This window comes from Pelagicoccus mobilis (assembly GCF_016595505.1).
Lineage (GTDB): Bacteria > Verrucomicrobiota > Verrucomicrobiia > Opitutales > Opitutaceae > Pelagicoccus > Pelagicoccus mobilis.
In genome coordinates this window covers 1-57,671 of sequence record NZ_JAENIL010000045.1, presented here as the reverse complement: position 1 = coordinate 57,671, position 57,671 = coordinate 1, and the positions used below count along the sequence as shown (strand labels likewise).

38 protein-coding genes are annotated in these 57,671 nt (G+C 54.0%); 25 read left to right on the top strand and 13 right to left on the bottom strand.

Annotation, left to right across the window (positions count from 1 at the left end; all coding sequences use genetic code 11):
- Nucleotides 1–59 precede the first annotated feature (59 nt).
- The 4 genes from JIN87_RS20820 to JIN87_RS20805 all read right to left on the bottom strand — a co-directional run bounded on the left by JIN87_RS20820 (nt 60) and on the right by JIN87_RS20805 (nt 6,151).
- Nucleotides 60–1,409 carry a sulfatase family protein gene (locus tag JIN87_RS20820; protein WP_200357555.1) on the bottom strand — a complete coding sequence of 450 codons (1,350 nt, stop codon included), beginning with the start codon at nt 1,407–1,409 and terminating at the stop codon, nt 60–62.
- A gap of 50 nt (nt 1,410–1,459) precedes the next feature.
- Nucleotides 1,460–2,794: a glycoside hydrolase family 27 protein gene (locus tag JIN87_RS20815; RefSeq protein ID WP_200357554.1), complete on the bottom strand. Its 1,335-nt coding sequence runs from the start codon at nt 2,792–2,794 to the stop codon at nt 1,460–1,462.
- Between the two features lie 827 nt (nt 2,795–3,621).
- Nucleotides 3,622–4,455 carry an IclR family transcriptional regulator gene (locus JIN87_RS20810; protein ID WP_200357553.1) on the bottom strand — a complete coding sequence of 278 codons (834 nt, stop codon included), beginning with the start codon at nt 4,453–4,455 and terminating at the stop codon, nt 3,622–3,624.
- 109 nt (nt 4,456–4,564) lie between these two features.
- Nucleotides 4,565–6,151, bottom strand: a complete 1,587-nt coding sequence (locus JIN87_RS20805; protein ID WP_200357552.1) for a sodium:solute symporter family transporter — start codon at nt 6,149–6,151, stop codon at nt 4,565–4,567.
- 204 nt (nt 6,152–6,355) lie between these two features.
- On the opposite strand from JIN87_RS20805, the gene JIN87_RS20800 reads away from it, so the two are divergent.
- From JIN87_RS20800 to JIN87_RS20780, 5 genes are all read left to right on the top strand, one after another.
- Nucleotides 6,356–7,624 carry an MFS transporter gene (locus JIN87_RS20800; protein WP_200357551.1) on the top strand — a complete coding sequence of 423 codons (1,269 nt, stop codon included), beginning with the start codon at nt 6,356–6,358 and terminating at the stop codon, nt 7,622–7,624.
- 141 nt (nt 7,625–7,765) lie between these two features.
- The gene (locus JIN87_RS20795) at nt 7,766–9,346 is read left to right on the top strand and encodes a sulfatase-like hydrolase/transferase (protein ID WP_200357550.1); all 1,581 of its coding nucleotides are present in this window, start codon (nt 7,766–7,768) and stop codon (nt 9,344–9,346) included.
- Between the two features lie 100 nt (nt 9,347–9,446).
- Entirely contained in the window at nt 9,447–10,943 is a 1,497-nt protein-coding gene (locus JIN87_RS20790; protein ID WP_200357549.1) for a sulfatase family protein, read from the top strand.
- 104 nt (nt 10,944–11,047) lie between these two features.
- On the top strand, nt 11,048–12,046 hold the full coding sequence (locus JIN87_RS20785) for a glycoside hydrolase family 43 protein (protein WP_200357548.1): 999 nt from the start codon (nt 11,048–11,050) through the stop codon (nt 12,044–12,046).
- Nucleotides 12,047–12,177: 131 nt separating this feature from the next.
- Nucleotides 12,178–12,912, top strand: coding sequence for a 3-keto-disaccharide hydrolase (locus tag JIN87_RS20780; protein ID WP_200357547.1), 735 nt, complete (start codon nt 12,178–12,180; stop codon nt 12,910–12,912).
- A 265-nt stretch (nt 12,913–13,177) separates the two neighbouring features.
- Here JIN87_RS20780 and melA read toward each other — a convergent pair whose 3' ends face one another.
- Nucleotides 13,178–14,665: an alpha-glucosidase/alpha-galactosidase gene (melA, locus tag JIN87_RS20775; RefSeq protein WP_200357546.1), complete on the bottom strand. Its 1,488-nt coding sequence runs from the start codon at nt 14,663–14,665 to the stop codon at nt 13,178–13,180.
- A gap of 271 nt (nt 14,666–14,936) precedes the next feature.
- Here melA and JIN87_RS20770 point away from each other — a divergent pair, with 271 nt between their 5' ends.
- The 10 genes from JIN87_RS20770 (at nt 14,937) to JIN87_RS20725 (ending at nt 29,546) form a co-directional block, all read left to right on the top strand.
- Nucleotides 14,937–16,448 (top strand): sulfatase, encoded by a 1,512-nt coding sequence (locus JIN87_RS20770; RefSeq protein ID WP_200357545.1) that lies wholly within the window; start codon nt 14,937–14,939, stop codon nt 16,446–16,448.
- 125 nt (nt 16,449–16,573) lie between these two features.
- On the top strand, nt 16,574–18,577 hold the full coding sequence (locus JIN87_RS20765) for an AGE family epimerase/isomerase (protein WP_200357544.1): 2,004 nt from the start codon (nt 16,574–16,576) through the stop codon (nt 18,575–18,577).
- Nucleotides 18,578–18,637: 60 nt separating this feature from the next.
- A complete protein-coding gene (locus JIN87_RS20760) occupies nt 18,638–20,272 on the top strand; it encodes an arylsulfatase (protein ID WP_200357543.1) in 1,635 nt (544 codons plus the stop codon).
- Nucleotides 20,273–20,341: 69 nt separating this feature from the next.
- Nucleotides 20,342–21,457 (top strand): lactonase family protein, encoded by a 1,116-nt coding sequence (locus JIN87_RS20755; RefSeq protein WP_200357542.1) that lies wholly within the window; start codon nt 20,342–20,344, stop codon nt 21,455–21,457.
- Nucleotide 21,458: 1 nt separating this feature from the next.
- A complete protein-coding gene (locus tag JIN87_RS20750; RefSeq protein ID WP_200357541.1) occupies nt 21,459–22,325 on the top strand; it encodes a 3-keto-disaccharide hydrolase in 867 nt (288 codons plus the stop codon).
- Nucleotides 22,326–22,385: 60 nt separating this feature from the next.
- A complete protein-coding gene (locus JIN87_RS20745) occupies nt 22,386–24,692 on the top strand; it encodes a glycoside hydrolase family 2 protein (protein WP_200357540.1) in 2,307 nt (768 codons plus the stop codon).
- A gap of 147 nt (nt 24,693–24,839) precedes the next feature.
- Nucleotides 24,840–26,123 carry a nucleoside hydrolase-like domain-containing protein gene (locus JIN87_RS20740; RefSeq protein ID WP_200357539.1) on the top strand — a complete coding sequence of 428 codons (1,284 nt, stop codon included), beginning with the start codon at nt 24,840–24,842 and terminating at the stop codon, nt 26,121–26,123.
- Nucleotides 26,124–26,172: 49 nt separating this feature from the next.
- Complete coding sequence (locus JIN87_RS20735) at nt 26,173–27,714, top strand: nucleoside hydrolase-like domain-containing protein (protein ID WP_200357538.1); 1,542 nt, start codon at nt 26,173–26,175, stop codon at nt 27,712–27,714.
- A gap of 117 nt (nt 27,715–27,831) precedes the next feature.
- Nucleotides 27,832–28,683: a sugar phosphate isomerase/epimerase family protein gene (locus tag JIN87_RS20730; RefSeq protein ID WP_200357537.1), complete on the top strand. Its 852-nt coding sequence runs from the start codon at nt 27,832–27,834 to the stop codon at nt 28,681–28,683.
- Between the two features lie 287 nt (nt 28,684–28,970).
- Nucleotides 28,971–29,546, top strand: coding sequence for a VPDSG-CTERM sorting domain-containing protein (locus JIN87_RS20725; protein ID WP_200357536.1), 576 nt, complete (start codon nt 28,971–28,973; stop codon nt 29,544–29,546).
- Nucleotides 29,547–29,793: 247 nt separating this feature from the next.
- Here JIN87_RS20725 and JIN87_RS20720 read toward each other — a convergent pair whose 3' ends face one another.
- The 6 genes from JIN87_RS20720 to JIN87_RS20695 all read right to left on the bottom strand — a co-directional run bounded on the left by JIN87_RS20720 (nt 29,794) and on the right by JIN87_RS20695 (nt 39,797).
- Nucleotides 29,794–30,657, bottom strand: a complete 864-nt coding sequence (locus JIN87_RS20720) for an SGNH/GDSL hydrolase family protein (RefSeq protein ID WP_200357535.1) — start codon at nt 30,655–30,657, stop codon at nt 29,794–29,796.
- Nucleotides 30,658–30,849: 192 nt separating this feature from the next.
- Complete coding sequence (locus JIN87_RS20715) at nt 30,850–31,890, bottom strand: glycoside hydrolase 5 family protein (RefSeq protein WP_200357534.1); 1,041 nt, start codon at nt 31,888–31,890, stop codon at nt 30,850–30,852.
- A 1-nt stretch (nt 31,891) separates the two neighbouring features.
- Nucleotides 31,892–33,304: a sulfatase family protein gene (locus tag JIN87_RS20710; protein ID WP_234033536.1), complete on the bottom strand. Its 1,413-nt coding sequence runs from the start codon at nt 33,302–33,304 to the stop codon at nt 31,892–31,894.
- Between the two features lie 41 nt (nt 33,305–33,345).
- Nucleotides 33,346–34,851, bottom strand: a complete 1,506-nt coding sequence (locus JIN87_RS20705) for a sulfatase family protein (RefSeq protein WP_200357532.1) — start codon at nt 34,849–34,851, stop codon at nt 33,346–33,348.
- Nucleotide 34,852: 1 nt separating this feature from the next.
- Complete coding sequence (locus JIN87_RS20700; RefSeq protein WP_200357531.1) at nt 34,853–36,295, bottom strand: MFS transporter; 1,443 nt, start codon at nt 36,293–36,295, stop codon at nt 34,853–34,855.
- Between the two features lie 94 nt (nt 36,296–36,389).
- Nucleotides 36,390–39,797, bottom strand: coding sequence for a TonB-dependent receptor (locus JIN87_RS20695; RefSeq protein WP_200357530.1), 3,408 nt, complete (start codon nt 39,795–39,797; stop codon nt 36,390–36,392).
- A 388-nt stretch (nt 39,798–40,185) separates the two neighbouring features.
- Here JIN87_RS20695 and JIN87_RS20690 point away from each other — a divergent pair, with 388 nt between their 5' ends.
- Nucleotides 40,186–41,052 (top strand): AraC family transcriptional regulator, encoded by an 867-nt coding sequence (locus JIN87_RS20690; protein WP_200357529.1) that lies wholly within the window; start codon nt 40,186–40,188, stop codon nt 41,050–41,052.
- Nucleotides 41,053–41,084: 32 nt separating this feature from the next.
- Here the strand turns inward: JIN87_RS20690 and JIN87_RS20685 are convergent, their stop codons facing one another.
- The gene (locus JIN87_RS20685; protein ID WP_200357528.1) at nt 41,085–42,440 is read right to left on the bottom strand and encodes a sulfatase-like hydrolase/transferase; all 1,356 of its coding nucleotides are present in this window, start codon (nt 42,438–42,440) and stop codon (nt 41,085–41,087) included.
- Nucleotides 42,441–42,502: 62 nt separating this feature from the next.
- A complete protein-coding gene (locus JIN87_RS20680; RefSeq protein WP_200357527.1) occupies nt 42,503–43,660 on the bottom strand; it encodes a cellulase family glycosylhydrolase in 1,158 nt (385 codons plus the stop codon).
- A 197-nt stretch (nt 43,661–43,857) separates the two neighbouring features.
- Here JIN87_RS20680 and JIN87_RS20675 point away from each other — a divergent pair, with 197 nt between their 5' ends.
- The 9 genes from JIN87_RS20675 to JIN87_RS20635 all read left to right on the top strand — a co-directional run bounded on the left by JIN87_RS20675 (nt 43,858) and on the right by JIN87_RS20635 (nt 57,658).
- Complete coding sequence (locus JIN87_RS20675; protein WP_200357526.1) at nt 43,858–45,627, top strand: glycoside hydrolase family protein; 1,770 nt, start codon at nt 43,858–43,860, stop codon at nt 45,625–45,627.
- 73 nt (nt 45,628–45,700) lie between these two features.
- On the top strand, nt 45,701–46,822 hold the full coding sequence (locus tag JIN87_RS20670) for a family 43 glycosylhydrolase (RefSeq protein WP_200357525.1): 1,122 nt from the start codon (nt 45,701–45,703) through the stop codon (nt 46,820–46,822).
- Nucleotides 46,823–46,869: 47 nt separating this feature from the next.
- Nucleotides 46,870–47,937, top strand: coding sequence for a family 43 glycosylhydrolase (locus tag JIN87_RS20665; protein WP_200357524.1), 1,068 nt, complete (start codon nt 46,870–46,872; stop codon nt 47,935–47,937).
- A 97-nt stretch (nt 47,938–48,034) separates the two neighbouring features.
- Complete coding sequence (locus tag JIN87_RS20660) at nt 48,035–49,423, top strand: sulfatase family protein (protein WP_200357523.1); 1,389 nt, start codon at nt 48,035–48,037, stop codon at nt 49,421–49,423.
- 44 nt (nt 49,424–49,467) lie between these two features.
- Nucleotides 49,468–50,958: a family 43 glycosylhydrolase gene (locus JIN87_RS20655; RefSeq protein WP_200357522.1), complete on the top strand. Its 1,491-nt coding sequence runs from the start codon at nt 49,468–49,470 to the stop codon at nt 50,956–50,958.
- Between the two features lie 77 nt (nt 50,959–51,035).
- A complete protein-coding gene (locus tag JIN87_RS20650; RefSeq protein WP_200357521.1) occupies nt 51,036–52,589 on the top strand; it encodes a hypothetical protein in 1,554 nt (517 codons plus the stop codon).
- Nucleotides 52,590–52,651: 62 nt separating this feature from the next.
- Nucleotides 52,652–54,241 carry an SLC5 family protein gene (locus JIN87_RS20645; RefSeq protein ID WP_200357520.1) on the top strand — a complete coding sequence of 530 codons (1,590 nt, stop codon included), beginning with the start codon at nt 52,652–52,654 and terminating at the stop codon, nt 54,239–54,241.
- Between the two features lie 75 nt (nt 54,242–54,316).
- A complete protein-coding gene (locus JIN87_RS20640; protein WP_200357519.1) occupies nt 54,317–56,476 on the top strand; it encodes a hypothetical protein in 2,160 nt (719 codons plus the stop codon).
- Nucleotides 56,477–56,599: 123 nt separating this feature from the next.
- Nucleotides 56,600–57,658: a LacI family DNA-binding transcriptional regulator gene (locus tag JIN87_RS20635; protein WP_200357518.1), complete on the top strand. Its 1,059-nt coding sequence runs from the start codon at nt 56,600–56,602 to the stop codon at nt 57,656–57,658.
- Nucleotides 57,659–57,671: the final 13 nt, after the last annotated feature.

Below are 57,671 nucleotides of genomic sequence, written 5' to 3'. Positions count from 1 at the left end.
CCGGGCCCTCCGCAACTGGCGGATCCACCCCAACAGCTCGCTCGGCGACCGAGCCCTACCTAATATACCTCGCTTACCGAGACCTTTCGTTGCGTTACTCGATCACGCGTCTGCAATTGAATATTCGGACGCTCTTCCCCTGCCCGTTCCATTGCTCCTAGCAACTTCCCGCGAAGGATTTCAGCAACCGGTTCATGGGACTCGCAATCGATCAAATTCTGAAGTTCGTACGGATCTGACTCCAAATCGTAGAGGAATGTTTCCTTGTAAGTCTCAGCCGACGGAACTGCACCGCCATCGACATCCGGAGCGACAACTCCGTACTTCCATCGCTTGGTGCGGATGGCTCGGCCACACTGCGACTCGGAAACTTGAATCAGAGCTTCATTGGCCCAGTCCTTGGATTCGCCTCTCAACACTGGCATGAGCGAACGACCAGACATCGCTTCAGGAACTCCAAGCCCCGCGGCATCAGTCAAAGTCGGAACCAAGTCCACTAAGCTCATCACTTCCTGACGGCGTCCGCCACCTTGGAAGCCTGGCCCTGCAAAAGCGGTCGGCACCCGCACGCTAGCCTCGTGGCAAGAGCGCTTGTACTCGGCATTGCGAGTCTTGAAATGGCAACCGTGGTCAGAGGTGAACATGATGATTGTATCATCACTGAGATCCAAACTGCGTAGCGCATCTTGGATACGGCCCAAAGCCTCGTCACAACGTTTAACCATTCCGAAGTAGCCACCGAGGTGCTGCCCTGAGCTGCCGCCAAGAGCTTGGAGGTCAGGTGGCGTCCAACGACCTGTGTATTGGTCGCGGTATCCTGTTGGAGGCGGGTAGTCGTCCAAGTGATTCTGATGATGCGGTTCGAGGTAGGAAAGGAAGAGGAAGAATGGTTTCTCTTCGTCCTTCTTCTCGTCGATGTAGCGGATGGCCGCATCGGTCATCGCATCGACGCGATAGCCAGGAAGCTTCACTTCCTTGTCGTCCTTGTCGAAAAGCACGCAGTCATAGGCGTCGGATACAAACTCTAAGAGATTCGCGCCCAGCCAATGATCGTAACCACCACGCTCCTCTTCAGGAACCGCGCCGATCGTGGAACCGAGATGCCACTTGCCAATGTAGCCAGTGTCATAACCGCCCGCTTTGAAATACTGAGCGAGCGTTGTGTGATCCTTATCCAATGGAATACCATTACGCCAACTACCGGTCTGGGTCGCGTACATCCCTGTCTGCAAACAAGAACGAGCGGGGCCGCACACGGGCTGGCAGGTGATGGAGGCATCGATGTGCGTGCCTTCCATCGCCATGCGGTCGAAATTTGGCGTGATATTCAGTGGGCAGCCGTGCAAGCCCGAGGTATCCCAGCGTTGCTGGTCGGTGAAAAAAACGATTACGTTTGGAGACTTACTCATGTAGTTTGTTCGAAAATACTATGGGGTTCGTTCGTCTGGCAAAACGGGGTTCAGTCGACGCTCCCCTCAAACTCGATGAAGTAGCAACCATCGGGCTCAATCTCGAGCTGCGGCGCGTCACGAAGAGTCCCTAAAGAAACGTCATTCCAGACATCGTGCAAGCGAGTACGAGGAGACAATCCGAGTCCAGTGTGAGTTAACGTAATCCGTTCCGTTCTCCCCTTTTCAGGATTGCGATTGAAAACGCCCAGCCACCCTGCTCCACGCACGATACGGCTTTCGGACTTCCACACCTGGGCATCGCCAGCCATGTAAATGTTTTTGCCGCAGATCGCGTTTCGGTTACAGGCGAGCATACTGGGATGCGTAAGCAGCTCCAGGTCCTCGTCCGTAAGGGTCGTCATATCGCCCCCGAAGAAGAGCGGTGAACAGGCCAAGGCACGCTGTGTCATGAACGTACGGCGGTGAGCGAGACTCAAACCGCAAACACGCTGCCATCCCTTACCACACAACTCTGGGTTGTAACCTTCCGGCAAATCTCCGTTTTGCGGCTCCGGACTCATCGTCTGCAGGTCCCCAAACGGAATCATATCGAGATCGATCCAGAAACCGGGCTCGGCGAATTGACTCCAGTACGCCCAAGCATTGAAGGAACGACGAATCGATTCCTTGTCGTCCCAGATATCCTTGGTAATACGAACGAGGTCCGCCCGACGATAGGATGCCGTAAATTCAGATACCGCCTCTCCTCCATGAGAGAGACTCAATGTAATGGGTCGTCCACTACGCTCGATAGCAACGGAAACCGCATCAATCTCATCTGCATAACCGGTGATGTCGTCGTACTTGATGAAATCGACACCCCAGTCAGCGAGCATGGCGACAACAGAGTCATAGTACTCCTGCGCACCGGCCTTAGACATATCGATGCCGTAATTGTAGTGGCACCACGGGCAGGTAGAGTCCGTGTTCGCGATGTCAGCCGCGGTTGCGTTCGATCCCTTGATCGGAAGCTTCAACTCGACCGCCTTGCGCGGCACCCCACGCATCATGTGAATACCAAACTTCAAGCCCTTCTCATGCGTGGCATCAATCAAGCCCTGCAGCCCATTCGGGAAGTAGCACTTGGACGGAAGCGGCAAACCGTATTCGTCGAGGTGCACATCACCCGCATGCTTTTGCTTCGGCGACGGAAGGATGGTACCCTCCTTAAACTCATACTCGGCATACCAGCCGATATCGACAACGAATGTGTCATATCCATGTGGAACGAGCTTCTTCTCGAAGGCTTCCAATTGAGCGAAAGCCGCCTCCTCATGAAGGTAGCCGCCGAAGCTGTCGAAGCTGTTCCAGCCCGAAGGTGGGATGGGGTGAAATTGACTCATAACGAAATGGGAGTGCGAAACTCAACCGGCCGGGGGCTAACCAGCTGGAATGGGTAAACTTGCAGACGGATCACAAGCTAGGCAGCCAACCATCCTAACAAGCGCCCGGTCTAGAGGTTTTCGGAGAAAATGTAATCACTGTTGGCTAATACTTTCGATGTCGAAAGTTACCCACTCCCGCAAGCACGAAATGAAACTAAATTATCATTTTTAAAACTAAACCGATATAGAGGTTTCATTTTTGATAGTTCTAAACATCATTGCACAGCACGCCTCTCAAGGCACCCCCGAACGATTCGACCGTCCCTACGCAAAATAGGTGGGTCGGCTTGTCCCAAGACGACGGTTCGAGCTGGGGCGACGATTTGGTCGTCTTGAGGACAAGCCGCCCCACCGAAAAAGTCTCCCCTGCAGACCAAAGCACGCTCAGGTGGGTCAGCCGCTCCGCGGGTGAACAGCGACATCAACGCCCGCGGTACCGAACGTACCGAACCTGAAAGGTGACACCTCAACGAGCGAAGCGAGAATAACAGTGACAAAGCGAAGCGCCCACGGCCGTTCCACCATCCGACCGTTGTTTGCTTCCACTAGCTTTGACGATGCATCCCACCGACAAAAAGGGCTCCTCCGCAAATCCCATGGATTGCTGTTCGAGGCAAAGCTGTTGGAGTTCCCGCTTCAGCGGGCTTATTTGTTTCCACTCCCCAGAGTTACCGCCTAAAGGCGGGACTTGTAGGTTGAGTTCACTTCAACAGGCCTTGGTGATAAACCCACACAAAAAAAGGCGCCCTTCCGAGCGCCTTCAAAAATCAATCTACTCCCCTCAACTACTCGTGCGGATCCACGTAGCGAACGCCACGACTGAGACGAGCCGCATCCATCTCGAGCTGCTTCGGCGATACGTTGTCCTTCAAAATTTCGACCAAGGAATCTGCCCCATTCTGCAGCAGCCCTTTCAACTCCTCGATCCTCTCATCGGATGGGTTGTTGTGGATCAGAATCCCCAGGGCGAAACGTGGCATCTTTTCTTCGTGAACGAAAACGGGTAATACCAGCGACCCGAAGGTCCGCTTGATCTCGTCCGACAAGGCGAAGCCTTGCTCTTTGATCTTGTTCAGGCGCTCGACGAAATCCTGGAATCCATTAATCCGGTAGCCGTCGTTGAGATAGAGGTTCCAGCGGAAAAACGCGTCCTCCTGGTAAAACTCAGGTGTGTACGCGAGGAAGAGCTTCGAATAATCATGGAACGGCACCAGCGGCCACTCCTGCCCTGCCGGACGGTAGCGCACTTCGTTCCCGATCGGCACATAGCTGTTGAGAATGACCATCGTGCCCGGAGTTACCCAGCCAAACACCGCCGCCGAATACGACGTCTCGCGAGCGAGCCCACGGACGATCTCGCTGATCTTCTCGTCTTCCTCAGGCTTGATGGCAAAAGGGTCGTTCGAAGAAGCCACCCCGAAAAAGCTGCTGCTGGACAAGCGGTATTGATTCTCGTGCTTCTCGATTTCCCCGAGGTTGATCAGGGTCTGCAACAGACGCATCTGGGATGCGGGGGAAATGGGATCAAGCAGCTCGGCAAGGTCCTTGAAGCGAGCAGTGCCATGTTGAACGAGGTGATGAAGGACTTTGAGCCCGCGGCCTAATGCAATGTGTGACATAGAGTTGTTAGCTGAGCATCCCCAAAACGGAGACGGAATTATTGGACTGAGGATATATGGGGAGGAGAGTTACTTGCAAAATAGGTACTTTCAAAAACGACAAGCCAGCCTAAAAAACGATATAAAGCGAAACAAAGGCCACGAGATATACCATCCACCAGAAATGAAACCTGCGGTACCATGGAGTTGGAGCTCCTGTATCGATCTCCGCTCGAGGCTTCTCGAGACAGACCAGTTTCTCCGGTTCCGGAGGTGGCGTAAGCAAGCTCACCCCTACCAAAATGACCGTCAGGAAGATCACCATGAACGGATAGAGCTCGTAGAAATGCAGGTTCGCCATCCAATCCGGCAGCAGGAATCGCAGCTCTGGAATCGTGCTCGCCATAACGTAGTAGACGTTAAGCACGAGGCCAATTCCCAGCGTCACCACTGCACCAGCACCATTCACCCGGCGAACATACCGACCTACCAGATAACAGACACCGGTCGGCAAAATCATATAACCGGCTATCTTCAAAATCATACTGTAGATCCCCTCTGGGAAATCCTTGAAGAACGGGGCCGCCAAAATCCCCCAAACCAGAACGCTGCCCGCGAACAGTTTACCGACCATGACCGCTTCCTTCTCGGTCGCGTTCTTGCGGAAGACCGGCCAGACATCCAGGGCGACCACTGCCGACATCGCGTTGATACCAGAGTCCTGGCTCGACATCAAAGCGGCCAGCATCCCCGCCAAGACCAGTCCCGACAGACCGACCGGTAAAAACTCGCGGATCATCGTTGCGTACAGGCTATCGGATGCCACTTCAGGATAAAGCTGCGCTCCAATGATTCCAGGCAGCGTAAACAAGAAGATGCCCAGCATCTTGAGAAAACCTCCCAGCAACAATCCGTTCTGGGCAGAGTTGATATTCTTCGCCCCCAGAGCGCGCTGCAAAATCTGGATACTGCAAAAAGCGAAAAACGCGGAGTGGAGCATTTGCCCCGGAATCACTGCCGTCCACGGGAAATACTCGTCATCGCTCGGACGCAGCAGCTCGAATTGCTTCGCTCCCGCCGCCTCGTAGAGCCCACTGAATCCGCCGATCTTGTACAGTCCAACGCCGAACACGGCGAACCCGCCAACAAGCATGATCACTACCTGAACAAAGTCAGTTACCACCACCGCCTTGAGGCCACCGATCACCGAGTACGATCCCACCGTCAGCACGATTAATAGCGACACCCAACGAATGTTCTCTTCCGTGACCGGAAACTCGAACAACTCGAGAATCGCAATCGAACCCGTGTACATCGCCAGCGGCATTGAAAATACGAACTGGCAGGCGAAAAGCCCACCAAACAGAAGCTTAGAAGTCTTATTGAAACGGAGCTCCAAGAACTGCGGAATCGTGTAAATCGAGCTCTTGATGAACAACGGGATGAAAATCAATGCCGACACCGACAGCATGAGACCGCCGAGCAACTCGGGATTGATCTGCGCCAAGCCCGCTTTACCCGCTAGACCGGAGCCACCCACGAAAGGGCCAATCGAGATATTGGTCGCAAAAAGAGAAAAGCCGATCAGCACCCAACCGAAACTCTTGCCACCCAGAAAATAGGACTCCTTGTCCTTGCCAGAATTACGTCCTACCCAGAGACCGAAAATGGTAACGGCAACCAGATAGACAACGACTACAACGAGATCGATATACATGCAGGGCGGGGAGAAATAGGGAGTTCGATGGGGGAACGGAATCGAATCAATCGATTCCAGTGATTTTCGATCTAAAGCTTGACCAGCCAGCGTCAAGCTTCAACTTATGGAAGTTCTAATCAATTTGACCTGCGTTTTTGAAAGTCTTAATCAAATTCTCATCAGGATCAAAAGTAATACCCCTTCAATTTAGCCCCTTAGAACGTGTCCACAACCGCAGCTGCACCAACCTATAAAAAGTCCGGACCACTACTCTTCCTTGCGTTCTCGTCGATGTGGACTGGTCTCGTAATCACTGAGTTCGTATCGAACAACGTGCTTTCTTGGGAAATAAAGAAATTCACCGAAAACGCTTTCATAATAAGCTTCCTACTATCCCTTAACCCCGCCTTTGGTTTCATCGCTAATCCGATCATCGGAATTATCAGCGACCGAATTTGGACTCCTGTTGGACGCCGCGCCTTTTTCCTCATCGTCGGTGCACCTATAGTCGCAATCTGCCTCATCCTAATTCCACATGCTCAAAGCCTGTTTCTACTAATCTCCCTGATCTTCATTTATCAAATCGTTCAGGATATACTCTGGGGAAGCGATCACCCTCTGTTGGCCGACTTAGTAAAACCTGAAATGCGTACCAAGATGGTGGGTACAATGAATACCTGCTCACAAATCGCAGGGTTCTTCTTCCTACGTTACGCGATGGACGGCGGAGACAACTTCTTTGGAACGAATCTTCCCTTCTACATCGCCGCCGCCGCACAGGCATTCATGGTCGGAGCGGTTGCTGTTTACATCGGTCGCCTTGAAAAACCGCCGGTCAAAACCGACCGCCCCAAGCTAACTATAAAACGATACTTTAAGGACGCTTTTGCTGACCCGATTCGCGGCCGTTACCTCACGATGGTCTTTTCCGCATCCTTTTCGTTAAGCGTAATCCAAGGCCTCGCCTCACTTTACGCCGTTGAAACCTTACTCCTTTCACGAGCCGAATTCGGGCAGGCATGGAGCTACTTCTCTCTGATTCCAATCTTCTTCGCGTTTGCCGCTGGCTGGGCAGTCGAACGATTCCTACCCAAACCACTCGCCTTAGCGATCGGTTTCTCAGTAATGGCGGGAGGATCCATAGTCGGGTATTTTTCAACAGGCCAGAATTCCCTGTCTTTAGCAGCTGTAGTAATCAGCGCCGGAACCGTGGTTTTCCAAGTCACCTACAAGGCGTTTTACACAGAATTCCTACCAAGAGACATCATTGGCCAACTCAGTGGTGTTCTAAACATCTGCTACGCACTTGGGAGACTCCTAGCATACTGGATCGCCGGTGGGATCATCTATCTCCTTGGAAATGACTACAGCTATATATGGCCAATCTCCGCCGTCGCGTCGATTATTAGCATCATCATCGTCCTCGGCATTCCCGACCCACGTTACAATCAACGTAAGAAACAAGCTGCCGAAGCCGCAGCGGCCAACTAAAGCCCAAGGTAGCGGCCGCTCTCCGCCCTCCGAAGCTTCACGCGAAGGCGGGTCCCCAGCGGACACCCACAGCCCAACATCCCCTTATCAAAAAAAACTTCGTGCCCCCTTAGTGACCTTCGTGGGCAATAATTTCCAACCATGTCTCGTATCCATAAATCACTACCCCTTTTCCTACTTCTTACCTCATACTTCATACTTCCGTCGTTCGGCTCCGCCGAGCGCCCCAACTTCCTCATGATCGCAGTAGACGATCTCAACCACTACAACGCCATGCTCGTGGATCAACCGGGTAACTTCCTCCGCAAAGTCTATCCAAACGCCGCTACTCGTACAAAAATCATTGCCCGCGTCGCGCCCAATATCGAACGCCTCGCTAACCAGAGCACCACTTTCACCTACACCTTCTCTCCTCAACCGCTCTGCGGTCCCTGCCGTACAGCCGCCCTAACCGGCATCCCGCCTCACGTTTCTGGATACAGCGAACACTCCCGTCACTTTCGCCACTCCGAGGCCTTCGAAGGCGTAGTTACCCTCCCCCAATATCTTGGTCAAAACGGATACCAGACAGTCGGCCTCGGTAAGATTTTTCACAAACCAAGCGTCGAAACCAAAAACGGCGAAACCCACGACTGGCCTGACATCGCCCACTCCTGGGACACCTGGATCGAACGTCGCATGGGCATGGGTGGCCCAGACCGCATCAAGCGAAGCATCTCCCCCTACAGTCCAGAAAACGGATACTACACCTTCGGCTCAAGCAATACCCCGACCGAACGCAGCTGGGACTATCTCAACGCAGAATTCGCCGCGAACCTCTACACCCACGGAAAAGCCGAGATCCAAGACCTCCACAGCAAGACGCATAAGGTGAAGCTTTCGGGCGATACTCCATTCCTTCTCGCCGTCGGACTATTCGCTCCCCACATGCCCTGGGACGCCCCAGATGAATTCTACGATCTCTTCCCGACCTCGGAAATGACCGGCATCAACCAATCACTAGTCGATTGGGTAGACGAAGACGTCACCGACATTCCTCCCACAGTCCGCGAACTTTTCATAAACGAAGACTTCGATCTCACACTCGCCGCCGGAGAACGCAACGGTGACGCCATCGAAGGTTGGAGACGTTCCGTACAAGCCTACTTGGCGGCAACCGCTTATGCTGACCATTGCCTCGGTCAACTCGTCGATGCCATCGAAACCAGTCCCCACAAAGACAATACAGTGGTCATGCTCTTCGGCGATCATGGTTGGCAACTCGGCGACAAACGCCGTTACCGCAAGCACGCCCTCTGGGAAGGAGCCAATCACACCACCTTCATGATGCGCGATCCACGTCGCCTCGCCTCCACTCAAGGAGCTCAGTGCGATCGCATGGTTAGCCTGCAATACCTCTACCCAACTCTCACCAGTCTCGCCGGACTAAAAGTCCCCGACCACGTGCACGGCTACGACATGACCCCCCTCCTCGATAACCCTCAGGCCGATTTCTCCGAAGACGTGCTCATGTCGAACACAGAAGGCAACTTCACGCTGCGAACCCAACGCTGGCGCTACACCCGCTACCTCGACGGCTCCCGCGAGCTCTACGACATGCTAGCCGACCCCTACGAATTCACCAACCTCGTATCCAACCCCGAATACAAAAAACAACTTAAAGCCCTCGACAATCAACTCACCCAAGTAGTCAACCGAGACTCCACCTACTACAGGAACTAATCCCCCCTCAAGCGTCATCAGACGCTTCCTATCATGTTCGCCCATTTAGCGAACATTCCGATCCAAACATTCGTGGGCAAACACCCCCGCAACCAATCCTGTGCCACCTAACAAACGCCCCAACATCCTATTCGCCCTCGCCGACGACGCCTCCTACCCCTTCGCGTCCGCCTACGGCTGCGACTGGGTGAACACACCCGCCTTCGATTCCGTCGCCCAGAACGGTCTCCTCTTCCACCGAGCCTACACGCCCAACGCCAAGTGCGCCCCCTCCCGTGCCGCGATCCTAACCGGCCGCAACTCCTGGCAACTCGAAGAAGCTGCCAACCATTGGTGCAACTTTCCCCACAAATACAAGTCCGTCACCGACACTCTCACTGAAAACGGATACCACGTCGGCTACACCGGCAAAGGCTGGGGCCCAGGCGAAGCCCGTCACGCAGACGGTTCGCCACGCGATGTCATCGGCCCGGCCTACCAAGCCCGCACCCTCACGCCTCCCACCAGCTGCATCTCCCCTTGCGACTACGCTGCCAACTTCGAGGACTTCCTAACCGACCGCAATGACGAGCAGCCCTTCTTCTTCTGGTACGGCGGTAACGAACCCCACCGCCCCTACGAGTATCAGTCCGGTTCCAAAGTTGGCAAAAAACGTGTCGAAGATCTAAAGACGGTGCCTCCCTTCTGGCCTGATGACGAACGTGTTCGCCATGACATGATCGACCACGCCTTCGCACTCGAATACTTCGATAGCCACCTTTCCAAGATGCTGGCTAAGCTTGAAGCGATCGGTGAACTTGAGAACACCATCGTAGTCGTCACCGCCGACAACGGGATGCCCTTCCCCCGCATCAAAGGCCAAGCCTACGACTTCGCCAACCGCCTCCCCATGGCGATCTCCTTCCCGGGTGGAATCAAATCCCCGCAACGCGAAGTCCACGATTACCTCAGTTTCATCGACCTCGCACCCACCTTCCTCGACTACGCCGGCATCGATCCATCGACAACCGGCATGGAGTCCCTCACCGGTCACTCTCTTCGTCCCCTCTTCGAAAACAACGCATCAGACTGGCCACGCGATTTTGTCCTCATCGGCAAAGAACGCCACGACATTGGACGTCCCAAGGACGTCGGCTATCCCATCCGCGGCATCGTGGAAGACGATCTCCTCTACATCATCAATTTCGAACCCGATCGCTGGCCCGCCGGAAATCCGGAAACGGGATACCCAAACTGCGACACAAGTCCCACCAAAACAACCATCCTCGAAGGCCGCAACACCCCTGAACGCCACCACTTCTGGGAATGGGCCTTCGGCAAACGCGTCGGCGAAGAGCTCTACCACCTCTCCAGCGATCGCAACTGCCTCCACAATCTCGCCTCTGACGCAGACCACGAAAAGGTCAAAAAGAGTCTCCGTACCAAACTCCTGGATACTCTAAAAACCGAAGGCGACCCCCGCATGTTCGGCAACGGAGATACGTTCGACAACTACCCCTACGCCGACGAACGCTACCAAGGCTTCTACGAACGCTACACCACCGGCCAAGCTCAAACCCCACCCTGGATCTCCAAGTCCGACATCCAGACACCATAGTAATATTCGCATATAAAAACCTGCCCAGCCAAAGGCTGGATCCTGCCGGAGCTCCGCTCCGATCCAGTGGCAAAGCCACGATGTTAAACAAAACACATCCAACAATGAGACTCCCAATTATCCCAGCTCTCCTCCTCGTGATTTCCACACTCGCCTCAGCCGATTCCCTTAAACTCACCGACCTCCGCGTCCGAGATCCCTTCATCGTCGCCGACGACGACACGGGTCTCTACTACCTCTACGCCCAGAAAGCCAACCGCCTCGACCGCGAAGATCCCAACGACCAAGGCGTCGAAGCCTACGTCAGCAAAGACCTCGTCAACTGGTCCCGACCTCATAGCGTCCTCACGCTACCCGATGACTTTTGGGGACGCCAAATGGTCTGGGCTCCCGAAGTTCATAAGTATCAAGGAAAGTACTACCTCTTCGTCACCTTCACTAGTCACGAGACTCTACGCGAACCACCTGCAAGCGGTGCCCCTCAATGGAAACGAGGTACCCAAATCCTTCGCTCCAACAATGGCCCTCTCGGTCCCTTCGAGCCCATCTCCGAAGATTCCCAAACTCCCCCAAACCAGATGTGCCTGGACGGATCCCTTTGGGTTGAGGACGGTATACCCTATTTCATCTACTGCCACGAGTGGGCCGAAACTGAAGACGGTACCATCGACTACGCTCCCCTAACCGACGACCTCAGTGCTCTCGCCGGCGAGCCCAAGACCATGTTCACCGCCAAATCCTTGTCCTGGGTGAAAAGCATGAAAGAACTCGGCCTCAAGTACCACGGCTATGTCACAGACGGAAACTTCATCTATCACACCAAGACGGACGAGCTCATCATGATCTGGTCCACCTTCGGCCCTGAAGGTTACGCCCTCATCCAAGCTCGTTCCGAATCCGGCAAAATAGCCGGACCTTGGATACAGATCGAACCCGCTCTCTTCACCAAAGACGGCGGCCACGGCATGATCTTCAAAACGTTCGAGGGCCAGTTAGTCATCACTCTCCACCAACCCAACGGCGGCGAACAAGAACGCCCCCGCCTCTTCAAGCTCCAAGACAACGGAAACCACCTCACCCTCGCCGGCCCCTTCACCCCCTAAAGGTAGCGGCCATTGCGCGCCCTCCGAAGCTTCATGCGAAGGCGGGTCCCCAGCGGCCATTCCACAACCTAACCAATCAGCGCCAATCGGCCCCTCGGCGGTTCAACCGACACCCAACCTCATCCAACACGATGTCCCTTTTCAAATTCATCACTCTACACTCTACACTCCTCTCCCTTCTATTCTCCTTCGCTACCGCAAACGAACTCCCAGAGGGTTGGTACGTCGCCATCGCCGATCAAGGGCGAGTTGAAAAACAAGACATCTTCTCCTACGAAAACGGTGTAGTCCACGTCTACCCCACTCAAGAGCACAACTCCAAGCAACTTTACGCCGGACTTGTCACAGAAAACGGATACAGCCGCTATCGCCTCACTCTCGAGTACAAATGGGGCGAAAAGAAATTCATCCCCCGCGATGACTTCGTCCGCGATGCCGGCATCTGCTTTCACCTTCATGGCGAAGTCAAGATGTGGCCCGACTCCGTCGAGTGCCAGATTCAAGAAGGTGACACAGGAGATCTATGGATCATCGGTTCCCAAGCCACCTCCACTGTACAAAACGTGATCCGCAACTACTCGCCCAAAGGCACCGAAGTTACTCGCGGCGGTCTCAAACCACGCTTCGCCCGCTTCCATCGCGCCTACTGCTGGGAAGTACCCGGCTGGAACAAAGTCGTCCTAGAGATCGACGGTGACCATGCCAAATTCTTCGTCAACGACCGCCTCGTCAACGAAGCCAAAGACATGAAGCACTTCGACGAAGAGTCAAAAGAATGGGTACCCCTCACAAAAGGCCCCATCCTCCTCCAAGCCGAAGGAGCCGAACTCTTCTACCGCAACATCAAGATCGAAGAATTAAGGTAGGGCGGTCTGGCCCAGACCGCCGCAACGCCGCCAATCAATTACAGGGATCGCCTCCGGCGAACAGGATGGCTTCGCGAACAGGTGTAAAAACAAAACAACATCCCCAAAATTCCTGCTCAGCCACAGGCTGATCCTGCCCCGGCAAAGCCGGGATCCTGTTAGTAGTTCCAAACAAAGAAAAGCGGGACGTCCCCTACAGACGCCCCGCTCAAACCTTAACTAGAACTACAAACAAACAATGGATACAATCGTATCCAAAATACTTTTACCCTTTATCGTGCTTGGTAGCGAGAGCTCGGATCGACTCCTTATCCTCAGCTAACTCCTCCACACTACGGGTCTTCAAACGGGCTGCCCCTTTGTATCCATCCTTCGTAGGAAGCAAATTCTCAGCATCCGCCAGACGCTCCTTCGCTCCAACAATAGCTTCCTTGTACTGAGGCATCCAGTCTGCAAGAGCGACCAGCATCTCATCGGTCATCTGCCACGCTTCGGGCGGCGTACAAACAGCCCCCACCAGCGGATCCAAAATCATCGCTTGGCGGAGCAACTCATCGTCACCATTGACCGCAGCCAAAACGCCGAGGCGCTGTACGTCGACACTCTGCTGGCAGATCGCCGCACAACCGAGTGGCAAGTCACCCACTGTTGGCATCGAGATACCATTGCGATCCACGTATCCAGGAGCTTCGATAATCGCGTCATCCGGCAGATTCGAAATGATTCCATTATTCGGCACATTAAAGTGCCCACGGTAAACGCGGCCCGTTTCCAAACCTTCGATAATGTATGAGCCATGCTCAATACCACGATTGTTCGGACTATAAGGAGCTGGCGGCTCCGACATCCAATACGGAAAGTCAGTCTTGAACCAGTTGCGACCTTCGGTGCACACACGCAGATAACCACCGGATTCGCCGTGTATCCATTTATCTAGAGAAATCCAATCGTTCAATTCACTGGCCCGCTTACGGTACCAAGGCAAGTACTCGCTCAAGTGGCCATTCGACTCGGTTGAGAAGTAGCCAAAACGCTTCAACACATCGATGCGGACTTTCTCCTCTTCGCTGATGCGAGGATGAGCTTCTAAGGCCTTCAGCAAATCGCCACGAATATCTTCACCCTTGTGCTTGATATCCAAATACCAAGTCTGGTGATTAATTCCAGCACAGATGATATCGATTTCCTCCTGCGGCAGTCCGTAGGCCTCCGCCATCAGCTTGTGTCCATTCTGCACACCATGGCAAAGTCCTATTGTCTGAACACCACCATAGGTGTTGGCCGCCCAAGTCATCATCGCCATCGGGTTGGCGTAATTGAAAATCATCGCACCTGGCTCGCCGACCTCCAATAAGTCCTGGCAAATATCGAGCATCACAGGGATTCCACGCTGAGCGTACATCAAACCGCCTGCACAAAGCGTATCGCCTACGCACTGATCGACCCCGTACTTCATCGGGATATCCACATCGTGCTGGAAGGCATCGAGCCCACCTACGCGAACTACAGTCAACACATAGCGAGCATTTCGTAGAGCCTCACGGCGATCGAGAGTGCTTTGGATTTTGATCGGCAAACCATTGTGATCGATGTCGCGCTGACACAGCTGCGTCACCATATCGAGGTTCTCGGGATTGATATCCGTAAACGCGATCTCGATGTCCCGGAATTCGGGGACACCTAGGAGATCCTGAACGATCTTACGTGTGAAGCCGATGCTTCCGGCTCCAATGAAAACGACTTTGAATGACATAAAGCATTGCCCAGCAACGGGCTAGATTAGGGTTCTGGAGAAAGGGGGTAGTCTATTCGCACAGGATACGATGATCCTGACGCTCACGAATCGATACTCAGACTCTCTTTTGCTTCTGTTTTTGCAAGTCTTATTCGTTTTTATTTCATTTTTTCTCGTTTTTGAAAGTAAAAGAGTTCTTCTTTGAAACCGACTTTCGTTTTCGAGAGTTCCAATTGATGGCAAGCCCAACCAACCGCTTCGCCAGCTCAAAGATACACTTACCCCATCTATGAAACCTACTTTGCTACTAGGCTTGGCAACCCTCTGCCTCGGACTGAACACGGCAACTGCCGCCGAAAAACGACCGAATGTCCTCCTACTTCTGGTAGACGATTTGAAACCGGCCATCGGAGCATATGGCGACAAAGTCGCGGTAACGCCTCACATCGACAAGCTGGCTTCCCGCGGCACCCTCTTCGAGCTCGCCTATTGTAATCAAGCGGTCTGTGCCCCCTCCCGCAACAACCTCATGCTGGGAGCTCGCTCCACTTCCACCGGTCTCTACACGCTCGGCCTCAATTTCCGCAAAGCGTACCCTGATGCGGTAACCATGCCCCAGTTCTTCGCAAAACACGGCTACAGCACCGCAGCCGTAGGAAAAGTCTACCACGTCGGGCACGGAAACACCGACGACACTGCGTCATGGACCGAAGACTACCACTTCGAACCGGTCGTAGAATATCTACTAGAAGAAAGCACCAAAGGTCAGCTCACTCGCGAGGAAGCCTACTTCACCAATGCGAAAACCGGAAAACCCAACCGAGAACTCCCACGCGGAGCCGCATGGGAAAAGGCCGACGTCGCCGACAACGCCTACTCAGACGGTCGCATCGCCGACGTTGGGATAGAACGCCTCAAGGATTACGCCCAAGATGATCAGCCCTTCTTCCTCGCACTCGGCTTCACCAAGCCACACATGCCCTTCACCGCTCCCGCAAAGTACTGGGAGCTCTATGATAAAGAAAAGCTCGAGCTCGCCGCCTATCGCGAACGCCCGAAAGGCGCTCCGACCTACGCCCACAAAGGCTATGGCGAACTGGCCCAGTACACCCCAGTCCCAGAGTTCGACAAAGCACCGCTTGCGCCGAGCCTGCAGAAGTCACTGATTCATGGATACTATGCGTCCACGAGCTACATGGACGCCCAGATCGGCCGCGTACTCACCGCCCTCGACGAACTGGAACTTACCGACAATACCATCGTCGTCCTCTGGTCCGACCATGGCTTCCACCTCGGTGACCATGGTTCGTGGACCAAGCACAGCAATTACGAACAAGCCAACCGCATCCCTCTCATTTTCTCCGCCCCCGGCGTCACTCCCCCTGGGAGCCAAACCAAAGCCCTCGCCGAAACCGTTGACGTCTACCCCACTCTCGCTGCTCTCGCGAATCTTCCTCCCCCCGCGGCAACCGTTCCCCAACCATTCGATGGTCACAGCTTAGCGGATACACTTAAAGACCCAAGCAAGCCTTCCAAACCATACGCCTACCACGCCTATCCGCGCGGCCCCCAAGACAAGCGAATGATTGGACGCGCTCTCCGTACAGAACGCTATCGCCTCGTGGAATGGAAAGAGCCTGGTGCCCCCGAAAGTACAGCGGATTACGAACTTTACGATTACCGTGACGACCCTCTTGAAACCAAGAACATAGCCACCGAACGTCCCGACATCATAGCAGAAATTAAAGTCCACCTCCGCTCCCTCCCCGAAGCCAAAGCCCAACGCCCCAAACAAAGGTAGTGCGAGCCCGCAACAGAACACCTCAACACAACCCAACAATCAAAACCTGCTCTCGCGCAGCGAGATCCTGTTCGCCGCAGGCGATCTAGCGACGAAGGAGCGATGTCAAAAATAATACATACGAGATGAACCAAAGAATCAAACGCTTCATCCTCCCCCTCCTCCTACTTCCCGGAATATCCATTCTCCATTCCGCCTCCCTCGACTTCCCACAAGAAGGACGCTGGTCCGTTGCCACCGCATGGGAAGAAGAAGCCCCCTCCAACTGGCACCACACTTCGCCCTCCAAATCCGAAACAGTTGGAGAATGGACCATCCACTACGGCACCATCTCCCTCCCCTCCGGCGAACTCAAACTGCGAGACGCCCAACGCGAACGCGTCGACGGACTCACTGAAATCCGCCGCCGCTGGGAATGGACCGGCGACTCTCCTCTCGAGGAAGTCACACTCTCCATTCGCACCCAAACTAAACTAACCTCTGCCCGCCCAATTCTTCCAGGCATCAGTTACTACGGAAATCCAGCCGGTCAGAAAGTCGACCCCACACGCATTCCCGTCATCGCCGACACCCCGGGTGGCAAAGGCTACTACGAGGAACACCGCTATCCCATGCCTTTCGCCGGAGCAGAAGGAGTATTCGGCTCCCAAACACAAGTCGCCGCACTCCACAGTCTCCCCAGTCCACTTCAATACGGAAACCTCGAAGATCAATGGTGGTCGCTCGGGTTCGAACGCATCGACGCCGATACCATTGAGCTCGCCCTCCTCTCTGGAGCCGTCGCCTCCAACGAGCAAACAGGCACCATCAAGGCCGAACAAAAACGTTTCATCCCGTACACCGGAGCCTACTGCACCCTTCAGCCCGGAGCGATCGTCGACAAAACGGTCTATCTTCAATCCCCCCAAAAAACAAAACGCGGCCACGGATTAAGCGACCTTGTCGAAAGTTCCCTCACGCTTTTCAATCAGTACTCGACCGACGGATACACGCCCTACCGCGAAATCCTGCAACTCAAGATGAACGACTCCGTCAATCGCTGGCGGGAGGGAGAGCAATACGCGGGTATCGATGCTTTTCCCGGCGAGGAACGCCCTTGGGTCGACCTAGGCTGGGCTGGCCAATCAGAGGCGGTAGCTTACCCATTCATACTGATGGGTGGCGCTTTCGGCATCAAACAAGCCGACGAGATCGCCCAGAAAGCCATGGACTTCATTTCCACCTCTCCGTTCACACCAAAAGGCTTTTCCATCCGCTACAACTATCACGATCAAGAATGGTACGACCGACGCAACCCACTTTCCCAAGGGCAAACCATGAACAACATGTTCAACGCCCTGCGCGTCGCCCGGGCAAACGGGCACTTCGACACTAGCAAATGGGAGTCATTCCTGCTCAAGTCGTGTGAACTCCACGCCGACCGCATCCTTTCCGATGACTGGTATCCCGTATCCACAAACGAAGGATTCCTCATCGCACCTCTCGCCCAAGGAGCCGATCTGCTCGGCAAAAAGCGATTCCTCAAAGCAGCCCGCAAAGCGGCTGATCATTACCTAAACCGTCACCTTTCGATGGATGAACCCTACTGGGGCGGCACGCTTGACGCCCGGTGCGAGGACAAAGAAGGGGCATGGGCTGCCCTTCAAGGATTCCTCACCCTGTATGAGATTTCCAACGACAAGAAATACCTTTCCGCTGCCCGTCATGCCGCCGATGTCGTTCTCAGTTACATGTATGTTTGGGATGTTCCCATGCCTGCCGGTCGTCTCGCCGACAACGCATTCCGCTCTCGAGGCTGGACGTCAGTCTCCGTGCAAAACATGCATCTCGACGTCTACGGCGTACTTTGCGCTCCTGCGATTTGGAAGCTCGGTGAATTCACCGGCCAAGACCTCTACAAGAAAGCAGCCCGCCTTCTCACCGTCCCCTGCGGTCAATTGACAGACCCCTGGGGCTCAGCCGGCGAACAGCTTCACCAAACAACCTACGCCCAGCACTACAATGCAGTGCACATCGACGGCGTCCGCGGCGACTACATAGAAAACTGGAACGTCTACTGGATCACCGCTCACTTCCTAACCGCCGCTGCCCAATTCCAAGAAATGGGTATCGACGTCACCACCTGGTAACTACAGGAGGGAAGCGGCCTTGTGCCGCGATTCCCTTCATCAACAACTTTCCCCGATACAATGATACGCAAACGACTAGCCCTCCTTTTCACACTCCACATTTCACACTTCACACTCAGTTTGGTTGCTGCTTCCGCCAGCAAACCAAACATCGTCCTCATCATGTCGGACGACATGGGCTGGTCTGACATCCAACCCTATGGAGGCGAAATCGAAACGCCCGCTCTCCAGAACCTCGCTGACAACGGCCTTCGTTTCACCCAATTCTACAACAGCGCCCGTTGCTCTCCTACACGCGCTGCATTACTCACCGGACTCTACCAACACCAAGCTGGCATGGGCATCTTAGCCGAAGACCCCGGGGTCGCCGCTCCAGCCGATGCCGATTCTGGATACAAGCGCTACCTCAACAAATCCTGCGTCACTATCGCCGAAGCCCTCAAGCCCGCAGGTTACCACACTTACATGGCCGGCAAATGGCACCTCGGGTACCACGGCCAGGAAAAATGGCCCCGCCAACGTGGCTTCGACCGCTTTTACGGCATTGTATCAGGTGCGTCCTCCTTCCACGCCCCTCGTCATCCTCGCGGTCTCACCCTCGACAACGACCACCTTCCGGAACCCACCGGCGAGTACTACACAACCGACGCCTTTACCGACTACGCCCTCGAATTCATCGACACCACCCCCGAAGGCGAGCCCTTCTTCCTCTACCTTTCCTACACCGCACCCCACTGGCCTCTGCACGCCCGCGACGAGGACATCGCCAAGTTTACCGGCCGCTACCGTTCCGGTTGGGACGTCTTGCGCGCCTCCCGTTGGCAACGCCAAATCGCCGCTGGCCTCGTCGATCCCTCATGGGGGCTTTCCCAACGCGACGATGGAGCACGCGCCTGGACCGAACTCACCGAACAGCAAGTATCCGAACTAGACTACCGCATGGCCGTCTACGCCGCCATGGTCCACCGTATGGACCACAACATAGGCCGCGTCGTTAAACACCTCAAAGATTCCGACCAGCTCGACAACACCCTCCTGATTTTCCTCAACGACAACGGAGCCTGTGCCGAACCGTATACCGATCTCGGTGGCGGTCTCTTTTCAGCCGTCAATCAACCACGAGCCGGAGGAGCTGGTGGTCCGAAAAACCTCAAAGGCGGTTCTTCCTACGGCACCGGCTGGGCCAACGCCTCAAATGTCCCTTTCCGTCGCTACAAAGCAAAACTCTACGAAGGCGGCATTGCGACCCCACTCATCGTTCACTGGCCCGCCGGACTCACAACAGCGCCCGGCACCCTCACCCACGAAAAAGGCTATCTCACCGACATGATGCCAACCTTCCTCGAAGTGGCCGGAGCGTCCTATCCAAGCGAATACGAGGGCAACAAGATCAAGCCACTCTACAGCAGCAGCCTCATACCCATATTCAAGGGCGATTCCCGCGACACCCACGACTGGATGTTCTGGGAACACTACATAGATCGAGCCGCCCGCAAAGGTGACTGGAAAATCCTCGGTCGCATCGGCGACGAGAACTGGGAACTCTACAACCTCGCCACTGATCGAACCGAATCAATCGACCTCGCCGACCAACACCCCGAACTCGTCACCGAAATGGCCGCCGCCTGGCAAGAGTGGGCCGAATCCCACGACGTCCTCCCCAACTACCACGGCACCAAAGATCCAAAACACTAATGCCAACTCAGGTGGGTCAGCCGCTCCGCGGGTGACCTCCCCACAACCCACGTTCCTTTGCTCCGAGGTATGATCCCCCTCCCCCAACTCTTCTTCTCCTTCTTCATCTACATTTCCTTCTCCAGCGCTCCAACCATGCCTGCTACCCCACTCTACATCGCCTCCGCCGACAACGAAGGCCAAGCCGGCATCTACCTCGCCCACTTCGATCCCAATGACGGCAGCCTCTCCACTCCGAGCAAACTCATAGGGGAACGCCCCTTCTTCTTCAAACTCTCCGCAAACGGCGAGCACCTCTATCTCACCACCCATCAAGGCCAGTCTGACAACGCCGCCGCTCTCCATTCCTACCGTATCGAACCGGACAATACACTGGCACCACTAAACAGCGTACCCTTTCCCGGCCGCATTCCCCTCCACATAGATCTGCACCCCGAAGGCACTCACGCCCTCGTAGCCAATTACCTCACACCGACCGTCGTATCCATCGCCATACGCGAAGACGGATCCCTAAGCCAAGTCACCGACGAGGTCACACTCACCGGATCCAGCATTCACCCGAAACGCCAAGACCACTCCTACCCACATTCATCGTTCTTCTCGCCAGATGGCAAGTACGCCTACGTCTGCGACCGCGGAACGGATCGTCTCGGCTCCTACGCCTTCGATCCATCCAACGATACTCTCACCCCACTCACTCGCCCCATTGTAGCTCGCCCCGGTGCCGGTCCCCGTCATCTCGCCTGGCACCCAGATGGTACCGGCCTTTTCGTAATCAACGAAATCAACGGATCCCTGACTCACTACGCCTATGATACAGCCACCGGCTACCTTTCAGAGGGCAACACCTACCCAACCACCGCTCCGGATCAGACCGCAGAAAACTTCAGCGCTGAAGTCCGCATCCATCCCAACGGAAAATTCATCTACGCCAGTAACCGTGGTCCCGATACCCTCGCCGTATTCAAAATAGCAGACGACCACAGCCTAACACTCGTTCAGCGCATCAGCTCCGGCGGTCAACATCCACGCTACTTCGAGATCCATCCGTCCGGAGAATGGCTCATCGTCTCCAACAAGAACTCGGACAACCTCACCCTTTTCTCACTCGATCCAGCAACCGGCCAACTCACAGCAAAGTCCAACACCCCTTTCCCAGCCCCTACTGGTTTAGCCTTCAGATAAAATGAAAACACTCGCTTCTCTTTCATTGGCAGTCGCAAGCCTACTCACCTCTTCAGCTCTTTCCGCCGAAAAGGATTGGGATCCGCTTCTCGATCAAAATCTTTCGAAATGGGAGCTCTGGATGGGCGTTCCCCATCCAAGCGTGAAAGGTCTTCCAGCCGGAACCCCAACCGCAGAGAAACCCCAAGATGGAATACCACTAGGTCTCGATAACGACCCTAAGAATGTCTTCTCCATCATCACACAGGGCGACGAGCCCGTACTAAAAATCACTGGCGAGATCTATGGCGGCCTTACAACACTCTCGGAATACGAGAACTACCACTTCTCCGCCAAAGTTAAATGGGGCGAACAAAAGTGGGAGCCGCGACTCGATCGCAAACGCGACAGCGGATTCCTCTATCACTGCGTCGGCCCGCACGGAGCCTTCTGGAATGTCTGGATGCGCTGCGTCGAGTTCCAGATTCAGGAAGGCGACTTCGGCGATCTCTTCATGCTTGCCGGCACCGGCGGAACCGTACGTGTAACCGAGAATGCGAACCCCATAAAAGGCCAGGCACAATACCGCTGGGATCCTACATCCGACTACATCAAAAAAGGCCGCGTTCAAATCGCCTCCGACGAGGAAAGTCCCCACGGCAAATGGACACACATAGAAGTCTACGCCGTAGGGGATAAGTCAGTACACATGGTAAACGGCCAAGTCGTCCTAGCCATCAAGGACATCCGCCAACGTGACGCCGATGCCCCCCTCACCAAAGGCAAACTACAAATCCAATCCGAAGGGGCAGAAGTCTACTATCAAGACATGAAAATCCGCCCCATCTCCAAGTTTCCTAAGGCAATTAGCAAAGCCGCCAACTTCTAACCAACCCTTCGTACGTCTTCGTGCTTCTTAGTGCCCTTCGTGGGCAAAAACAAACTCCCAATGAAACCGTTACACCTACTAGCCACCGCTATTACCCCAATCCTAGCCATCACTTCGCTCGCAACTGCAAGCGACGACTCCACCTACGGCTCCTTAAAAACACCCTGGGCCGCCGAAGTCTCCGAAGAACTCCCTTGGCCAGAGTACCCACGCCCCCAACTTGTCCGCGACTCCGACTCCTGGTCAAACCTCAACGGCAAGTGGAACTACGCCATCACCGAAAAAGGTTCTCCATCACCAAAATCCTGGGACGGTGAAATCCTTGTCCCATTCGCTGCGGAGTCACAACTCTCCGGTGTCCAGCGAAACGTAGGAGCTGACCGAGAACTCTGGTACCAACGCGACGTCGATATCGCTCAAGCTAGCAACGGCGACCGTGTTCTCCTTCACTTCGGGGCCGTCGACTGGGAGTGCGAGGTGTGGATCAACGGCGAAGCCATGCCAGTCCATCGCGGTGGTTACGATCCTTTCAGCTACGACATCACCGATCACATCAAACGCCGCAACCCGCAGGAGATCAAAGTCCGCGTCTGGGACCCTACCAGCGAAGGCGAGCAAGCCCGCGGTAAGCAAGTAGACAAGCCGGGCGGTATTATGTACACCGCAGTCACCGGCATCTGGCAAACCGTCTGGACCGAAACCGTACCCGCCTCCTCGATACGTGCTGCCTACACAGTGGCAGACATTGAAACCTCGACCTTCACAATCCACACCGAAACAGCTGGTCGCTACTCTCCACAGCTCACCCTCAAAGCCACCGCTACTCTCGACGGGAAGCCCGTTGGAACTGCCTCCGGTCCCGCAAACCACCCACTCGATCTAAAAGTATCGAAATCCAAACTCTGGACTCCAGAGTCTCCCACTCTCTACGACATCCAGCTCGAGCTCATTTCAAGCGGCAAAACAGTCGACACCGTATCCACCTATTCAGCACTCCGCGAAGTCGGACTTGCAAAAGACAGCGTCGGCCAGACACGTATCACTCTCAACGACGACTTCCAATTCCTCCTTGGTCCCCTCGACCAAGGCTGGTGGCCAGACGGTCTCTACACCGCTCCCACCGATGAAGCTCTCCGTTTCGATATCGAAGCCACCAAAAAGATGGGCTTCAACACCGCTCGCAAACACGTGAAGATCGAACCAGCCCGCTGGTACTACTGGGCGGACAAGCTAGGTCTCCTCGTCTGGCAAGACATGCCCTCCGCAAATGGAGCGACCTTCAACAGCATCATCCAAGCGGAACACCAAATATCAACCGAAGCCGCCGCCCAGTTCCGCCATGAGACTAACGCCATGGTCGAATACCTACGCCCCTTCCCTTCGGTCATCATTTGGACAATTTTCAACGAAGGTTGGGGTCAGCATAACTCCACCAACCTCCAGAAGTGGCTTATGGCTTACGACCCGACTCGCATCGTCGGCGGACCTAGCGGTTGGCAAGACCACGGACACGGTCACCTCGCCGACATTCACCGCTACCCTGGTCCAGCAATGCCGGACACGATCAAGGATCGCGCCCTCGTGCTTTCTGAATACGGTGGCATCAAAGGCCAGCTTCCCGGTGACCACACCTGGGATCCTAAAGGCGGCTGGGGTTATGGAGCCGATACCGCTGCTCAAACGCCCGAAGAAGCAGCCGAAGCACGCAACGAACGCTACCGCGGGATCAACGAGGAGCTAAAGCCACTCATCCGTGCAGGACTCTCTGCAGCCATTTACACTCAGACGACCGACGTCGAAGTAGAAATAAACGGCCTCCTCACGTACGATCGTGTTGGATACAAGTTCGCCCCTGAGTGGCTCGCCAAAGAGCACGCCCCGCTCTACAACATCGACAAGAAGCAAAGCAAACCACGCACCCTCCTTCCGACAAGTCGCGAGGCCTCAAGCCGCTGGAGCTACACCACAAACGAACCCTCCGAAGGTTGGGAACAGCCAGACTTCGACGACTCCAACTGGAACTCCGGACTCGCTCCCTTCGGTGATCCAGACGGTGAACTCTTCCCAGTCAATACTCACTGGGTCAGCGAACACATCTGGCTCCGCCGCAGCTTCGAAGTCAGCGATGCCAAGATCGGCGACCTGATGCTCCAGCTCCACAACAACGACGGAGTAGAGGTCTACCTCAACGGAGTGCTCCTTCGAAAGACAGGCGGTTGGTCCCCCTTCTATCGTCTTGAACCCGCCCTCGAGGAAGCAAAAAAGGCCCTCAAGAAAGGAACCAACACCATCGCCGTACGCTGTGAAAACAACTCTCAAGGCATCCGCATCCATTTCCTAGACCTCGGCCTCGTCGACTTCCAATAAGGTAGCGGCCGTCGTCCCGACGGCCATTTCCCTTCCCACATCAATCTGTGATATCTGTGTAATTGTCTCTTCGCTCCGCTCATCGAGTGTCGTCACTACGTTCCTCGGTAGTGGTCAAAAAAACACACAACCTGATCATTCCCCCAAGTGAAACACTTCCTACTTCATACATCATCCCTCATAATTCTCTCCCTCCTAACCGCCTGTACCCAGTCCACCAACACAGTCACCTCTGAGGAGCGTCCCCGCATTTGGGTCCTCACCGACATGTCCGATCCGAACGATCGTCGTGCAGGCGGCCACCCCTATAATGATCCCGACGACATAGTCTCCTTAGCGGCCCTCCTTCTCGAAGCCAATCGTTTCGATATCGAACGCATCGTCTACTCCTCCAACCAACGGGTTGGCCTCAGTGACGCCACAACATTCTTCAACGAAGTCTTCGTCGCCGCCTACGAGCATGATCAACCCTACCTCAACGAAGCCTTCCCCGGCTACCCTGAGACAATTCCCTTCGAAATCTCCAGCGTTCAGCAAAACGGGACTCCAATCCCCTACGATCCAAATTCCGACTACACGGATCTCAGCAAACTCCCCACGGTAGCGGATCTTGTAACCACTGCTGAGGAAGGTCCGCTCTACGTCCTTATCTGGGGACCGGCTACCGAGGCTGCCATGGCAGTGAAACACTGCCTCACCACTGGTAAGCTCGATGCACTCGAAAACATCACCATGGTCGCCCACTGGACCAAGTCGCTCATCGCCCAAGGCACTCCCGAACGCCCCTTCCACGTCGCCAACTGCCGCGACGACGAGATCGCCTGCCACTACTTGCACGAAGAAGCCCTCAGCAACCCACTCGTCAAATACGTCGAACTCGGCTCCACCGGCCAAAAAGGCGTGGTCAACGGTTCCGACAAGTATCCAAATATCGACGACTTCTCCAACAGCCGCCTCGGTCAAATTTTCCGCCACGCAAAGTTCTACCATGGCAAACCCGACCAGTCCGATGGAGCGACCTTTTGGCTGCTCGTAGACGAATTCGGCCCCACCATCGACGAAGTCGCCAACGACGGCACCATGGACCAAGCCACTGAAGAGAAAATGCGCGACCAGTTCCTCGCCGACTCCCCCGCTCTCATGGACGATCTACTCACTCGTTCCAACGCAGCAGCCAAGGCAGGCAGTCCATTCAGCCCAGCGTTCATCGCCAACGAGTTCACCTACGTCTACCAATTCCTAAACGGCAAGTTCTACATCTACGCCCCACTACCAGCTGAGTACACGATCAAAAACGCCTCCGGCGAAACCGTCCTCTCCGGCACCGCCGACGGCAATAAAGAGCTAGATTTCTCCAACCTCCCCAACGGCACCTACCCCGTAACCGTCACCCTCGGCGGCATCACCCGAGACTTCGAGTTAGTGAAATAGGTAGGGCTCGACCGCCGGGCGAGCCGCCACAACCCGAGCAAAAGCTATCATGAAAACCATGCCCTCACACCGAAGCGGACTGCCCGGCGGTCAGTCCCTACCCCGCCAACTCCTCACCCTCCTCGCCCTCTTCATCTACTTCTTTACACCCCTCACCGCACACGCTCTCGAAAAGCCCCGCGTCATCGTTCTCGCCGACATGGGCAACGAGCCAGACGAAGAGCAACAGATGGTGCACCTACTCCTCTACGCCAACGAACTCGACATCGAGGGCCTCATCGCCGTCACAGGCAAATTCCTCCGCAAAGATCCCCAGCCCGAACTTTTCTTCCACCTCATCGACGGCTACGACCGGGTTGTAGACAACCTCCGGATACACGCCGATGGCTGGCCCAACGCTTCCCATCTCCAGTCCGTTGTCGCCGAAGGGCAGCACCGCTACGGCATTTCCGACGCCAAACTTGGCCGCACCTCCCCAGGTTCCAGGCTCATCGAGCGCTCCCTCCTCAAAGACGATCCACGTCCTGTCCACGTAATCGTCAATGCAGGCAGCAATACGCTCGCCCAAGCTCTTCTCGACCTGGAAGTAAAACTTCCCACTTTCGAATTCCAAGCCGCCCTTGCTAAACTCCGCGTATTCGAAAACGGAGCTCAAGACAATGCGGGTGCGTGGATCATGGCACGTTGGCCATCCATCAACTGGATACGTTCTAACTATCAAACCTACTGTTATGGTGGTCCGAGCATAGACGGTGGCCAAGACAACCGCGGCAGCGGAAAGGAACTCGGCCCCTACACTTGGAAGCCCTACGAATACTCCGGTCTCGGCCAACACCTCTGGGCCCTCGAGCACCTGAAAGGAAACCACGGTCCCCTCATGGCCCGTTGGCCGCTCCGTCAGTTTCCACGCGGCGGTGTTTCTTTTCTCGAAGGCGGTGGTACGATTCCCTTCCTCCGTCTCCTTCCTAACGGATTACAAGATCCCGAACACCCAGAATGGGGTGGCTGGGGAGGACGCTACCAAAACACCCGTAGCAAAAACGTTTGGTCCAAACACCGCGATGTCCGGGTCGACGAACAGACCTACGGAGAATTCCACATGTTTGACGAAGCGGCTGACACGTGGACCGACCACACCGCAGAGCCGCCAATCACTCACACAAAAAACCACTTCGCTCCGGTCTGGCGTTGGCGAGACGCCTTCTTCTCCGACTTCGCCGCCCGTGCCGACTGGTGCCTGAAGAAGTACGAAGAGGCCAACCACTCGCCGACTATCATTCTTAACGGTAGCTCCGATCCAGTCATCGCTCACACCACGGCTAAAGCTGGCACCACTCTCACCTTTGACGCCAGCCAAACAACCGACCCCGACGGCGACCCACTCGTATTCAAATGGTGGATTTACGAAGAACCCAGCACCTACAAAGGCGACCTTAAAAAATTAGTCACCCATCCCGACCAAGCCACATGCAAGCTCGAGCTCCCGAGTGATGCCAAAGGCCAAACTCTCCACCTCATCCTCGAGGTCAAAGACAAATCCGACATTCATCCAATCACTTCCTATCGGAGAACCATCGTAACGATCAAGTAGGAGTGCGATGCTCCGTCATAGCGAATCACTCCAAAAGTTACCGAACTGGTGGGACGGCTTCTCCGAAGACGTCCTGATCGCCTTCGGAGAAGTCGATCCACCCCCTATTGACATCAGATGCACTCCCTCAAAAGACTAGCCTCCGTCCTCTTTTCCCTCATCGCAACTGCCATGCACGCTACTCCGCAGAATCCCATCTTCGCCATGAGCTACGGATTCTCCGATCATTCGATCGCCGAACGGATCGAGTTTCTCGCCGAGGTGGGATACAATGGCATCGGCGGTTTCGTTCACAACAAAAAGACCCTCGAAGAGTTTCGCCAGACCATTCAACACCCGCTCGTCGCTTCGGGACAGTTTCGAGTCTACGGCGTTTACATGCCACTGAATCTAGAACGCGACGATGCCCTGCCAATCGTGCAAAGCGTCCTTGAACTCGGACATTCGCAAAACGCACCCATCTGGCTCGCTCTACAAAATCCAAACGTCACTGAGGAAGCTACCGTTAACTTCACGCAAGCCGTCTGCGACCTCGCAGCCAAGTTCGATACAGAGGTAATCCTGTATCCACACGACCGGCACTACATACTCGATGTCGAAGATAGTATAACAATCATCAAGAAGGTCGCCCGGCCCAACCTCTACACTTCCCTTCAACTCCCCCATGAGCTTCGAGCAGGCAACGCACACCGACTTTCCGAGGTTGTTGAGCTCGCTTCGCCTTACAGTAAACTCGCCACGGTAAGCGGAGCAAACCTGCCCGGAAACTACACTCCCGGTTCGCGTGATTGGAGCGACGTCGTACAAGACCTCGCCACTAGCCAGTACGATGTCGAATCATGGATCCAACTCCTAAAAGATTCCAACTACAGCGGCCCACTCGGCTACAACAATTGGAAGATCCCAGAAGACACCGAAGAACATCACCGGAAGACAATAGGGCTACTAAATCTTTACCTCTCCAGGTAGCTTTAGACCTCTGTTGAGGTGCTCGACTAGGAAATGTCCCTGAGATCGATCGATAATGTAATCTAGTAAGGATCTCTTACAATCCGCTTATTCTCAGTAAGGCTTCTTGTATTTTTTACATCGATCTCATTTTCAATAACCTATTATCTTCCAATAACTTAAGAGCCAATTTATCCACCGTAGTCGAAGTCATTTCGCTTTGGGGCACGGTAAGTGCTAGTACCTAAGGTACATAAACCAATCCCTTCAAGGGCACTTACCCAAACAACAGTAAACAAAGACTCCGTATGAAAAAAATACTATCCCTCATCACAGTCACAATCGTGCTGGGAATCTCCTCGTCCCACGCGGTCACTATATACGAGGAAGACTTCAGCGACGCATTGGGAGGCTGGTCAACAAATTACACGGGTGCCGGCATATTTGGAATCGATGGAGGAGCGATGGCATGGCTCGGTAAAAACGTTGATCAAAATCCGACACAAAGCTCAGGGACATGGTTTAGCCCACTCATCAACATAGCAGGCTTCACAGATATCAAGATATTCGTAGACGTATGGACAAAGAACGACAGGGAATTTGAAACAAATGACTACTTGAGTGTAGGCTACGACCTCGATTCCAACGGGATTACAAATATCACCACATTTTTCGGCGCAATTCCAGATCAAACAGTCATGAGCTCAAGCCTCTCAGGTACAAGTTTGAAGGTCGCGATCGAAATCTTCAACACAGGCACAAACGAATTTACATACTTCGACAATGTTAAAGTAACAGGCACTCCAGTTCCTGATACGAGCACCACCTTCTCTCTCCTAGGGTTGGCCATTTTCGGTTTGGCGTTCTACCGGAACCGCAAATAAGAGCAAACCTCTACGGCTTTAGATTCACAAGGTTGAGAGTCGCCCTATTCCCAGCATATTAAAGTATCCTTATAGAGGATACAGAAAGATTCTCCAATCGGAGATTTGAGTGTAGTTTCCTAAACTAGGACTGCTCAAATCTCCGATTTTTTTGTGGATCACATTCGCAAAATGCGAACGATCTTGATCGAACAAGGAACTCAAAGCTAACAATCGCTATTCATTGAGAGGAAGCTGTTTCGCTGGGTCATTCTCGATTGAGCACTGACAATCGCTCACGGACCAACTCTAGCAAGATCCGCCCTCCTGTTTCATTCAGGTGAATCATATCAGTCAGCACCAGCAGTCGGTTACGTTTCGCAATACGCTGCCAGCTCCAGCCGAATCCAAACCTTAGGAAGACTGACTTCATCATCAGGCGGAGCGAGGCGCTACCGGAGTAGCTTGGCCCAGCGCTCGTATCTTGACCTCGCAAGTGTTCACGCAAAGCGCCATAGAGATCAACGAATTCCATGCCATGGGCAGAGCTTCGATCCCGCATGTATCCGTTCATGCGCTCGACGAGCTCGTTAACTGGCTCCCCCTGTCGTTCGCCCAGCATGGGAATCCCGACAACGATCACTTCTGCATCGCAGCGTGATTCGAGCTCGCAAAGCAGGGTTTCAAAATTAGCCTCGAAAAACGCTTCATCCGGCAACTGCGGAAGCTTTTGCCCCTTTTGATAAACCTTGGCTGCATCCAGGTTATCGATCGCCCGTGCATCGTTTGTACCGACCAATAAAGTCACCCGCTCGGGCTTCAACTCGGTTACCGATTCCAACCTCTGTACAAGGTTATAAGCCAACTCTCCGTTACAACCGGCGTTCAGCACTGCGTATCCCGCCGATTCTTCGGACTTTTCGAGATCACTCACCCAGTTGTAGCTGTGATGCCCGAGGGTCAGACTGTCGCCAAAACAAACGAGAAGTCGCTCCCCTCTCTCACGTCCCTTAGCCGCGTCATCAGCAAGGGATTCCAGCCGATCCCCTCCAAATACTCTCCTAAGACGGAGAAAAAACCAAATCCCCACAACAACGACAACGACACAAATCGCGAGGAGAAGCTCAAACACAGCTCACCCCCGTCGCACACTCTTCTGTGTTCAGAAAATCAGGCACCCCTCGTTTCTCAACGAAGTGGCAAGAAACTCAAGCGTACAAGGTTCCCGCCAAGAATTTAACTCTCGCAGATCTACAAACCAACCAGGCGACGGTTCGGTTCCTAAAGATACGGGCCGCCAAATTTCCAGCAAGCAAGCCAAACTCTAGACTACGTATTTCTGTACACCTGTTACCTCTCGAATGACCGCTTCTTCCAAGGGATACAGAAACCCTCCGTCCCGACTGAAAACGTCGTGGAAGAGCAGGCAGGGCTCGCCCTTTTCCTCAGTCCAACCCCAGGGGTATATGGTCTGCGTCCGTCCAGAAACCAAGCCCCAATTAAACGCACCAATTCCAAAACGTTTTAGCATCGGTAGTGTGTAAGCAAAGCTACTTCCTTGCCCACGAGCCATGTACTCGCTGCAAAACAACGGTCGATCATGAACCCTCAGTTTTTCGATTTTCTCTACCATAACATGAGGAGAGGCGTAGCAGTGGAAGCTGATAAAATCTGAGTGCGTCGCCAGAAACTCGTTGATGCGAGCGAAGCTCTCATCAAAGTTCCAGATCGCAGAGGTTAGCGGTTGTGTCACACCTCCAACACTCCTAGCCCACTCAAAGGCTGACTTGAGCAAAGGCAAAGAACGGTCGATCTGCTTTTCATCCTTGAGGCTGTCATCTCCCGAAGTGCCATTTCCGGGTTCGTTATAGAGATCCCATGCGAAGATACGTTCGTCATTGCGATATCGATACAGCAATCCCTTCACGTACCTTTCTAATCGCTCCCACTTGGACGAATCATTCACGATACGAACACCCGGCGACTGAACCCAACCCGAATTGTGCGTAAATGGCTTTGGTTCAGGTTGCGTACCAAGTGCGAAACTCTGATTCCAGCAATCATCAAATATGACGAACATCGTCGAGATCCCGCGCCTGTCTGCGATTTCCAAATACCGATCGATTCGCTCACAAAAGCCACTCGAGTCCTGCTCCCATAGCAAGTCATGCAAGTAGACTCGCATCGCATTCATGCCTACGTCTTCGGCGAAACCTAACTCACGATCAATCGTTTCTGGATCGAAACTCTCCTTCTGCCACATCTCCAACTGGTTGATTGCCGAACTGGGCACAAAGTTTGCTCCCACTCGATACGGCTGACTCTCCTGCCAATTCTTTATTTCTTCAATTGTCCAAACCTTCATATTACAAAATTTCGCAAATAGCCGTTTGTTCTTCGACTTTTCCACGAAGTCTCTCGAACACCTCATTGAACTCTCCTTTTCGATACAGGTTATTGTACAAATGTGGGTCCGCGATACGATCATAGAGCTCGTAAACCGGAGAATCGTTCCTTTCCACTACAGCCCGAACCAAACGGTAACGCCCATCATCTACACAATAGTACCCTTCTCCTTCCGCCAAAGTGTACTCGTAACCGCCACCAGCCACAGTCTCATCGATAGTCACCCCATCCACTCCAGTATACCCTGCGCCAATCCAGTCGGAGATCGTTGGAAAAATATCAATGGTCTGGATACGCTCCGATATTCGTCTTCCTTCCCCTCCGGCTCCTGGTCTCTTCATCAGGAAAGGAACCCTTAGGACTTCATCATATGCGCAGTTATGCTTCCCCCATAAACCATGATTGCCCAACATATCCCCATGGTCAGAAGTGAACATAATCAATGAGTCATTTCCGAACGTTCGATTCGCCGCACTTAAGACTGAGCCAACCTGTTCGTCAATCAAAGCCATATTGGCCAAGTAGTGCGTTCGCATCCGCTTCCAGTATTCTTCATCATAGTCCTTGCAAGCTCTTGTTTCCAAGTACCCACATCCATCTATTTTCCCTGGACCATGGTAGCTACTTTCATGTATTCGCTCCCCGTGATCCCATTCCCCCTCCCTTTTTTGAATAGGAGGAAGCCGATCCTGATCTACACGGGCTAAATACTCTTTTGGTGGATCAATCGGGTAGTGTGGCCCCGAAAACGAGAGCCATACAAAGAGGTCCCTTTCTCCATTCCACTCGTCAATATACTCTCGTGCCTTTCTCCCGACCCAAGCATCCGGATGCCAGCACGTCTGTCCTGGAAATTCAAATACACCTCCTTCTTTCCGATTCCAGGCTTTCCTGCGATACGCGTCTAAGAGCTCCTCGGTTTCGAGCTCACGACTATAGTCATCGTACTGCCAAATCGAGACGTTTTTGTCGTCCTGCAACGCAAGATGGTCGATCCCTAGACTCATATAGTAATCTCTGGTTCCTGGACTAGCGCTCGTTCTCTCGGGGGAAAAAGTCCCATACCTCACGCGTTCGTAATGACACTTGCCAAAATGAGCTGTAGAATACCCAGCCGTCCTTGCACTAGTATAGAGGTTAGGTATTTCCGGATCGAGGGGGTCTCCACTAAAGTTGCTATACGCGCCATGGGAATGCGGATACATCCCAGTCAATATCGAACACCGGCTTGGCATGCACCAGGGACTTACTGTATAGGCCTGATCGAAACACTCGCCCTGCAATCCGATACTATCGATATGGGGCGTTGAGATAGCTTCGCATCCATAGATACCAAGAGTATCCCTACGCTGCTCATCGGTAGTGATCAGCATGACCAACCTAGGTTTTGAATTTTTCATAATTGCTCTTTCCCTTATCCAGCGCCGACTCCCGCACAGATTTCGTCTTCAATTTTTTGGATCGCCCTATCCAATCGGAGCTCTGAATCGATCCCCCTCCATCGGCGGGTCGCTTCACCTACACGATGAGCGACGATTCTCTTACCATCCTCTCCTCGTTCGCCATCGACCACGAGACTTCGCTGCCTCTCTTCGACCACTTCCAAATCAGCCCTCCACCGCAACAAGGCGATCAAGAGCTGATCACGAATCGATCGATATTCCACCGAATGCCACAAATCGTATTGTTCCTTCGGGTCCTCGACCCGATCAAACAACCTTCCTTGCCCCTCCTCTATGTAGTACTCCAGCTTCCATTTCTCGGTGCATAAGGCAATCGACTTGAAAAGCGTTCCCGCTACGCAAGATCTAGGGCTCCTTCCTCCGTATTGTATACACGTATACAGATTAAATCCCTGTACTCCCTTCCACTTCGTGCCTCCAGCGGCGGCGATCGTCGAGGAAATATCTAACCAACTAGCGAAGCCCAATCGGCTACCCGCTGGTAAAGTCCCCGTCTGACGCATTACTAGAGGCACTCGCCACGATTCGTCATACCAGCAATGCTTGTCGTTGAAACCGTGATCAAAGTACTGCTGCCCGTGATCCGAGGTAAAGATAACAAGCGTGTCGGCCGCTAGATCCTTAGCATCCAAAAATGCCAACAAACGTCCAAGCAACTCGTCGGTGTAATTCGCATAGGCATAGTAGCGATGCCTCCACTCATCAATCGCCTCCCTGTACTTCGCATCATAACTTCGACCTAGAGCTTCCTGCCAATACTCGGGATCTCGCAGGGCTAGGCTCTCGTTTTCGCCGACTTCATCCAATCCAATCAAATCGCGGAGATGCTTGGGCCACTTGTCTTCCTCACCGGGACGATAGTTAAGGTTCGGCAAGCTGCTTTGGTCGATTCGTTCTAAACACCGCTGCGGAGGCTTCAATGGAAAGTGAGGCGCTTCGATCGAGCAAAACGCGAAAAACGGTTTCCCATCCAAAAGAGCGTTCCCCATTTCCTCGATACATCGGGCCGTTACAACAGCGTCCTTGATCACACCCGATCCATCGAACGCACGGTCATCGAGGAACTCGTCGCTATTCGAGAGCTTCGCAAGTTCCTCAGAACTCGGATCGACCACTCGATCGAAGTCCGGAAGCGCACCGAAATGTTGCTTCCCGGCCATGATCCGCCAATAGCCGGCATTCACGAGAACGTCGCAGATCGTATCCAATCCCTCCCGACGGGTCATTCCGTTCTCTAGGCATCCATGCAAAGGAGCGTGAAGTCCCGTAATCAGACTTGAACGAGCGGGTGTACAAACAGGAGAGCTCGTGTGCGCTTGCTCGAAACAGACGCCTTCACTCGCCAAGCGATCTGCATGAGGCGAAACAGCCTCCTGGTTACCCATGAAACGCAGAGTATCGCAACGCGTCGAATCCGTGCAAACGAGCAGGATATTCGGTCTCTTAGAATTTTTCATTCTACACCTCACCCCTTCTAAACTCTAACTCCTTGCGTATTTCGCGACATCGCTCAGCACCCAAGCTGTAGTTTCGGAAAACGAAATAAGCGATGACACACGCAATGATAGGAGCGACTGTGAAACAGATACGCATTCCAAAGAAAGCCCCTTCCGTTTGATCACCTCCTAAAGTTGAATCAAAACCGATTAACGCTAACAGGTATAAATTGAGTGCAGCGGCGACTCCGTTGCCGGACTTTTGGGCGAAGGACATTGCAGCTCCATAAACGCCCTCTCGTCTCTTGCCTGTATTCAGTTCATCGTAGTCGCAAACGTCCGCCATCATCGATTGCATGACGACAATAAGACAGGACTGCCCTGGCCCCATAAACGCTGCCACTACCAACTGCAGGTACCAGGCATCTGGCGTATAGCAGAAATATTTCAAAAGGCTGGCAAAGGACACAATGCAAAGGCCCAGTTTCACCGTCTTCCGTTTTCCGATTTTCTTCGAACGCCGTGTAACCACCGGTATCAAGGAAAGCGCTACAACATGCTGCCCGATCCCGTAAGCAAACTGATAGCTCGAGCCGACCAGTTTATCGCCATCCGCGATATAGTAAACGTTTAGGAAGAATCCCAAAAAATCGACCAATGAGATCCCAAACCAAAAGAGCACATGCGTGATCACGAGAAACAGAAATGGCCGATTCTTCGCCGTCTCTGTAAACATCATCTTGAGGGTAGCTTTTCCCTCCTTTTTGGCGACTTCCAGATAGCGCTCCTTTCCCGAGATTCCCGCGAAAATACCGGTTCCGATGATCGCCAACATCACGACGATGCCTAGGACTCTCGCCCCCCACAACGTCGGCGTGTCGATCACGTCCCCCGTTGCGTTCACATATTCGACCGCCCCTTCCGCAAAGAAGACAGCCCCTATCTTAGCGGCGAGCCAGGGCATGCCTTGATTAATCGGGCCGGAAATCTTTTCGCCCGCTGCTCGAAAAGCACAGATCGAGGTACGCTCGTGGTAGTTCGAGCTCATCTCTTTTCCAAGTGCTAGGAACGGAACGATGAACACCGTCGCCCCCGTGAAGAACAACAAAGCGAAAATAAGCCACCACCAGAAGTATCCCATTTCGGTCCACCCAAGCGGGATGAACCACATAAAGCCGAAAACGATTCCAGCCCACACAGCCCCCGCCACCACAAACGGCCTGCGCCTCCCCCAGCGAGTACGGGCATTGTCCGATATAAATCCCATCATCGGGTCGCTGATCGCATCCCAAAGGCGGAAGACCAGCATGGCAGTGCCCATAAGGGCCGGACTCACATTCAACGTAGCGACGAAGATGAGATTCATCAGACGAGTCGCCGCATTGTTCATGAAGTTCATGGCGATACCGCCAGATCCATAGAGGACCATCTCCCTCGTGGACACCTTCTCTTTCACCATATACATAAAGACAGGCTCTTTCGGAATCTCAACTCGTCACGCAAACTCGCAAAACACCCCGCAAAACGCGGGGCGTTGATCAAGGATACCATTCGTCGAGCTAGAAGCTAAAGGTGTTCGTCAAAAAGGTTTCTCTAGGTAGCGAGTTCCTGAATACAGCCAACTGACCATCTGGATTTGTTACGACAGGAATCACATCATCGTCACCAAACGCGTTACGAACGTTCAGCTGGATTCTCCAATCTACCTTATCTCCAAACAAAGGTCTGCTGTATTTCAGCCACAGGTCTCCGTTCATCTGATCCGGTCCCCAGAATGGGTTGTCCAAATCCGGCAAAGGAATCCCCTCTGAGTTCAGTACTAAGGGGTAGCCAGTCGCGGCTTTACTCTGATAGCGAAGACTGCCGCCAACACCAAAGCCCGCCAACTTGCCATCCTTGAAGTCATAGGTCGTTACCGCATTTACCCGCCATTCGCGTTGCTCTAGCGATTGCGTTCCCTCCTGCGACAAAGTGGCGAGCAAGGAGTTGAAGTTCTCGTTTTGCCAACGAGTCGTGAAAGTGAAGCTTTCCGCTAGTATCGGAGCATCCCATACATCGGCAAATGGTGATCCGAGGATGTTCGAGTTGATCTCGGCCGCAACCGCCGCCACTTTCGGAGCGATATCGTTCTGCACCGTCTCCTGCTGACCAGCATTTAGCATCACGCGCCAGTTCTCCGTAAGGTTCGCAACGACATCCAGCTCGAATCCTTCCGAACTGAAGCTCCGCGTCGCAGAGGGGTTAGCGATCTGATCTAGATCGTCCTCGTTGTCGTTGTTCTCGATTCGGTAGTTATAGATCGCCTGAATACGATCGGGCAGCAGGCCCACGATATCCGAATAGGCATCCTCGTAGCTGGTCCAATCATCAAAGGTATTTCCAGGTGTAATCGCCAGAGCTTCCTCGATCGTCATCCCTGCGTTCTCGGCATCGTTCCAGCGGCTTAACCAGTTTCCGATTCGGCTGTGAATCGTGGCATTCACGTCCGCCGTGTCGTTGGAGATGTCCGTTTCGAACCAATTAAACCGCATAAACACCCGGTCTTCCAAAAGTTCTAGACTGAACCCGTACTCCTTTGTTTCGCCCGCCGGTGACGCGATCTGAAACCCTTCGATGTCCGTGCGTACGCCGACCGGGTTGAAGTTCTCCGATTCGTTGTAGTGGAAACTCAAACGCGGCGAGCCTGGCAAATTCAGTTTGTCCATCCATGCGTCAGGCGTGTGAGCCACCACGCTCCAAGTAACAGTGTCCCCCTCCTCGGGAGCCAGGACTTCATCGCTCAACGGATCCCGCAAACGATCCAAGATATTGGAGGCATCGAGATCAACCTCTCCATCGGCCTTGCGAACAAGCGCCTCATTCTTCCAGTTCGTCTGCTTGTCCTTCCTGTATCCAAGAAGTCCAACTACATTGTCGTTCAAAAGATAACTCTGCATGCTGATGACCTCGGTATCTATTTCACGACGAGTACGCTCGAAGCTATTTAGGTAGTTACGCGTCGTCATTTCTCCGGTAAAGAAAGTGTCCTCTGTTCGGTTGTAGGTCTTCGCCGTATACTCGCTTCCATCCTTCGGGAGCGGAATATCGATGTAGTTCGTTATCTTCACATCATCGATCGATTGAATATTCGGGTCATTGTGGAGCGGATCACTCAGGTAGATCTGCGAGACTACTTGGCGGCGACCGATGTTGAGATTCCCGAAGTGGTAGTCGCTACCGCCCAAATCGATGTCTTCCGACACCCAAGCGGCCCCGACACCCATATCCACGATATCTCGGCTTTGGCTGCTAATCACTCCCGTAAACACATGCCGTCCCATCCAACTGAGATTGTCACTGCCCCTTAAATCCAGGTCATAGAAGGCCGTAGTCCGATGCGACTCGCGGTCGATATCCTGCGTTTCGTACCCTAGAATGCTTGCTTGACGATTGCCCGAAGTGATCACCATCAAACGGCCGAGATTCGGATTGGGAGTCTCATCGTTCCTGGTTTCATTTATGTCCACGAAGACATCATTGAAACTCACTTGGAACCCTCCGCTATTGAAGGGGAAGCGACGGAAAGTAGCATAGTTCTGACGATCATAGTTAAACTCAATCCCCCCTCGTCCATTAAAAAACGTCTGCTCAAGGGTGAAGTTCGCCGCGTCGAAATCCTGTGTAGCCAAATTCGTGGTACCAGCCAATGACATGTTCTCATTGTCAAATACGCTCAATGGTAGCGAAGCCGTCACGAAGTTCGGGAGGTATCCCTCGTGGTACAAAGAACTATTCAAGAAGTAGTCCCAAGTCTTGTTGGGAGCGCGACCGCCAAAACCGCGCACCGCCCGCATGACGCTCGCATCGAGGTCTGTACCAGTGAGCCCCGTACCTTGATTAGGTTCTTCGTAGATCATTGAGATTTGGATAAAGTTCGGCAATGCCGCTACCCCGTTGATATCTCCTCTCACCAAGCCCGGACGGCTTTGGTCGATCGTGTACTTTGGCTCGAAACTCCCATCGCTAAAAAAAGCTGGGAAAGTCGTACCCGTGATCGCTTCAAGCGGCCCCGGATCCGGCAATGAAAACCAACTCGAGATACCATCTCCTGGTGGAGTCACTTGTGGCGGATTGCTCTCAGTGTCGCCTGACTCGAAATTACCACGGAGAACAGTTGGGCCAAAAAACTCGCTGTTTTCATTCTTTAGCAGCACCGATTCCATCGCTGCGAAGATGCGTTTCTTCTCCTCATACGTGGGTCGTTGTTGGTAGTTAAAATCATCATACAGTGCAGCAACCCTAACAGCCAAGCGATCCTCGACCAGTACCTTGTTGTAGTTGAAGGTCTCGCGGTGACTCGAACGTTCACCCAAACGTACGCTCACTTCACCGAACTCTTCGGTTAGCGACGCTCGCAAAGTAGCGTTATTAATCACCCCACCGGCACTACCGATACCGAACAGCAGCGAATTAGGGCCCCGATTAATCGTTACGCGATCCGTATTATAGCTGTCGAAACCGATGTCCGTTTCAAAGTAGTTCCGCGTCAACTGGGCCGTTGCCAAGCCACGAACACGCTGTCCCTTCTGAGGGTTGGTTCGCTGAGACTCAAGGTCGACACGCTGACCACCAGCCACCGTGTCGTTACCACCAACGAAGTTGCCATTAGCTCCAGCGGTCTCGGTGTTTAGACCATAGGACAGCAAAGTCTGCGAATCAGTGGCTCCGGTATCCTCAAAAAACTCCGATGTCATTACAGAGATAGCCGCACCGACATCCCGAAGCTTAGTGTTAAGACGGGTCCCCGCCAAGGTCGTAGTCGCGCGATAACCAGCGTCCTCACTGGCATCCACACTGAACGGGCTTAATTCGAATACCTCTTCGCCGTCCAGCTCCGGAGTGGTGTCCTGAGCGCCAACATCGGAAGAGGAAAAAAGCAGCAGCAAACCAGCTACTGCCGAAAGACTTCGTTTCTGGGCCTTTTTCATTTTAGGGTCAGTCGTGAAAACGTGGGGGCCATCGAGCCGTAGATGGTCTGCGTTTTCTGGGGTACTATTGTTTGCAGTTATCGAGCGGGAATAACCCGCATCATCAATCCGGCTCAAAACGCCTCGAAGCTCAGCTTCGTAAAGGCGAGAACGACCAGATAATATCAAATCCCACCCAAACCCACAATTCCTGCTCCCCACCCATTTCTTGCAATAACCCACATTAGTTCTGAAAATCGACGTACTCGCTTTTCTTCCTTTTCATGCCCCGCCTCCTTCGTTAACTATGTCGCTCCCCTTGCAGAGCTAATATAATTGCAGTGCCTCAACAGAAAATCTGTATGCACGCGCCTTAGAATTCCAAGGTAAGACTCTCACGATTTCCCTCATGTCTCAAACCTACCCAGATCCCCAAAGGCTTGAAGAAACCCACTTCACAGGGAGAGACACCTTCCGACGTTCCACCGAACACTCTGACTACCCCAAGATGCGAGAAAAGCACGGCATGTTGGCGGCAGGCCATACCGTCGCCCGCCAGGGAAACCTCTTCGTTCGGCTCAATCCCTCCTTCAGCCAGATTCTGGTATCCTATGCGGGAGAGGGCGTCATGCTCATCGATGATCGATGGATGCCTTTGTACCCCGGACACGCGTACATCACTCCAGCGGGAGCCAAACACGCCTACTTCGCTAAACCCGATGCCACCTGGGAATTCTCCTGGGTGATCTACGAGGGTACGGGCCCCAACTCGCTCGGCTCGGCATTCAAAACCGAAGGACCATACATGATCGAAGTTCAGAACAACCTACTGAACCAGCCGCTGATTGGTCTCTATAACGAATCGATGCATTGGCACGACGAAATGGTCATGGACTCTTGGATCCAACTTTTGGATACATATGTAAGACGTGCTCTTACCAGCGAAGAAATCGACCCTCGTCTACGCCGACTCTGGCTGAAAGTCTCGGAAAACCTCTCCCACCCATGGAACTGCGTAAACATGGCAGAAGAAGCCAAAATGAGCGAAGAGCATCTCCGCAGGCTTTGCCACCAAAACTATAGCCAAAGCCCCATCCAGCGCCTACGCTCGCTCCGCATCAAATACGCCTCCGAGCTCCTTCTTTATTCCAATCTGAGCATTGAGCAGATCTCTGAAGAAGTCGGCTACAACGACGCCGCATCCCTCTACCGCTCCTTCCTAAAAATCCGCGGAGTCTCACCCGGCAAGTACCGTAGGCAAGTTCGTTCACACTGAACTCCCCCTAGTGTTGATCATTCACAAACAACTCAAATCTCCGATTCATTATTCTGCTCAAACCAGTTGAGCATCTCTTTTTGAAGGCGTTCCGCGAGCTCTCGGTTCTCTTTCGCTAAGTTCGTCGTCTCGTTTGGATCGGTCGAAAGATTGTAGAGCTCAAGCTCAGTTCCGTCAAAGGAGGAGAAGCACTTCCAGTCGCCATCGCGAACCGCGAGCACTGGGCTTCGCTCATCCTCGAGCTTCGGAATACTGAATCTTGGGTTACGACGACCGTACTCCCAGAACAATTTTTCCTGACGCTTGTGGGTTTCCCCAGACAACAGACTCTTTCCGAAATCCTCTCCGTCGAATCGAACCTCAGGCGGCAACTCAGCTCCGCCCAAACGACTCAGCGTCGGAAACAGGTCGATCGCGCTCACAATCGAATCCGTATCCACTCCACCGGCAGCAATTCGCCCCGGCCAGTACGCGATAAAGGGCATGCTGATTCCACCTTCGTAAAGACTGTTTTTGACGCCGCGCAGTCCATTGGTCCGGATACGCTCAAACGAAGGAGCAGGTCCGTTATCGCTGGTAAAGAGCACCAGCGTGTTCGCCTCTAATCCAAGCACACGGAGTCCATGCAGCAAACGTCCAATCTGTACGTCGAGGTCCTCGAGTACTGGTTTCAGATTCGCCAAGTCGAAATAGCCTTTCTTCTTGTCATCGAGCTCGGCAGGTCCTGAGACCCAAGGGCTATGAGGGTCGTCCGGCCAAAGATTCACGTAGCAAGGAGTCCCTTTGTTCTTCTTCAAGAACGCGAGAGTACGATCCACGAAATATGAGGTGCGATCCCATCGCTTGACAGTATCGTCCGGTCCCCAAATCCAATTCGTGGAAGTGAGCGCGGGATCAGGATTCGGGCTTTCCCAGGTCGAAACGTATTCATCGAATCCATACTCGCCGATGGAAGGCGCTTCTACATCACGCCCTCCCCCCATGTGCCACTTCCCAAAGTGTCCCGTCTTGTAGCCAACCGTTTGCAAAGTTTTCGCGATGGTGGGTGCCTCAGTCGACAAATAGTCGCTTTGATCACACAAGCGATTGTGTTTTCTGCTGCTTAAGAAAGTATTGATGTCCCACCGCAGCGGATACATTCCAGTGGTCACCGCCACCCGCGATGGAGAGCAAACAGGAGACGCGGTGTAGAACTGCTCATAGACACGCCCTCCTGCAGCCATCCGATCGATATTCGGAGTCGCCTGCACCGTACCACCCGTGTAGGAGGCGTCCCCCACTCCCATATCATCAACGTAGATGAGAATGATGTTAGGTTGGGTCTGCTGTGCCACCAACAGAGCCGAAAAGCACAAACTAACAAGGGTACCAAATAACGTAGTTCTCATTCCTATACCGAAATCCCCGTTTTCATCATCTGTGAATATCAGTGTTATCTGTGGTCAACAATCTATTTCAACAACTCCTTAAACACCTCGATCTCTTCCGCCTTGTAAGGCGTTCCGTCCATTCGCAGAAGATCGTGGAACCACACCTCTGGTTCTGGAAAGGATTCTCCTGGTTTGACGACGTTTCCTTCCGCTAGCTCTTTCTCCACGTTTCGTCCCTGACGACTCTTCCAGTGGAAAGTCGTTTGCGTCTTACCAGAAACAAATCCCCAGTTGATCGCAGCGTATTTGTTCTCCTTGAAGTACGGCAACATAGACTGAGGAATACTGCCACCGTACCGATTCAACCACTCAGTCACAAAGATCGGACGCCCGTCTTCCAAGTAGGGAGCGATCACCTTTTTCGTTCCCTCAACATCGCGATAGGAATGGATCGAGTGCAGGTCCGAGTTTATTCGATTAATCGAGATGTTCTTCTTTCCCACCGATCCTGCTGTATTGGATACAACTGGCTGCGACGGATTTACCTCGCGAGCCCATAGCCAAGAATCATAGACAAGGTTCTTCGACTGATCTCCGAATGCACCTTTTACCGCCGTGGATTGCATATCACCATTCAGGCCCTGCCCACGACCTGGCTCGTTGTAGAGTTCCCACATGAGCACGCGCTCATCATCTCGAAAACGCTCCATTGTCCGCTGCACATAACCTTTCAACCAAGCAACCTCCGTATCCGTCGCTTTTCCCCACGAATAACGTTCGGCGAGTTCGCGTACCGGGGAGTTGAGCCAACCAGAATTATGATACGCCTTCACCGGCAGCGGTTGAGGACCCAGCTTGGCAGTCGGGCGATGGCAGTCATCGAAGAAAACGAAAAACGGCCGAATCCCACGCCTCTGGCAGATATCGAGAAATTCATCCATCCGAGCGTACAAGCCCTGCTCGTCATCAGCCCACACCAAATCGTGCAGATAGACACGCATCGTGTTCATTCCAATCTCCGCTGCCCAATCGAGCTCCAACTTGATCCGCTCAGGAGCCCAGCTCTCCGCCTGCCACATCTCGATCTGGTTGATCGCTGTAGCCGGATAATAATTACAGCCAACGAGCCAAGGTAACTCGTCGTACCAGGCATTGATCTTTTCCACAGACCAACGGCCTTCGATGGGAGTATCGTAATCTCGTGCAGAAGCGAAGCTCGCCAAGAAAAATACGCTCAAGCAAATCAGCACTCGAAGGTTCCCGGTCCTATTCAAGGGGTAGCAAATTAAGGGTTTCACGCACATCAGACTACTCATAACAGGTTCACTTTCTATTTTGAAACAACTTAACAGTTACGCATCAAACATAAGTCTCATAATTGCTACTTAGCATGGCGTGGCTATCGTTTCGATTCAATCTCCAAGAATCGCACCCCATGGTTCCCCGCATCCGCAATTTACTTACTGCCTTTGCCTTGCTCGCTTCAACAGCGGCTACCTGCACCGAAGTCGTCATCTACGATTGGCCCACTGAGCCAGGTGAAGCCGTTCTCTCAGATCGCTACACGGTCAGGGTGATTGCCAATGGCCAGACCTATCCAGTCGAGACATTGATGTCGACCGCATGGACCGAACCTGGAGGCGGCCCTGATATCTTCCGCGATCGTACCTTCTCCTGGGCTCCGTTCTCTAGCGACTTCGCCGAACCGATAACAATCGAGGTCGACAAGATCTACGGCGAAAGCGCTCCTGAAGTCGAAATCTTCCCCTCCGGATACAACATCGTTCCGACCCTTTCCGAAGACGGCAAAACCGTCCGCTTTCAGCTTCCCCAGTCCCGCTATGTATCCGTGAATTTCAAGACAGCCGACAACTTGAAGGCCGCCGATGGACTCATCACTCACGCTCTCATGGTGTTCGCCGACAATCTTGAAACAGAGATCCCCGACAAGAACGCTCCCGGCGTACACGTCTTCGGCCCCAACACAACTCAAGCGGATGTGGAAGCCGCAACTCTCACTTACTTCGAACCAGGTTTTCACAACTTCCTCGATCAATTCGAAGAAGGAAACCTGCAGCTAAAGCCGGACATGCAAATCTACATGGCGGGCGGATGTTTCATCACAGGTAAGATGATGGCTCACGGACGAGCGGACCGGGCGAAGATCTTCGGACGCGGCGCCATATCCGGTCGCGAGTACCCATGGGAACCGGGCCAGCCGATATCCGCCCTGATCGAAGCGGGCGGCGACGACATCGTCATCGACGGCATCTACGCCATGGACAACAACAAGCACGGCATCGTGCCAGGCTTCTCGCCCACTATCCGAAACGCAAAGGTATGGGGCTGGCACTACAATAGCGACGGCTTTCGCCCGTGGGGTGGAACAGTCGATCACTGTTTTACACGTCCCACTGACGATGCATTCTACGTCGCGGGTCGCAATCTCGTCGTTACCGACACCGTCATTTGGCAAAGCTTCAACGGAGCGGTTGTGACCTGTGGATGGGGCTCGGTGGAGAATCCCTACGATACGCAAGACTTCCTGATGAAGGATTGCCACATCATCTACCCAGAGTGGAATGGCATCGGTAACAACAACGGACTTATCGCCTCCCAGCTTCCCTACAACGCAACCAGTAAACGGATACGCTTCGAAAACGTCCGTATCGACGGAAACGTGTCCGCCATAACCAACCTCAAACGAAACGAGGACCAATCCAAGACCGACACTGCCGGTGGCATCTCCGAGATCGTATTCAAAGACGTAGTCATCACCGGCTCCCAGTACACCTACAACTACAATCGCAGCCAACAGAACCCATCCAAGAGCCTCATCCGAGGCGACGAGGGATTTCGGATCGAGAACGTCACCTTCGAAAACCTCATCGTAAACGGCACACCCGTCACCGAAGAGAACCGGGGCGACTTCTTCACTATCGATTCCAACACAACTTCAAATATCGCCTTCACGACCAATCTCCCCTCCTCGAGCGAACTCCCTCTCCCCACTTTTGATTCACCTCAAGGATCCTTTAATTTCCAAGGCAAACGCCACGAACACTACACGCTCCACCAATCAACCGACCTCGAAGCTTGGGACGAATTCTCCCAACCACTCATAGGCAACGACGAACCAATCGCCATCCCCTTCCAACACCTCAGCAACCAACAACCAAACTACTTCCTCCGTATCTCAAGGTAGCGGCCGCTGTCCCCAGCGGCCACACATGCAAACCGATCTATCTGACACACCCTAGTTCATCATTAATACTCTCATGAAAAAAACACTACCCCTAATCTTAACCACCCTACTCATGTCATGCAGCTCCAACAAGACCCCCAACGAACTAGCCCTCGAATCCCACGACACCGCAATCAACGTCCTAGACATCTGGATACGTGATCCTTACATCACATTCGGCCCCGACGGTGACTACTACCTCACCGGTACCACAGCCGATCGCAACGATCCTCGCTGGCCAGAAGATCGTTACAACTCCGGCCTCGATTATTCAAAGATAACCGGAACCACAACCCCCGCAATAGTCGGTACCCGAGTCCGTGTCTGGAAGTCCGAAAATCTACTCGATTGGGCAGAACAAGACATCGAATTCACCCTCCGCGACGGCTACTGGGCCGAAGCCGCCCCCGAAGTATTCTCCGCTGTCCCTGAAGACAAATGGCGACTCTGGGCACCCGAAGTCCACTATCTAAACGACCAGTGGATCGTGGTGCATACAAGCCCACTCCCCGTCCGAGCCGGAGCAAACCTCGCTATTCCAACCGGCCCCGATTTCCAAGGCCCCTTCGCCCACCCGATGAAGGAGAACATGAAAGGCCGACACGATCCCTCCCTTTTTCAAGACGATGACGGCACAATCTATCTTCTCTGGGGCAACACATGGATCGCCCCCCTCAAGCCCGACTTCACCGGTTTTGCCAAGGCCCCTATCCGCATCGATCCCTCTGACCGCAAGATCGGCCACGAAGGCGCGACCCTCCGCAAGATCGGCGACAAGTACGTCCACTTCGGCACCGCCTGGTCCACCGACCAGCTTCGCAAAGGTAGCTACAATCTCTACTACTGCACCGCCGACCACCCGATGGGTCCCTACGGTCAACGCCAGTTCGCCGGACGCTTCCTCGGCCATGGCACGCCCTTCCAGGACAAGCAAGGCCGTTGGTGGTGTACCGCTTTCTTCAATGCGAACGTACCGCCCGTATCAGACGAAAACATACAGACGCGCGATCTTGGCGAGAATGCCCAAACCATCAACGAGCAAGGCGTCACCCTCGTCCCACTCGAAGTCAAGATCCTAGAAAACGGCGAACCGTACATCCGAGCCAAAGACCCACGCTACGCCACCCCCGGCCCCGACGAAGCCCAAATCTGGTAGGGCGGTCTGGCTCAGACCGCCGCCTACAACCTGATAACACCACAACCATGAAAAAGCTACTCACCATCCTCTTTCTCATATCCACACTCACCACTGCACATTCCACACTGACCGCAGATCCCTCCGAGCGACCCCTCCTTCCCAAAAAAGAACTTCGCCAAGCGATCAACGCCCACGACCGAGCCGTCCACATCCACGATCACTGGATACGCGATCCTTACATCTACCTGAACGACGACGGCTACTACTACCTCACCGGCACCACACTCAAAACCGAGGAAGACGGCGTCATCGGCATTCCCGCCTGGCGTAGCAAGAATCTCATTACATGGGAGAAGCTCGATCGACTCTGGGCGATGACTGACTCAAGCTGGCTCCCCGAAAAACACGGCGGACGCCACAACGTTCCCGAGACTCTCGTTTGGGCGCCCGAATTCTACAAGTTCAACGACCGCTGGGTCATCACCCATACCACTAACGCTGGAGTCGCCAACATCATGGTCAACGACTCACCCGAGCTCAAAGGTCCCTGGACCGAGCTCATGGGCAAAAACTTCGGCAAACACCACGACCCCGCCTTCTACTTCGAAGATGGCAAACCCTGGCTCGTCTGGGGAGTGCTCGATCTCCAGGAGATGAGCCCCGACTTCTCAAGCTTCGCTGGAGAGAAAAAACGCTACGCTCCATCCGACCGCAAGATGGGTCACGAGGGCTCCTACATCATCAAAGTCGGAGAGAAGTACGTCTGGTTCGGCACTGCCTGGTCAACCGACACCATGCGACATGGCACCTACAACCTCTACTACGCCACCGCCGACTCACTTCACGGACCCTACGGTGAACGCCGCTTCGCCGGACGCTTCCTCGGACACGGTACACCTTTCCAAGACAAAAAAGGACGCTGGTGGTGCACCGCATTCTACAACGCGAACAAACCAACCGTTCCCGCCGAGCAAGCAGCGAGTATGGATCTTACGGATACCGCTTACACCATAAATCCATTTGGCACCACGATCGTCCCCCTCGAAATCGAAGAACGAAACGGCGACGTCTTCGTGAATGCGAAAGATCCCAACTACGCATCCCCCGGCCCGGAAGAAGTACAGCAATTTTAGTTACCTCAAATACCAAAAGGTGGGAAGCGGCCTTGTGCCGCGATCAAACAGCGATTCGCGACACAAGGTCGCTTCCCACTTTCAATTCCCCCACCCTATGAAGCACATCCTACTTTTCATTCTTCATACCTCATCCCTAATCCTTCTCTCCGCCGCCTCAAGCAACGGAAAACCGAACCTCCTCATTTTCCTCTCCGACGATCTCTCCGCCCGGGATCTCGGTTGCTACGGTGCCACAGACGTTCGTACCCCACACATGGATCGCCTCGCGGCCGAAGGCCTGGTCTTTGACCAAGCGTTCATCATATCCCCTGCCTGCGCTCCCAGTCGTACTGCGATGCTCACGGGACTCACGCCCGTTCACAACGGTTCCGAAGCCAATCACACCTACAAGCACGACCACATTCCCTCTCTTATTCCTGAGCTGAACAAACTCGGCTACCGAACCGCTGCATTCGGAAAAGTCGCCCACGGCAAGGATATTGGTGACCACCAATTTCATCATCACACCAAAAGCATCGCCCCCTCCGAGATTGAAGCCTGGCTGGATGAGCAACCAGCCGATACTCCGATCGCTCTTTTCGTCGGCACCAAAGATCCTCACGTCCCTTGGCCGAAGCCCGAAGACTACTCACCTGAAGAGGTAACGATCCCGCCCTTTCATATCGACACTCCGGATACAAGACTCTTCCGAGCGATGTACTATACCGATGTCACCCGTGCCGACAAGGACCTAGGAAACACCCTCTCCATCGTCGAAAAACGCTGGGGGAAAGATTTCTTCACTCTCTTCTCGTCCGACCACGGAGCCCAATGGCCCTTCGGCAAGTGGAATCTCTACGACGAAGGAATCCGGGTCCCACTCATCGTCCGCTGGCCAGGACAAACGCAAGCCTCCACTCGTAGCTCAGCTATGGTCAGCTGGATCGACCTCATCCCCACCCTCCTCGATGTCGCGGGCACAAAAGCGAACAACGAGCTAGATGGTCGTTCCTTCAAACACACGTTCACCAACCCTTTCGCCATACACCGCGACCAAATATTCACCACGCATGACAACGACGGTCGCGCCAACGTATACCCGATTCGCTCGGTCCGAACTCATCGCTGGAAATATATCCGCAACCTGCAGCCAGACTGGATCCATTCCACTCATTCCTCCCGCTATCGCAAAGACACAGCAGGAGCTTACCACTGGTCCTGGGAAGAAGCCGCCGCAAAGGATCCCAATGCGGCACTGATTCTCAATCGTCTCCGTCAGCGCCCTGGAGAGGAACTCTACGATCTCGAGAACGATCCCAACGAACTTAATAACCTCGCCGCCGATCCTCGCCACGCCGACACCCTCCTCTCGCTCCGCCAAGACCTCACCGACTGGATGCGCGAACAGGAAGACGACGGCCAAGTCACCCCCGAGCCCTGGCTCCCCGGCCAGCCGGACCTCCTAGCTCCGCACACCGACTGGTCCCCTTATTACAAAAGGTAGGGCGGACCCGCCGCGGCACCCCTAACACAACCCGCCCCCCCCACATGAAAATACCCCTAGCCCTTTTCATACTCCACACCTTCTACCTCATCCTCCTCCCAACCGTAGCTGGCGGCACCTACCAGAATCCGATACTCGCCGGTCACTATCACGATCCGACTGTCCTCCGCGTCGGAGAAGACTACTACCTATCGCATTGCGAACATGATCGTCGCGGACCGATCATTTGGCACAGCCGCGATCTCGTGAACTGGCGTCCGCTCGCACGCGTCGACTCCCTTGCCGGACTCGGTGAAATCTGGGCTACCGACCTCGTGTATCATGAGGGCAAATACTACCTCTACCTTCCCCTTCGTCTCAAAGACGTCGACGGGAAAGTCAGTTTCTCAAACTACGTCACCACCGCAGACCATCCGGCAGGCCCCTGGAGCGAACCGATCGATCTGAAAATTGGAGGCATCGACCCCGGTCACGTCGTCGGTCCAGACGGTCAACGTTACGTATTCGTCAACAAAGGACGCTACGCGCCGTTAACCGCTGACGGAACAGCCGTCACCGCAGACCTCGAAACCGCCTACCACAGCTGGGAAATTCCGAGTGATTGGACAATCGAATGCGAGTGCCTGGAAAGCCCTAAGTTTTTCTGGCGTGACGATTGGTGTTACCTCGTCTCGGCATTGGGTGGCACAGCGGGTCCCTCCACCAGTCATATGGTCGTGGTCGCGCGGGCTCGCGACCCTCGCGGGCCTTGGGAAAACGATCCCGCCTCCCCTCTTCTCCGCACAGAGCATCGCGACGAACCATTCTGGTCCCAAGGTCATGGCACAATCATCGAAGCCACCGGCGGCTCCTGGTGGATGCTCTACCACGGCATCGCTAAAGAGCGACGCTCCGGTGGCCGCAACACCCTCATGCTCCCCATCGACTGGACCGATGACGGCTGGCCGCAAATCAAAGATGACTACAGTCCAGGAGACGCCATCCCCGCTCCACCCGGCGAAAATGTGGGCCACGGTATGCCGCTTTCGGACGACTTTCAAAGCGAGAGTCTCGCCATCCAGTGGGATCTCATGGAAACCATGCCTGACTTCAAAACACGGATACGCTCCGGCAATGGCAAACTTAAGATACAGGCCAAAGGTGACTCCGCTCAAAACGCCACCCGAGTTTGTCAGCTTCCAACGCACGAGAGTTACGAGCTCACAGTCCAAGTCGAAGCGCCTTCTGGGACGATTGCAGGTATTGGCATGCAAAGTTCCCACGGATTTGTGGGCCTTCAACTCGACGACGGAGAAGTCATCCACCCTCGCCGCGGAATGCCAGAGGCTCCCGACACTTTCCCCGACGGCAAGGTCTGGCTCAAAGTACGCAACAACAACCACGACGTAGACTTCTTCTACAGTTCCGACGGCACCACTTGGAAGAAACACCCATGGGGAGCTGGACTCTCCACCGAATCCGTCCAACGCATCATTCTCTTCGCTGCCGGACAAGGCCAAGCCACCTTCCGCAACTACCAGTACAAAGGGTGGTAGGGCGTGACCGCCGGGCACGCCACTCACCTCTACAAACTTCACGGTCCGTCCGGCGGTCGGACCCTACCTTTGGAATTATGAAACTCTCAATCCTTCTACTCTTCACTCTACACGTCACACTCTACACTTCCTCTAAATCCACTCCCTACCCGCTCTACGCAATAGAGTTCGGAGTCGAGTTCCCTATCGACAAGCAACGAGCAAAGATACTCACAGATCACTTCGACGCCTATTTTGGCTCCATCGAAGTCTCCAAAGATATCGCCCAGCACACAAAAACGCTGGATCCAGACTTCGAATACGTCCGCTACGTTGGACGCTGGACCGTCGGTTCTGAGGCCAGAGAAACCATCGAAAACGGACAACGTGATCAAGTTCTACACTATCTCCTAGGGGAACTGGCAGAACCTATCGCCCCAGATACAACGACCTTCAAAGTCGCAAACCTATACGGCACACTCCCCGACAACAGTACGCTCAACGAAACCGATGTCTGGCTTCGCGTAGAAGACGAATGGATGCGGATCACCTCCGCTACAGGCAAGCAAGTCACAGTAGAACGCGCTTGGGACAACAGTACCGCAAGCGCTCACTCGAAGGGAGCAAGCATCCTCGCCCCCGTTGTTGGTTCGAAGACCAAGATTCGAAACGGCAAACTCGCACTGCGTCACGACACCGCCTCGCGACTTCGTTGGCAAGAGGTCCTAGAAGAAGCCCTGAAACACAATCGCGAAAACGATGCCGCCACTTGGATCGATATTCTAATGGGCAACTTCGCCAGCTACACGCTTGGAGGCGAAACAGTCCCCATGAACTCCGGGCGTCAATGGAACTTCCAAACCTGGAGTCCTTACTCAGAAGATGATCTCGCGGAAGAAACCGAGAAAGCCATCACCTGGATTCAAAACCGCTACCGCGACGTCACCGGTGAATGGCCCACAATCTGGGCAAACAATATGGAGTTTCCCCAGTCACCGGACTCACCGCGACTTCAAATGCTGCTCCCTTCCGAGCACCTTCCCCGTCCTCTCGACGGCTTCGCCATGGAAAACATGTATGCGCACTGGGGATACGGCGGAGGCTCCGGCAAAAACTTCATGTGGGTTCCCGAAGACGAATGGATCGAGCACCTGCAAAGCCTCATGCTCATGGGTGAACTCAAGGTCAACGCTCGCCCCCTCATGTTTGACGGTGGCATCGACAATCTGAAATTCGCCCGTCTCCCCCACAACGAACGCGAGCGTCTCATCAACTACGGCTACGCCTCCTACCTGATGGGCGTCAAGGTCGAGCCAGACGGCAGCATCTACACAAAACTCGGTAGCTGCCCCATCGCCATGATCGACGACAAACCGCAGCTGCACATCTACGACTGCTTCACCTGGGACATCGGTCATCCAATCGAAACGCGCCTCTCGAGTGACGCCCTCGGTTACCGCATTCCTAACAGCTCCGTTTTTATACGCCGCTTCGAAAACGGCATTGTTCTCGTCAATCCAAGTGCCGAGCAGTCCAACCCAATCCAACTTCCGGATACAGAAAAAACTCTCATCGATCCTACAATCAAAACTCCAGCATCGACCACCCTGTCTCTCGGACCCCGCACAGGAAAAATCCTCTTACTCCGATAGCACTCAATAACTTCGTGCTCCCTTTGTGTCCTTCGTGGGCAAAATCAATCAACGCCTAATCCATGTCACGCCAAGTCCTCGACCTCATCATCGTGGTCGGCTACCTCGTAGCCATCACTTCCTACGGCCTCTACGTCGGCCGCAAAGAATCAAAGTCCCAAGAAGGCTATTTTCTCGGAGGACGTAAGTTCAGTTGGTTCGCGATTGGAGCGTCCGTTTTCGCGACCAATATATCGATCACCCAATTCATGAGCGGCAATGGCCTTGCTCACCAGATCGGTTTCGGAGCGATCAACAACGACTTGATCGGTGCCCTCCTGCTCAGCATCTCCGCGGTCTTCTTCATCCCGCTCTACATTCGCAGTCGCCTCTACACCATGCCTGAGTTCATGGAGAAACGCTACTCCAGCGGTACCAAGTTTATCTTTGGTGGCACTTACCTGGCTCAGATGCTCCTCAACATGCCAACGGGCTTCTATATCGGTGGCTTGGCCGTGCTGGGGCTCTTCGGACTCGATGCGGAACACCTTCCAATGGCCACCATCCTAATTGGCCTCACCGTCGGCACGTATTCAGTTCTTGGAGGCCTAACCTCAGTTGTTAAAACTGACGTTATCCAGGTTTGCCTACTCGTCGGCGGAGGTCTCGCCATCACCGCCATTGGTCTCAACAAAGTCGGCGGCATGGGAGCGCTCATGCAGGAGTTTCCCGAGAAGTTCGAACTCATCCAGCCACGCGGCTCGGCCATGCCCTACACCGCATTTTTGGGGATCGCAATCCACTCAGCATTCTTTGCGTTCTGTAGTATCCACATCATCCAGCGCGCACTGGGAGCGAAAGATGTACGAAACGCTAAAGGTGGCATGCTCTTCAGTGCTTACCTGAAATTGCTCTCAATCCCCCTCTTTGCTCTCCCCGGCATCATCGCTTACAAGCTCTACGGCGCTGACGCCACTGGCGATGCCACTTACGCAATGCTTATCTCCGATCTGCTATGGCCCGGAATCTCAGGTCTGGTGCTCGCTGGCTTGCTCGCCGCTCTCATGTCCTCGGCCGACTCCAATGTAACCGCAATCTCCAGTGTGGTCGCTCTCGATATCTGGCCCGCCGTTTTCCACAAGAATCTCAATGAGAAACAAGCTCTCAAAGTCGGGAAATGGACCGCTGCCTGTCTCATGCTGTGGGGAATGCTAGCCGCACCGTACTTCGCGAATCTCGGATCAATCTACGTATTTGTGCTTCGCCTAACTGGCTTCGTATTCATGCCAATCGGAGTTTGCTTCATCTTCGGCCGATTTTCCAAACGCGTAAACCACCAAGGAGCCTTCGCTACCCTCGCCATGGGGGTCGTCCTAGGGATCGTTTACGTATTGGGATCAGGAATACCTGCCCTCAATCCCTACATGCCTGAGTGGCTGATGGCATGGCACTTCTATGAGATCCTACCGATCTTCTTCCTCATCTGCACAGGAATTATGTTCACAGTGAGCTACCTCACGCCTCCCCCACCTCCTGAGAAACTCGAGATCCTCCAGCAGACCAAGGCCAGCCTCGACGAGATAGACGAGCGCACGCTCCCTCTCTACAAGCGCTTCGCCTTCTGGTGGTGGCTCTTCATCGCCATCCTCGGAACGATCTATATTATTTTCTAAACCTAACGTGGGAGCGTGCTCGTCACGCGATCTCCCAATTTTCGCGTGACAAGCACGCTCCCACATGACCTCCCAATGCGCCCCCTATTCACCCTCCTTTTCATCACTCTACACTTCGCACTCCACACTCTACACGCTTCGCTCGTAACCTACCCATGGCCAGAAACAGCACCAAAATCTGAATACTACTCAGCGAAGTTCCTCCACGACGGTCAGACGACGACCGCTTTCGTTCATGGGACAAAGCCGAACCTGAACCGTATTCCAGACGCGGTTTCCTCCGAATTCGACGACAACGATGGCGTAACCGGCCTCTTCGAGGATCGGAGCTTTTCCTTCGTTCAGTTCTCATTCACGGGTACGATCGATATCGAAGTCACAAAAGACTTCGGCACCGAAGCCTCCCGCGTCGAAATCTCACCGAAAAGCTATGGCATCAATCCCTACTACTTCGACGGTCGAACCGTCCGTTTCCGCCTGACAAACCTCGACGACCGAATCGAGTATTTAAGCATCAACTACTTCTCTGACGACAACCGTGACGACGGAGGCAACGGAACCAAGCACGTGAAACACGGAATGGTTCTCTTCGCCGACAAACCGGAAAGCGACATTCCGGATCCCGATGCGTCTGGCACCGTAATCTATTCGGATGAGGTTAGCAACCAAGAGCTCGCAGCCGCCGATATCATCTATTTTCCACCCGGCGACTACGATCTCGCCAAACGCTATCCGCTCTACGATCCGGTCGAAGGCCAAAAGGTCGACCTCAACCACAACGGAGCTCAGCTTCGCTACAGCAAAAACGGTCAAGCCATCTATGCCGCCGGCGGTGCTTACATCCGCGGCGGCGTCTGGGCTCAAGGCAAAGATAACCTCAAGCTCTACGGACGCGGCATCTTCACAGGCGACGATCTCTGGTGGCACGCCATTCGCCGCGAGGGCGACCTACGCAAGGAAGCCTACATGAATTTCCTCGGATCTGAGGACTCCACCTTCGAGGGCATCGTCATCGTAAACCCAACCCATCACACGATCCCTTCTTCTAGACGCACCAACATCCGGAATCTCAAAATCATCGGATTCGCTTCTAACATGGATGGCGTGCGCCCCTCCGAGGACTCTTTCGCGGAGGAACTCTTCATACGGACTAGCGATGACTATGACTACGCCCGCGGACGTCACACCATGAGGAACTGCGTCTTCTGGATGCCCCGTAATGGGGCAATCGGCCAACTGGGCTGGAATAATCTCGGCACCGGCCACACCCACTACGACCGTTTCTACATCATCCACTCCGAGGCCCACGGTGACGCCAACAAGCGAAACGTGGGCGTGATCGGATCCGTACTCCAGCAAGGCGTCAATCTCACCGACAACCTGATCGAGAACATCTACGGCGAGGATGGATTCGGCGTGCTCGTGCACATGACCATCAAACACGAGGCCAATGATGAGTGGGATCGAAACAATCCCGGCGAAATCAAAGACTTCACCTTCCGCAACATTCTTCTCGAGTCAGACTTTCGTCTCAATAATGGCGAACGCTTCCGCAACCCTATCAAAGGTTTCGAGCACGACGGGGTTAAGGCCATGATCCGCAACATACGCTTTGTTAACATCGTAGCAGGCGACACCATCATTACGCAGGAAAACCACGCCGAGTTCTTCGACATTGATCCAAATACAACCGAAAACATCACCTTCACAACGGAGGGAACGTTTCACACCATCACTCCTTCACATAGCAGCGGAGGCTCGCTCAGTCCCGCAACTCCAACTCTAGTGACTCCAGAGGGGATGGACCGTTATATCAGCGTCGTTCCAGATGATGGATACAGGATCAAAGAGGTGAGTATAAACGGTATCCCTCAAGGTCGTATCCAGACCATCCACTTTCCCAAAATAGCGGCGGATCACACCGTTACAGTCGAGTTCGAACCAGCTAGCAACGATTTCTACGAGATCAATCCCGACTCCCACCCGGTAGCCGAAACCTATCTTTGGCACTCCTCCGAGTCAGGACGCTCCAGCCAGCTTCAGCTAAATGCTTCTCCTCGCTACGAATACGAGGTGCTCGTCAGTCAAGACCTGGAAAACTGGTCGCACGCCAAAATCAGGGCAAACGAGGAAGCGTTGGACAATCCGCTCAAACCGAGCTTTAGTAGAAGCCTGAAAATCGACATCGTCGAAACGCCCCCCTTCTTCATCAAAACCAACCGCCAGGAAAAGTAAGAATACTAAACCCCACCGGCACAACCCGAGGTTGGAGTTCCCACTTTAGTGGGTTCTCCCCCACCCGTTCAAATTGACGATTCCCGCTAAAGCGGGTACTCCAACACCTCCGCAAGTCACAGTATGGCAACCCCCACTCTCAAGGATGTAGCGAAAGCCGCAGAGGTCCATGTATCGACCGTTTCGCGCGCATTGAAGAGAGACCCAGCCCTCCCGGCCGACACGATTACGCGGATTAACTCCATCGCTAAGCAGCTTGGCTATCGTCGCAATCCACTCACCACCGCGCTGATGGAAGCTCGGAGACGCGGGAGTCCAGCTCGCTTCCAGGCCTCCATTGGTTTGCTCGCATTCAGCAACAAGCATACCCAGAACTCGGAGCGCTCTTGGCTCGCTCGCGTTTACAAAGGAGCAAGTGAAGCGGCAAAAGAAAGCGGCTTCGCCATCGAAATCTACAACTTGATACAGGACGGCACCAACCGCCCGGAGCAGCTTGAACGCGTTCTGGACTCACGTGGAGTCCAGGGTTTGATTCTGCCTCCCGAGCACGAAGCTCCTCTTCCCTTCGAACTTCCATGGGATAAATACTCGTACCTTTCGCTACACACCGGGCGAGCGACTAATACGCCTCGCTTCAATCAAATCGCGTCCAACCATCACAGTTCGACCACACTCGCTTGTTCTCAGTCATATAAGCGTGGATACAAGAAAGTTGGCCTCGTTCTTCGCGACCACCCTTCCAACCAAGTCGACTACGGGCGCCTGGTACTCGGTGCATTTTATGCCCGTAGCTCCCTCGAACCGGAGGAGAATCAGATTCCTCCTTTGAAGATTACAGAGCTCGAGGTGGATACGATCGCCAAGTGGGTTAAAAAACACGGTCCAGATGTAATCATCTTCGCCGGAGGCGGGTTTAGCCTCACCTTCGATCAAAAAGAGCTCATAAAAAGGCTCGCAACTAAAGGCGTTTCCATAGGTAGCGAAATCGGCATGGTAGTCCTCTGCCAACTACCAGGCGAAGGGATTGCCGGGATCGACGAACGCCCCGAGGAAATTGGCAAACACGCTCTCCAGCTTCTAGGAGACCAAGTATGCCGTAACGAACGAGGCATCCCTTCCGACCCGCTCACTCACTTCGTAGACGGCATCTGGGTTGAAGGCGACACGTTGCCGAAAAGGTAGCGTCGTAGCGCGG

Bases quoted from the DNA above. Each gene is read 5' to 3' on its own strand.
- JIN87_RS20770 (WP_200357545.1), top strand. From the start codon at position 14,937: ATGAAACCTACTTTGCTACTAGGCTTGGCAACCCTCTGCCTCGGACTG.
- JIN87_RS20765 (WP_200357544.1), top strand. From the start codon at position 16,574: ATGAACCAAAGAATCAAACGCTTCATCCTCCCCCTCCTCCTACTTCCC.
- JIN87_RS20725 (WP_200357536.1), top strand. From the start codon at position 28,971: ATGAAAAAAATACTATCCCTCATCACAGTCACAATCGTGCTGGGAATC.
- JIN87_RS20795 (WP_200357550.1), top strand. From the start codon at position 7,766: ATGTCTCGTATCCATAAATCACTACCCCTTTTCCTACTTCTTACCTCA.
- JIN87_RS20755 (WP_200357542.1), top strand. From the start codon at position 20,342: ATGATCCCCCTCCCCCAACTCTTCTTCTCCTTCTTCATCTACATTTCC.
- JIN87_RS20750 (WP_200357541.1), top strand. From the start codon at position 21,459: ATGAAAACACTCGCTTCTCTTTCATTGGCAGTCGCAAGCCTACTCACC.
- JIN87_RS20660 (WP_200357523.1), top strand. From the start codon at position 48,035: ATGAAGCACATCCTACTTTTCATTCTTCATACCTCATCCCTAATCCTT.
- JIN87_RS20670 (WP_200357525.1), top strand. From the start codon at position 45,701: ATGAAAAAAACACTACCCCTAATCTTAACCACCCTACTCATGTCATGC.
- JIN87_RS20820 (WP_200357555.1), bottom strand. From the start codon at position 1,409: ATGAGTAAGTCTCCAAACGTAATCGTTTTTTTCACCGACCAGCAACGC.
- JIN87_RS20640 (WP_200357519.1), top strand. From the start codon at position 54,317: ATGCGCCCCCTATTCACCCTCCTTTTCATCACTCTACACTTCGCACTC.
- JIN87_RS20815 (WP_200357554.1), bottom strand. From the start codon at position 2,794: ATGAGTCAATTTCACCCCATCCCACCTTCGGGCTGGAACAGCTTCGAC.
- JIN87_RS20745 (WP_200357540.1), top strand. From the start codon at position 22,386: ATGAAACCGTTACACCTACTAGCCACCGCTATTACCCCAATCCTAGCC.
- JIN87_RS20735 (WP_200357538.1), top strand. From the start codon at position 26,173: ATGAAAACCATGCCCTCACACCGAAGCGGACTGCCCGGCGGTCAGTCC.
- JIN87_RS20685 (WP_200357528.1), bottom strand. From the start codon at position 42,440: ATGAGAACTACGTTATTTGGTACCCTTGTTAGTTTGTGCTTTTCGGCT.
- JIN87_RS20695 (WP_200357530.1), bottom strand. From the start codon at position 39,797: ATGAAAAAGGCCCAGAAACGAAGTCTTTCGGCAGTAGCTGGTTTGCTG.
- JIN87_RS20710 (WP_234033536.1), bottom strand. From the start codon at position 33,304: ATGCTGATCACTACCGATGAGCAGCGTAGGGATACTCTTGGTATCTAT.
- JIN87_RS20705 (WP_200357532.1), bottom strand. From the start codon at position 34,851: ATGAAAAATTCTAAGAGACCGAATATCCTGCTCGTTTGCACGGATTCG.
- JIN87_RS20675 (WP_200357526.1), top strand. From the start codon at position 43,858: ATGGTTCCCCGCATCCGCAATTTACTTACTGCCTTTGCCTTGCTCGCT.
- JIN87_RS20650 (WP_200357521.1), top strand. From the start codon at position 51,036: ATGAAACTCTCAATCCTTCTACTCTTCACTCTACACGTCACACTCTAC.
- JIN87_RS20785 (WP_200357548.1), top strand. From the start codon at position 11,048: ATGAGACTCCCAATTATCCCAGCTCTCCTCCTCGTGATTTCCACACTC.
- JIN87_RS20690 (WP_200357529.1), top strand. From the start codon at position 40,186: ATGTCTCAAACCTACCCAGATCCCCAAAGGCTTGAAGAAACCCACTTC.
- JIN87_RS20805 (WP_200357552.1), bottom strand. From the start codon at position 6,151: ATGTATATCGATCTCGTTGTAGTCGTTGTCTATCTGGTTGCCGTTACC.
- JIN87_RS20645 (WP_200357520.1), top strand. From the start codon at position 52,652: ATGTCACGCCAAGTCCTCGACCTCATCATCGTGGTCGGCTACCTCGTA.
- JIN87_RS20810 (WP_200357553.1), bottom strand. From the start codon at position 4,455: ATGTCACACATTGCATTAGGCCGCGGGCTCAAAGTCCTTCATCACCTC.
- JIN87_RS20665 (WP_200357524.1), top strand. From the start codon at position 46,870: ATGAAAAAGCTACTCACCATCCTCTTTCTCATATCCACACTCACCACT.
- JIN87_RS20715 (WP_200357534.1), bottom strand. From the start codon at position 31,890: ATGAAGGTTTGGACAATTGAAGAAATAAAGAATTGGCAGGAGAGTCAG.
- melA (WP_200357546.1), bottom strand. From the start codon at position 14,665: ATGTCATTCAAAGTCGTTTTCATTGGAGCCGGAAGCATCGGCTTCACA.
- JIN87_RS20760 (WP_200357543.1), top strand. From the start codon at position 18,638: ATGATACGCAAACGACTAGCCCTCCTTTTCACACTCCACATTTCACAC.
- JIN87_RS20655 (WP_200357522.1), top strand. From the start codon at position 49,468: ATGAAAATACCCCTAGCCCTTTTCATACTCCACACCTTCTACCTCATC.
- JIN87_RS20780 (WP_200357547.1), top strand. From the start codon at position 12,178: ATGTCCCTTTTCAAATTCATCACTCTACACTCTACACTCCTCTCCCTT.
- JIN87_RS20700 (WP_200357531.1), bottom strand. From the start codon at position 36,295: ATGTATATGGTGAAAGAGAAGGTGTCCACGAGGGAGATGGTCCTCTAT.
- JIN87_RS20635 (WP_200357518.1), top strand. From the start codon at position 56,600: ATGGCAACCCCCACTCTCAAGGATGTAGCGAAAGCCGCAGAGGTCCAT.
- JIN87_RS20730 (WP_200357537.1), top strand. From the start codon at position 27,832: ATGCACTCCCTCAAAAGACTAGCCTCCGTCCTCTTTTCCCTCATCGCA.